This is a genomic window from Rossellomorea sp. SC111 (assembly GCF_024733565.1).
Lineage (GTDB): Bacteria > Bacillota > Bacilli > Bacillales > Bacillaceae_B > Rossellomorea.
In genome coordinates, this window is sequence record NZ_JANIOC010000014.1 from 57,672 (window position 1) to 108,758 (window position 51,087).

Here is a 51,087-nt window from a genome sequence, read left to right on the forward strand (position 1 = left end):
CTGTATCCAATTTTCGGAAATCACTACGGGTCTTTTGTTCCGGGTTGTTTTGATCGGAGCGTGTACTCAATGTAATTTACCTCCCACTACATCCGGATCATGATCTAACAAAATCATCTCATTTTGCAAAGCTTGAAGTTGTAGTCTCATGCGATGCAGTTGTTCTCGCTGTTGGGAGTTTGCACTGTTCGCCATGTGAGCCACGTTGTTGACCGCTTCTTCAAGCTGCTGCATGGCCTGCGTGTATTCCATATCATGATAATGCTCCTGCTGTGACCCTGCTTTATATTGTTGTTGAGCGTAACGAATGGCATCTTCGCATTTCTGAATGCATTCATCCATCGAATTCCTTGTTGCCATTTCGACTACCTCCTTGGTGGTTGGAATCAAGAAGAGGAAGGTCCTATCCTTACTCTCCTCCATCTTAGTTTGAACTTGTTCGCCCGTTTCAGAAGTGGTAATCTTCGCCTATTTCTATGTGCAGGATACATTTGTCCACGTGTTCATGATAAAATCTCTTTAGCGTCATACATACCGCTATATCACTTGAAATTTAGGAGGTGTTTGTCATCGGGACAAACCCATTTCCATATGCCACAGATTCAAAACGATATCACACATGGAATTATCACCTCCGAAACCATTTCGGACATAAGGTGTTTAAAGTTGCCCTCGACGGCGGGTTTGATTGCCCGAACAGGGATGGCACGGTTGCCCACGGCGGCTGTACCTTTTGCAGTGCAGCAGGATCCGGGGACTTTGCAGGAAGCAGGGTGGACCCCTTGGAGAAACAATTCAATGACATCAAAGGAAGAATGCATAAAAAGTGGAAAGACGGAAAGTACATGGCGTATTTCCAGGCGTTCACGAATACCCATGCACCCGTAGATGTCCTGAGGGAAAAATATGAATCCGTTCTGAAGCAGGATGGAGTCGTAGGGATTTCCATCGCCACGCGGCCAGATTGCCTTCCTGACGACGTCGTCGAATACTTGGCTGAATTGAATAAGAGAACGTATTTATGGGTTGAACTCGGGCTTCAAACCGTCCATGAAAAAACGGCGGGCTTGATCAACCGGGCTCATGATTATCAGTGTTATGTCGATGGTGTCCATAAATTGCGCAAGCACGGGATTCGTGTATGTTCTCATATTATTAACGGACTTCCCCAGGAAAATGAGGAAATGATGATGGAAACGGCACGTGAAGTGGCAAAGCTTGATGTCCAGGGAATCAAGATCCATCTTCTGCACTTACTGAAGGGAACCCCCATGGTCAAGCAATATGAAAAAGGTCTTGTCGAGTTCATGGATTTTGACCACTACGTTAAACTCGTTTGTGATCAATTAGAAGTCATCCCTCCTGAGATGATCGTTCATCGAATCACCGGGGACGGACCTATCGAGCTGATGATCGGACCGATGTGGAGCGTGAATAAATGGAGCGTACTGAACGCCATCGATGACGAATTGAAACGCCGGGACAGCTGGCAGGGAAAATTTCATAAAATGGATGTGAAAGCATGAAATTAGATCGAATACTACCTTACGCGAGGCAGCTTCTGGAACGGGCGGTCAAACCGGGAGATGTCACAATAGATGCAACACTCGGGAATGGACATGACACTCTGTTCCTCGCTCGACTGGTTGGGGAAACTGGCCGGGTATACGGTTTTGATATTCAGGAAGAAGCCATCCATAACACGAGGGAACAACTTATCACCCACGAACTTGCGGACCGGGTGACCCTGTTCCACCAGGGGCATGAAACGGTCATGAACGTCATCCCCCCATTGCATCACGGGAAGGTGACAGGGGCCGTCTTCAATCTTGGGTATTTGCCTGGCGGTGATAAGGACATCGTCACTCGTCCGAAAACGACGATACTCGCATTGAATCAAATCCTTGAGATGATGGCCCCTGAAGGTATCCTTGTTCTTGTCATTTATCACGGACATCCTGAAGGTGCAGTCGAGAGGGACTATATCCTTCGCTACGTAGAGCGATTGGATCAAAACTACGTGCATGTCCTGAGATACCAGTTCATGAACCAACTGAATAACCCGCCGTTTATTGTGGCGTTGGAGAAAAGATAATAAATAGGGACGGACCTCCTCGGAGGTCCGTCCCTATCTTTTTATAATAATTCGTTTGCGATCAGTTGGAATGATTTGAGTTTATCCTTAAAGTCGTATGTGATGCTTACGAGCATGATTTCATCAGTCTGGTAGTCCTTGCTGAGTGCAAGGAGCTTTTCTTTCACTTTTTTCGGATTCCCGACCACCATTCGCTTGCGGTTTTCCCGCACTCTCATTGCTTCGAATGGGGTGTACTGATACGCTGCAGCTTTCTCAGGGCTCGGTGTTCCGTTCGAGCGCATGCCCTGCTCGATCATCAGGATCGATAGGTCGATGCTTGATGCAACTCTTTCCGCTTCTTCATCCGTTTCCGCACAGATGGCAAAAACGGCTACGATGTTCTTCGGTTCCTTCAGATACTCTGATGGAATAAAATTATTCCGATAGGCTTGCGTATATTGCGGGCCACCTTCGCCATTGATGAACTGGGCGAAAGTATACGGCAGGCCTTTTTGAGCTGCAAGCATGGCACTGGATGGACTGGAGCCGAGCATCCATACTTCCGGCATCGTCTTGATCATGGGTGCCGCCGTCAATCCCTGATATGGATGGGAATCCGGCAGGGAGTCGGTCAGATAGCCGAGAAGATCATCGATTTGTTCCGGATACCGGTTCACATCCCGCGGTTTTCCGTCATGTAGGGCCATCGTGGCCATGGGCATTCCACCGGGAGCCCTTCCCAAGCCTAAATCGATCCGACTTGGATTCAAGCCTTCGAGCAAACGGAAATTTTCAGCCACTTTATAAGATGAGTAATGGGGAAGCATGACACCCCCTGAGCCGACACGGATCCGCGACGTATTTTGAGCAAGATGGGCAATCAGCACTTCCGGTGATGACCCGGCAAGGCTCGTGGAATCATGATGCTCTGAAACCCAGAACCGTTCAAATCCTAATTTCTCTGTATGTTTGGCTAACTCTACTGTATTATTTAAAGCCTCCTGCGGGCTCATTCCTTCTGCAATCGGTGACTGATCTAGTACACTTAGCTTCAAAGTGGACATCTCCTTTAATTCATGTGTGTATTATTATCAATTCTGATGAAAAAAATGTCCACTAACATGCTTAAAGGGTGACGGCCGGAATGGCTGTCACCCTTTAAACGATTATTTCTTGCTGATTTCAATTCTTCCTACTGACTTGTCTTTACTTTGACCCGTTACCTTGATTTTCAAGCCATATTCAGGTACGTTTCTCCCTGCATCAGGCATTTTTTCATTTAGATAGCTGCGCTTATCGTTGAATTCCGGGTTTTTATGAGTGTCCCGGTCAACAAGCGTCAGGCCTAATAAATCGCGATAGTCGATGAACATCTTTTTCGCATTATCCATGCTGAAAGCTGCATCGTGGATTTGGTAGCGTGTGGAGGCAATTGTATTGTCGCTCCATTTCAATTCATGCTGATCTGCGTCCACGACTCCGAGGAATCCTTCACCCGGGTGAACGCCTGTCCAGTTGTCTCCGTACTTTTCATCAGCGTACCAGATGACAAGGCCAGGATCATACGTCATCAAGCTGTCCCCACGTCGGATGTGAGCCAATCCTTCATCTACGCCCTGGTGGTTTCTCCATTCCAATAGGTAGTAATGCTCTGATGTTTTGACACCATTATCTTTTGTGAAACCATCAAGGGTAATAGTTGATTCACCCTCTGCATCGTCAGCGAATACTTCATTTCCATCTGCCACAACTTTAATTTCGTCTACATAAAGGCCAGGATTAACCGCAGCACCGTCTGTCCAATAGTTTAATTTCACTTGAACATCTTTCCCTGCATATTGACTTAAATCAAACGATGCATCAACCCATCCGTCTGATTTTCCTGTGATTCCGTAACCAGGATTCTGTTCATTAGGATCTGTAACTGTTGTCAGGTTACCAGGAATGCTAGTCCAAGTCTCACCATCTTCACTAACTTGAACGGAAGCATAGTCCCAATCCTGCTCAATGTCGTACCAAGCTTTGAACGTCAGCTCTGCATTGGAAGCCTGTGATAGATCTACATTCATGACGGCAGAATTGTCGAGGTCATTGTCACTTCCACTGAAGTACTCATATTCTCCGCTAAATGGCTCATTCACCTTTGTTTCTTTATCTGGAAGATTAATTCTAAGAGCATCCAGGTTTGTTCCTTTTGTATTAGCTTGATCAAGCAATACATCTGTACCTTTTTTATCGATGTCTTCTAAATCGATTTCATCATATTTCAGCCAATTCCCATTATGTGCCGCTTGTAAGTATTCTTTAGACCATGCACTGAATCCTGTCGGCTCTGTACCTGGAATTTCACCTGCCCAGCTTCCACTTGCCATGATGGACCAATAAGCGACTGCTTCACCCTCACCTGTATATTGAGTGTCATATTCATCTGGTAGTCCTAAATCGTGTCCATATTCATGTGAGAATACCCCAGCTGCACCATCAGCCGGTTGGACTGTGTAGTCGTATGCAGCCATTTGTCCACCCCAATATGGTACGTCCGTCTCAGTTCCTTCGACAGGGAAAATATCTCCCAGGTTCCAACGATGAGACCAGATCGCATCTTCACCAAGGCTTCCTCCGCCCGCTTCTTCACCTACTGCTGAATGAACAACCATTAAGTGGTCGACAAGCCCGTCCGCTTCACGTGTATTCCCATCTCCATCGAGGTCATATCGATCTTCCTGATCGTAATCAGACAGATCAACATTCGGGTCAGCGGCCGCTGCCTGTAAAGCTTCTTTAACTAGTCCTCTCGCGTCAGTATCACTGTCACCTCTTGCAGGATCATTTCCACCATACGCCGCTGCTGGCTTAGAAGCCTGATACCATCCAGCGACTTCCCCTTCAACAGAGTAAGCACCGTTTGTTTGCTGCTCATAGAATTGCTTCATAGAGATTAGGTTTTCACCATTCGGACCTGTGTAACCATTCTCTCCGAATACCATATCCTGATAGTGCTCTTTTACATAGTCTTCATAATACATATCCGATTCATCGGGCTCTATCGAATTATGAGGAAAGTCAGGGAATTCCATAAGTAGTACAAGAACTTTATCCGTTCTCGTATCTCCGTTATAATCCTCTTCCACTACAGGGTCCAGGTTTCTCTTTTTACCTTTATGTTTATCGCCCTTTTTATGCTTTTTAATTTCTTTTTCAAGCTTTTGTTTTTCCTCTTTCAATTCTCCATCATCTTCCAGTTCCTTGATACCTTCTGACTTTTCTTTCAGAAAATTTTGAACGGCTTTTTCAGCTTGTCCTGCTGTTGCGTTCTTAGATAATTTACCGCTCTTTTGAAGCATTTCAATCAATTTCTCTTCATTGGCAATGGCTAAGTCGAATGGACCTTCCCCATGTGAATGAGATTTTTTCACCGTCGGTTTCGCTAACACATTCTCAGGCCCCACGGTCGCAGCTGATGCTGGTACAGCAAATGCCCCTACACTCAGCGCGGCCACCATAGCCATCGATAATACTTTACGAGATTTCAAGTAGTCTTCCCCCTTAAAATATGTACTAAATTTTTACACTAATTACAATATACTCTACTATTCTGAAAAGTAAATATTTTCAGAATACATTTGGTTATTTAGTATTACGAAATAAATCGAATATGGTTATAAAGGCCCATATATAATCGACAGAAAACAAGGACTTTCGTCACCAAACCAAGAAAACCAACAAAAATATTATGTATAAATATGGTATATTTGGTCGTATGTTGGAAAACTCTGTCCGACTTTGGTTTGGGAAAATAGACAGAAAAAGGGACGGACCTCCGATGTATTTCGGAGGTCCGTCCCTCGATCGTCTATTAAGATGTTTTTTTGCGGTTTCTCCATTTGCGGTAGATTTTCCCGTTCAGGTAGAAAAATCTGGTGATCCAGCCGGCTTCTCCGATGAATTGTTTGGAGAAGGATTGCACGCTTGCCTGTTTACTTGCTTTGTCGTCAGACAAATAGACCCCGATGAGTCCTTTATTGATCAAACGGTGAAAGTGGGCATGAGGAAGCTCATGGGTATGTTCATCGGCCTTCTGGAGAAAATGGATGAGTCGTTCTTTTAAATGCTCATAACTTTCATAATAGAAACAAAAGTTCAAATCTCCCCCTTCCCGGTCTTCATCCTGATCGATGAAGTAATCGAGAAGGATATGCAATCCTTGAATGTACGGGAAATACCCCCGCTTTATTTTTTCTGTATACGAAGGCTTAAAGTCACTTCGATTGGCATAAGAGACTAAGCAGAAAATTCCAAGAGTCGATCCCGAACATGCGGAAAACTCATACCAGTCCATTTCAGGCAGGTTCGGACGATGGGTTTCAAACCAATCCTGCAGCCTACCCTCTCTCTCTTCTTTCTTCACGTGTTTATGTATTTGCAGATCACAATAGTACTCACACAGTTCAAGGAGGTCACTCTTGATACTGTCGTAGTGACTTAATCGACTCAGGACCGATTGACAGGTCAGGACCAAATCTCTGAGATATCCCCCATCATCCTGGTCTCGTCTTAATGCATAATAATTGACTGGTTCAGCCCCCACTGTCAGGGAATCCTTCATGGACTGATGAAGGAGGGCAAAGTCATCGGGATCGAGGGACACACTGCGATCGCACAGATTATCCAGATAATCGCTGATCGTCTGATACGCGACGATGAACCGGATCGTATCTGCTTTATGATCCAATGCCAGAAGGGAAAGGATCGATCCCCCCTCGCAATGGAACGTTTTATGCTCGATGCTCGCAAGTGCCTGGTTTCTCAATTCCTGATTGGGTATCTTTTCCGCCCGCGCTTTCCATCCGTCCAATTCTTCATGCACGATGGGAAAAACAGTTCGGTACACTCTTGTCATTAATGAAAAGGGATCGCTTGGTATCGACATTTTATCACCTCTTTACAAAATGTATCCCAGCGCTTTCAAGCGACTTTCAATGAAGTTCTTTGAATACTCATAAATTTCTTCTCTTTCAGGTTCATTATAAATTTCATGATAGCACTTTGGCCATTCTTTGTAATGCATTTCAGATAATGACAGCTCATTGAACCATTTTTTCACGGTTTTTTTTTCGACGATTTTATCATCCCCCGCCTGCATTACAAGCAATGGGACATCAGGCATTTTCTCCAGGTTGGTGAATGCGGACTTCATCGCCTGAACGAGTTCCCTGTACCAGCGGACAGACACTTTCGTTATATAGAGCGTATCATTGCTGTCGATTTCCCGGACATCTGCGTTCCGGGTCGCCATATCGATGGTCAAACCTGACGGGAACTTCACCATCGGAGCGATTTTATTTAAACCGAGGGATAATAGCTCGACCGGTTTAGGCGGTGTCGTCACCAATCCCAAACACGGCGAGGATAAAATGACACCCGCTACGTTCACATGGGATTCCTGCAGGAGTCGTATGGCGATTAGCCCGCCCATACTATGGCCAATCACAAAGACGGGCAGTTCAAATTGATAGGCTGCCTGGACCCAGTCCTTCACTTCCACAATGTATTCATCAAAGGAATCGATATGTCCCCTTTGGCTTCTTGACGTCATTCCCTGACCGGGTAAGTCACCCATGACGACGTGAAAGCCTGATGCGCGCCACATTTCAATGAGCCAACCATATCTTCCGTGATGTTCCATCGCTCCATGAATGATGACGATGACTGCCTTTGCCTCTTGATCTGATTCCCATTTCCACATGGCAAATCCTCCTTTGTAGTTCTCTCCATGAATGAATTCTGTTACCATTATTATAATAAATATTATTGAAAGGGGTAGTAAAAAATGCTCTATCCATATTACGATAAAAAACCTGTCATCGCACAGTCGGCTTTCATTGCCGATTATGTAACCATCTCCGGGGACGTTGAGATTGGTGAAGAATCAAGTATCTGGTTCAATACCGTCATCAGGGGGGATGTTGCGCCCACTAAAATCGGTGATAAAGTAAATATACAGGATAACTCCATTCTCCATCAGAGTCCAAATAACCCTCTTATCCTTGAAGATGAAGTGACCGTAGGCCATGGGGTGATCCTACATAGCTGCAAAATCAGGAAAAAGGCATTGATCGGTATGGGATCCATCATCCTCGATAATGCTGAAATCGGCGAAGGAGCGTTCATCGGAGCAGGAAGCCTTGTACCACAGGGGAAGGTCATACCTCCTAATACCCTTGCATTCGGACGGCCGGCAAAAGTCGTGAGGGAGCTTAACGAGCACGATATCAGCGAAATGAAGCGCATATCCCGGGAATACGCAGAAAAAGGACAATATTATAAGGGCATCAAACCGTTTTAGCTTCCTATACTTGGGATACCCCATCCTCCTTAAGAATACTCATGGAAGATTTTCTTGTGATTATCACCAAAAAAGACCAACACCCTAAAAAGTGTTGGTCTCTTCTATCTTCCTTTATTCGCCCAGTGCTTCTGCTTTTAATGCTTCCGCTTTGTTCGTGCGTTCCCAAGGAAGATCGATGTCGTTACGGCCGAAGTGTCCGTAAGCAGCCGTCTGCTTGTAGATCGGACGACGAAGGTCAAGCATTTTGATGATTCCTGCAGGACGCAGGTCAAAGTTATTGCTGACAACGTCAATTAAAACATCTTCTGAAACTTTCCCTGTTCCAAATGTATCAACGGAGATGGATACGGGCTTCGCAACCCCGATCGCGTACGCTAATTGAACTTCACATTTTTCAGCAAGTCCTGCTGCCACGATATTTTTCGCTACATAACGTGCTGCATAAGCTGCTGAACGGTCCACTTTCGTTGCATCCTTACCAGAGAATGCACCGCCACCGTGACGAGCGTATCCGCCGTATGTGTCAACGATGATCTTACGTCCAGTGAGTCCCGCATCACCTTGTGGCCCACCGATCACGAAGCGGCCAGTCGGGTTGATGAAGTATTTTGTCTCTTCATCGATCAGTTCTTTCGGTACGACCGGATCGATGACATATTCTTTCAAGTTACGTTGGATTTGCTCAAGCGTCACTTCAGGATGATGCTGAGTCGAGATAACGATCGTGTCGATGCGGACCGGCTTATCGTTTTCATCGTATTCAACGGTTACTTGCGTTTTTCCGTCCGGACGAAGGTAAGGAAGGATCTCTTCTTTACGTACTTCCGTTAATCGGCGGGAGATTTTATGTGCAAGGGAAATCGGAAGAGGCATAAGCTCTTTCGTTTCATTACAAGCGAATCCAAACATCAGCCCTTGGTCACCTGCACCGATGGCATCGATTTCTTCATCCGTCATTTGACCTTCACGTGCTTCAAGGGCCTGATCGACACCTTGGGCGATATCAGCCGACTGCTCATCAATGGATGTAAGAACGGCACATGTCTCAGCATCAAAGCCGTATTTCGCACGGGTGTAGCCAATTTCACGGATCGTTTCGCGAACGATTTTTGGAATATCGACATACGTATTCGTAGTGATTTCACCGGCAACCAGAACAAGACCCGTTGTGACAGACGTTTCGCACGCTACACGGGCATTCGGATCATTGGTAAGAATTGCATCAAGAATTGAATCAGAGATTTGGTCACAAATTTTATCTGGATGTCCTTCGGTTACGGACTCAGATGTAAACAGACGACGTTTAGTTGACATCAAGGTTCCTCCTTAAGCATATTTGCCAGAAATCTTTTTCTGACAAAACAGTAAACAGATACGGTACTCATTTCCCTAAGTAGTATGAAGTAAACATGATTCTTTTATAAAAAAATCATGATTTATGTGCATGTGGTCCACTATAAACAGAAAAAACCCTTCCTCAGGAAAAAAGCTTCAGAGGAAAGGTTTCAGATCATAGCCGCGCCTTTTCTCTCTTATCGTTCAAGGTTTTAGAGACCTTGCCTCAGTTTAGCACCTTCGCTTAATCGGATCATTTTAAGATATGGAGATCCATTCACTATTTAGCAGGTTGCTGGGTTTCATAGGGTCTGCTCCCTCCACCAGCTCAGGATAAGAGTATCCGTTCAAGGAACAATGATAACGGTTAGGACAAGTGGTGTCAACATTTTTTGAATGACAGGTTTAACCATTGATTTCATGATTTCAGCCTGTTTTTCTTCATTAAAATAACCTAATGGGGTAATGAGGCTGAACATTGCACTGTGTGTTTCATATAGATAAGAAGAAACAAGCATTATTCGGTCAAGAAATGTGACAAAATGAAGACACATTATAAAATTAAATAAATAGTATAGACTAATAGCTTGATTGTGTTATACTATTTTTGTGAAGAAAACGATACCATTAAATAAATTTATATAAAGGAAGGGTTCTAATGAATTCAGTGAGCATGTCTAATGAATTAACAGAATTACTTAACGGTCAAAACATTCAGGAACAATTATCTGTTTCGCAACTAGTCGAAAAGGTCCTTCAACGAAATGAAGGCGTTTTAACATCATCAGGTGCAGTCAGAGCAGAAACTGGTAAATACACAGGACGCTCTCCTAAAGATAAATTTATTGTGGAAGAACCAACTACGAAGGATAAAATCGAGTGGGGTTCTGTCAATCAACCGATATCTATGGAATCATTCGATAAATTATATACAAAAGTCATCGCATACTTAAAAGAAAAAGAAGAAGTTTTCTCCTTTAAAGGGTTCGCAGGCGCCGACCCTAAACATAGACTACCGATTCAAGTGATCAATGAGTTCGCCTGGCATAATCTGTTTGCCCACCAATTATTCATCCGCCCTCAAACAGAAGAGTTGAAAGATCATCAATCCGAATTCACTGTGATTTCAGCACCGAACTTCAAGGCAGATCCTGAAGTTGACGGCACTCACTCTGAAACGTTCATCATCGTCTCATTTGAAAAAAGGATCGTATTGATCGGAGGTACGGAATATGCCGGTGAAATGAAGAAATCAATCTTCTCGGTCATGAACTATGTACTTCCTGAATCCGATATCCTTTCCATGCACTGCTCTTCGAACGTCGGTCGTGAAGGCGATGTAGCGTTGTTCTTCGGATTGTCCGGTACAGGGAAAACGACTTTATCCGCAGATCCCAACCGCCGCTTGATCGGGGATGATGAGCACGGCTGGTCACCGAACGGTGTATTCAATATCGAAGGCGGCTGCTACGCTAAGTGCATCGGGCTGACACGTGAAAAAGAACCTCAGATCTTTGATGCGATCCGTTTCGGTTCGGTCCTTGAAAATGTCGTTCTTGATGATATGTCCCGCATCGCGGATTATGATGATAACACTTTAACAGAAAACACGCGTGCTGCCTACCCCCTTCAGGCGATGGAAAACATCGTGGAGCCAAGTATCGCAGGACATCCCAATACGATTGTATTCCTGACGGCAGACGCATTCGGGGTACTGCCTCCGATCAGCAAGCTGACAAAAGAACAGGCAATGTATCATTTCTTAAGCGGATATACGTCAAAGCTTGCAGGTACAGAACGTGGAATCACGTCACCACAGGCAACATTCTCGACATGCTTCGGTTCACCGTTCCTTCCGCTTCCTGCTACTCGCTATGCAGAGATGCTTGGTAAGAAGATCGACGAACACAATGCACAGGTATTCCTCGTGAATACTGGTTGGACCGGCGGAGAGTACGGAGTCGGGAACCGCATGAAGCTTTCCTACACCCGCGCCATGATCCAGGCAGCCCTTGAGGGTGAGCTTACGAATGTCGAAACGGCAACAGACGAGATTTTCGGTCTGAACATCCCGGTTCATGTTCCTGGTGTCCCTGACGAAGTGCTTCAACCTAAGAAGACATGGTCAAATGAAGCGGCCTATGAAGTAAAGGCAAAAGAACTTGCTCACAAATTCAACGAGAACTTCAAGAAATTCTCGAACGTCCCTTCTGACATCGAACAAAAAGGCGGTCCGACCGTTAAATAGATCAACTCACATACAAAGGTCCGTCCCTCACTTAGGAGGGACGGACCTTTGTTTATCGTTATAGCCCTTTTTTACGGCCGGTGATTCTGTTAAATAAGAATACGACAACGGCGATGATCAGTAGAACATGGATGACGGCTCCACCGATTTTAAAGATCAATCCAAGTAACCAAAGAACTAATAAGATTCCGATGATGGTCCAAAGCATGTGTGCTCCTCCTTAAAACTGTTATTGCTCATAAGTTTCCCTAAAAGATGAATTTTAAAACCATTACCATTTCCCTATTCTTTTCATATGAATCCATTGAAAAATAATACTTTACTAAATATTACTAATTTTGGTATGATTATGATTAAATTTCACAGGGGGAATAGAAATGATCAGACAGCTTACAGAGAAAGATCATGCTATATGTCAGCAACTCATTCAGCAGCAGCCTGCTGAGAATTTATTCATCATCGGGGATATAGAAGCATTCGGCTATGAGCAGGATTTTCAGAAGATCTGGGGCGATTTTGATGAGGAAGGGAACTTAAGGGGGATCCTCCTTAAATACCGGGAAAACTTCATTCCGTATTCCATGGGGAAATTTGATGCAAAAGGATTTGCAGCTATCATCAACGGGACGGATGACTACAGCATCGTTTCAGGTTTGAAACGGATTGTCACTGAAGTTGAACCCTACTTATCAAGGAAGATCGCTTCGAAGAGACATATGTATTATGCCAAATGCGACAATACCTCTTCCATGGATGACCACGACCTGCCCCATGTAAAAGAGGCCACGATCACTGATTTACCACAACTGGTAGAGCTTTTAAACGCCATCCCTGAATTCAGCGGAGGAAGTTTTACAGTGGAGAAACGAAAGCACGGGATGGAAAAAGGGGTTGCCCGCAGCTACTTCGTCGAACAAGATGGAAAATTTTTTTCTTCCGCGTCCACTACGGCTGAAAATAGCATGTCCGCCATGATCGTCGCTGTATGTACCCACCCTGAGTATAAGAAAAAGGGATATGCCACAGAGTGCATGACGAAGCTTTGCCGAGACGTATTAAACGAAGGGAAAGAGCTTTGCCTTTTCTATGATAATCCTGAAGCAGGAAAGATTTATAAACGTATCGGATTTAAAGATATCGGTTACTGGTCAATGTATAAATTCTAAATAAAAAAAGTGGAGTCCTACTAAAAATAGGAGTCCACTTTTCTATTATGCTGCCACTTTCCGGTTCTGGATCAATTTCGCCTGTACCAACCGTTTTCTTACGGTAATGCCGATCCAGCTCGCCAGGAATGCTTTAATAAGTCCAACGACGATAAACGGATAAACCCCCGCTGCCATCGCCTGACTCCAGCCAAGATCCGCCACATATTTCAATTGGATGGTCCCCAGGATCAAGGTGATGATCATGCCGACCGTGTTGGCGATCATCGCCATAGGGATGGTGAACTTTGTCTTTTCAAGAATGTAACCTGTAAAGAAAGCTGCTACGATAAATCCGAAGATATATCCCCCAGTCGGACCAACAAGCACTTGTGCACCCCCGCTAAACCCTGCGAAAACGGGTACCCCGACAGCACCTAGTGCCGCATAACAAATCAACGACAGTGCTCCATACCTGCTTCCAAGGATCGTAGCCGTGATTCCGACAGCCAGTGTCTGCCCGCTGATGGGAACGAGTGGCAGTGGTATTTCAATCTGTGCGAAAATCCCTGTCATCGCGGCAAAGATGGCACAGTGGATGATCATCCGTAATTTTTCTCCATTCATGTTCTAATCCCCCTCTGTATGTAAACTCTATATATAAATAAGTTAACACATATCACAGGTATTGGGGAAGATATTTTCACTGTCTTTTTTGATTACATACACTATCCTCAATTATTGGGGGGCATATATATTACATATCTTTTCACTTGTCATTAGCCCCAGAGCAGATTTTAATGATATTCTCCCTTTCTCTAACTCATCTTCCTCTTTGTCACTGATCATATAGAGGAATGTATAATGGGGATATTGCTCGTTGTACACCTGTATGATTCTTCCAATAGCTATGCAGGACATTTTCCGCTCCTTCCATGAAGTTCATTCTATGACACAGTTTATCTTTCATTCTTTACCAGAAGTTCTGTCCGAACATGTTCTGCTGCTTCCACCATCACTTTAAGCGATGAAATCGTCTCCGTTATCCCCCTTGTTTTCAAGCCGCAGTCAGGATTGATCCAAAATTGTTTTGGGTTCAATACCTTTAAAGAACGCTTAATATGCGTGATGATTTCCTCACGCTCTGGTATATGGGGACTATGAATGTCATACACACCCAAGCCTATCCCTTTGTCGTATATGCTTTCCTCAAATATGTGGATCAGTTGACCATGGCTCCGCGACGTCTCGATTGAGATGATATCGGCATCAAGATCACTGATGGCTTCCATGATTTCCTCAAAATCGGAGTAGCACATATGGGTGTGGATTTGCGTTTCATCCTGAACTGACGAAGTGGCTAACTTAAATGAATGAACTGCTGCCTGTAAATATTCATCCCACCGTTCCTTCTTCAATGGTAATCCCTCTCTGAGAGCAGGTTCATCAACCTGAATCATCCGTATCCCCTCTGCTTCCAGGGCTTCAATCTCTTTCCGGAGAGAGAGGGCAATCTGGTTAGCCACTGTGTAACGTGATAGATCCTCCCTAACGAATGACCAGTTTAGAATGGTGATCGGCCCTGTTAACATCCCTTTGACCGGCTTAGCAGTTAACGACTGGGCATAGACCGTTTCATCCACCGTCATCGCTTCTATAAAGTTCACATCTTTGAATATGATGGGAGGTTTCACACATCGTGAGCCATAGGACTGTACCCAGCCAAATGTGGTGAACTGAAAGCCCTCCAATTTCCCTCCGAAAAATTCGACCATATCCGTCCGCTCAAATTCTCCGTGGACCAACACATCCAATCCGACTTCTTCCTGGATAGTGATCCACCGTTTTATTTCTCCGCGAATGAACTGCTGATATGCGTCGTCACCAATCTCACCCTTTCGCCACTTCATTCTCTGCCTTCTTACCTCACTTGTCTGAGGAAAGCTCCCGATTGTAGTCGTAGGGAGAAGGGGGAGATGAGGTTGTACCTTCCGGCGGATGGAGTAAGGGGACCCCCTCCTGACATTCAATGGGCTTTCTTCACCTACATCACTTTTATTTCCTGATGATTCATGAAGGGCAGCGATGGATTTCACACTTTCATCCAACTCCTTCTGGACGCCCCATGCTCCTTCCCCGAGCGCTTTCGTAAGGATGACCACTTCCTTCAATTTCTCGTCAGCAAATGATATACCTTTTTTAAGGGCTTGATCCAACGCGTCTTCCTTCCTCACGGTCACCGGTACGTGTAGCAAGCTGGAGGACGGCTGAATGATTAATCGGTCCTTTGCTACATGGTCAGTCAATAACGTCACAAATGAATGGGCATCAACAAGATTCCTTCTCCAAATATTCCGGCCGTCCACCACCCCGGCAGCAAGGAACTTATCTTCAGGAAACCCGTTCCTCCTCAGGGCATCCCAATTTTCACCCCGATCATGTATAAAGTCCATTCCAATCCCGTCCACAGGTATAGCCATCACCTCTTTATAATGCTCCAATCGATCGAAATACGTTTGAAGGATAACCTTCACTTCAGGCGCAGATTGCTTTAAAACCTTGTAGACCTCTTTAAAATGTTCTACCTCTTGTTTTGAGATGGAGGTACATAAGATCGGCTCGTCCATTTGCACCCAATCTACGCCCTCCTCCTGCAATTCCTTTAAGACCTGGGCATATAGAGGGACCATTTTTTCTATAATTGCGTATTCATCCGCTTCATCATACCCTTTAGACAATCTTACGAAGGTGAATGGTCCTATGATCACAGGCTTCCCCTTGATACCAAGCTTTTCTTTCGCTTCACGGTACAAGGCCAACGGACGATTTTCCACCAGCTCAGGTTCCGATCCGGAAAATTCAGGGACGATATAATGATAGTTGGTATTAAACCATTTCGTCATTTCCGATGCTGAGGCATCCTTCATCCCCCTTGCTATACCAAAATACGTATCAAGAGGCACTTTCCCTCCGTGATAGTGAAACCTGCAGGGAACGACTCCGAACATCACCGCAGTATCGAGTACATGATCATAAAGCGAGAAATCTCCAAGGGGAATCAAATCCACTCCCAGATCCCCCTGTTTCTTCACATGATTGAGACGAATGTCCTCCATTTGTTTCTCGAACGACTCTACGTCTACTTTTTTGGACCAATATTGTTCCAATAATTTTTTCCACTCACGATTTTCCCCTATTCTCGGATACCCTAAATTTGAACTCATGACCTTACTCAATTAACACACTCCCCGTCTTTTCAAAATGGTTATCGTAGTCCCAACAAAAAAATCTCTCTTTCAAAAAGAAAGAGAGATTCATACGCATACTTAACTAGAGTCGAGACCGACCGGTTTTCTCAACACGCATTCCTCACCCCTCTCTATATCCACGTAGAGCATAAGTGCATACAACAGGCAGGTCTCCTGACTTAGGATCGTCGCTTCTTATCCCTTCCCATTTCAGATGAAATAGTGGTTATGTGATAAGTTGCTCCCCTTTACAGTGGCGGGACCGCGCCGGATTTTCACCGGTCTTCCCTCTTAGCTGAGTAAGACTCAGCACCTATTGCATTTGTCTATTTAATTGTCCTAATACTAGAAAAGCCCTCTCATTCAAAGAAAGAGAGGGCTTCATATTTAGTGGAATCCCCTCTTATTTTCCAAAGCAAAGGCTTTGCAGGAATTAGCACCTTTTCAACAAAGTTGAACGGTTGCCGGGTTTCACAGGGCCAGTCCCTCCACCTCTCTACATAAGAGTTAAACGCTTATATTTTCACTATTCGGAAATTAGTACTTATCGTAGCACGGGAAAGACTGGCTGTCAAAAGAAAATATCACCTTTTGTTCATTCTCCTTAATAGTAGGTACTTTCTGCATAATGACATTTAATGCATGTCCGCGACGCTGCCTTTTCATAAAAGACATGTTTGCACCGGCCCTGAATGCCCTTCACTTCTTTCTCAAGATCCATGATCCTTTCGTGCAGAATCAACATTTCTTTCTTCAACATACGTATATGCGAACCTTGATTACCGGTAGAGGTTTGATCCATTTTCAAGGAACTCCTTCGCCTTTTCTTTCAATCCTTTTTCCCTCTCAAACTGTGAGTCTACAGTTCTGTCCTTCATCCCCCTTATATCATGGGAGATTTTCATAGAACAAAATTTCGGCCCGCACATAGAACAGAAATGGGCTGTCTTTGCCCCTTCTGCAGGGAGGGTTTCATCATGATACTCCCTTGCCCGTTCAGGGTCCAGGGAGAGATTGAATTGATCATTCCATCTAAACTCGAATCGTGCTTTGGAAAGGGCGTTGTCTCTTATGCGTGCACCTGGATGCCCCTTCGCTAAATCAGCTGCATGAGCGGCAATCTTGTATGCAATGACGCCTTCTTGTACATCGTCTTTATTCGGAAGCCCGAGATGTTCCTTTGGGGTTACATAACAGAGCATCGCCGTCCCGAACCAGCCGATCATCGCAGCCCCTATGGCAGAAGTAATATGATCGTATCCCGGCGCAATATCTGTCGTTAATGGTCCCAACGTATAGAAAGGGGCTTCATGACAGATTTCCATCTGCTTATCTACGTTTTCTTTAATCATATGCATCGGTACATGCCCAGGACCTTCGATCATCACCTGGACATCATGATCCCATGCCATTTTCGTCAACTCACCCAATGTCTCAAGCTCAGCAAATTGTGCTTCATCATTGGCATCCGCGATTGATCCCGGCCTCAATCCATCCCCCAATGAAATGGAAATATCATAGATCTTTGCGATTTCACATATGTCTTCGAAATGTGTATAGAGGAAATTTTCCTTATGATGAGCCAGACACCACTGGGCCATGATCGAACCTCCCCGTGACACAATCCCGGTAGTTCGATCAGCAGTTAAGTGAATATATCTCAATCGCAGTCCCGCATGGATGGTAAAATAATCAACACCCTGCTCCGCCTGTTCAATCAGCGTATCCCGGTACACTTCCCAAGAGAGATCTTCAGCTACCCCTTTTACCTTTTCCAGAGCTTGATAGATCGGCACCGTACCTACAGGGACAGGGGAATTCCGAATCACCCACTCACGTGTAGTATGAATGTCTTTCCCAGTCGATAAGTCCATGATGGTATCTGCCCCCCACCTAGTCGCCCATGTCATCTTCTCCACTTCTTCTTCAATCGAGGAAGATACGGCGGAATTGCCGATATTCCCATTGATCTTCACATGGAAGTGACGGCCGATGATCATCGGCTCAACTTCAGGATGATTGATATTAGCAGGTATGATGGCCCTTCCCCTTGCCACCTCATCACGGACAAATCCAGGATCCACATTTTCCCGGATCGAAATGAACTCCATTTCCGGTGTAATTATTCCTTTTTTTGCGTAGTGCATTTGAGTGACGATACTGCCCTTTTTTGCCTGTAAAGGATGTCGGTTTGAATGAGAGAACCATTTCAGCTCGGCACCGGGGTCTTTACTTCTATACCCGTTATCTTCCGGAACGACTTCACGTCCTTTGTAGACGTCCACATCTCCTCGTTCCATAATCCAATTCTTTCGCACGGAAGGCAATCCTTTATTGATATCCACATGATATTGTGGGTCTGTATACGGTCCACTCGTATCGTATATACGAACAGGGTCATTCTCTTCTTCTCCAAAGGCTGCCTTCGTCTTACTTAATTCAATTTCTCTCATCGGAACATTTATGTCCTGCCGTGATCCTCTGACGTACACTTTTTTACTGTTTGAAAATTGAGATTTTAACTCGATTGCCATCTACCTTCTCCTCCTTGTGATTGGATCCGGAAGGGTACCTCGTCAGGCAGTTCACTTATCCTTCAGTGAAAATGAAGACACAAAAAAGGGTCCTGAATGATCAGAACCCGACATGTCAAAAAGTAGTAAGCGCCTCAAATAAAAACATTTAGCGCTTCTTCACTACTTCCCTCCGCTGGTATCATCCAGATCAGGTTCAAAGGGTCAAAGAACTCCTGCGTTCTTCTCTCAGTCCAAGCCTGTATCGGACTCCCCCAGTAGAAATAAGAATATTCAGTTGTTACATACTATTTTTACCATACTGACATTTCGTTTCATATAGGTTGAAAGAATCAATTTAGGACGTGATCACTTTTTTGAATGCTGCTACTTTTTCCGGGTCTATTGCCATATCGTATCTTCCCTGGTGACGTACACCGGCCCCTACATGGTATTCCCCTGCATGTAGCTCACTGTGTATTTCATTGATGTTATCAACCGTTAAACCAGAACCGGGCATGATAATGGGACCGCCTGCCTTCTCTACTTCCATCATTCTTTTTATAGTTTCAATTCCTTCACTCACCACCGACCTTCCTCCTGATGTAAGAATCCTCTCTACTGCCAGCTCCGATTGATGTATTTCTTTACAAAGGACTGCCGGGTCCAAAGCTTCGTCGATAGCCCTGTGAAATGTGATCGATTGCCCGTCTGCTGTTTGAACGATTTCCTTTAACGCATTCATATCCAGTTTCCCCTCATGTGTTAAAGCACCAAAAACGATTCCTCTACCACCTATTTCCTCAATCGTCCGAACCTGTTCTGCCATGGCTTTTACTTCATCCATGGAATAACGGAAGGAGGAAGAATGCAGGCGGATCATGATCTGAACAGGAATCGATACAGCCTTCAATATCTTTTCTATGACCTGGTACTCTGGTGTCAATCCTCCCGTATGTATGGCGGATACTAATTCAAGTCGATCCGCTCCAGACGCTTCTGCTAACCTGGCATCCTCTTCATTTAAGACAATGACTTCCAGTTTACTCATGTTGACCACTCCTATCATTGGTTGTTGATGCCTATACTTTATCACAAAGGAAAAACAGAGCCGACTAAAAAAACAAACATGTTCGTGTACAAGCTTGAATATCTTTTGAATATGTGCAAAAAGGAAAAGGGGGAAGAAAATGAAACGTCTGATTGTATTGCTATTATGCGTATTTGTATTGAGTGCGTGTGGGGAAAAAAAGCCTGCATCCTATGAGTTATGCGGATATGGGGATATGATGGTGGTGAACGACAAAGAGTATGTGAAAGTTGCCGTAGAGAAAAAGTTAACCCTCGATGAAAAGATCGGATCCATCAAAGAAAAGATCGAAACCAAGTATCATCCGGTGAATGACTTTACGGCAAATACATTGGCAGAAGGGACACCCCTTTATAGTGTGAAAGATCATAAGAACTATCTTATTGCTCAAACGAAGGATAACCGTTATCTATTGTATGAGGAAATTAAATAAAACGAGGGGCTGCCTGCAGCCCCTCGTTTTATTTAATTCGTCCTGTTCAGGGAGATCAATCGGTAGAAGATTGTCGTGACCCCATCCTTCCACTCGAGCTTCTCAATCTTTCCAAAACCAATCGGATCACTATGCTTACTCTTTCGCACATCAATGGGGATATGCATCGGATATAGACGATATCCAGATTTTTGAAGATGAAAGAGATTCCCTTCTTTTCTTAGTTCTTTCCCTTTTGTCACGATCATCGTGTTAAGCTCTAAACCCATGCCCATTTTGTATGACCTCAATCCTTTTTAATCTCATCATACACCACTGACTATTGGTCCTTCATCCAGGAGCAGAGCAGGGAAACGATTTGCTGGTTCTTTCTCTGCGGAAAGTAGTGCGTAAACTCTTTGAAGTAATGGGACGAGACCTGCTTCCCGAGCTCTTTCAATCTTTTTTCTAATCTATATGCATGCTCGACGGAAACGTTCTGATCTTTTTCCCCATGAATGATCAAGACCGGTGCCTCAAGATTTTCAAGTGAATATAAGGGGGTCCTCCATTCGTATCTTTCGGGAACTTTATTAGGACTCCCACCGATCACTCTTTTCATCATTCTGCGCATGTCCTTTCGTTCATCATACGTCAAAAACATGTCAGACACGCCTCCCCATGTGACGATGGACGTCACATCACTCGACTCGATCCCTGCCATCAGGGCCATGACTCCGCCTCTTGAAAAGCCGAATACATGGATGCGATTCTTTTCCAACCGGGGGTGATCTTTCAATAGCTCCACGCCGGAAACAGCATCCTCCCGGTCATTCCCCGCAAAATCCTCATTCCCTTCTCCTCCCAGGTTCCCCCTGTAATATGGCGCAAACACGATGAATCCGTGAGAAGCGAATTGAGCGATCCTGGCTGGCCTTACCATCCCCACACCTTTGATCCCCCCTCTTAAATAGAGGAAACCGTCGTACGTCCCCCTTGCAGCAGGCTCGGCCAGTAAGCCCTTCACCCTCAGTCCCGAGGATATATAGGTGACTTCATATAATTCAACATGTGGATTCGGAGATGGAAACAGGGTTTTCTTCACAATCGTTCCGTTCTTCATATTCTCTTCCTTTCAACTCGTGCAATGGGTATTCACACATTTTTTATACTGTACATAGAATATTTTAGCAAATCTAAATAAGGCGATGCGAAAGAGCTTTATGACCATCCTACCCTTCCGCCGGATAGATAAACAAAGCGAAGAGAGCTGCACTCATCCCTATATTGATTACCCGCAAGGATTAAAGGAGGAAGATTGACTTGAAAAAATGGCTTAAAAATGGTCTAGGTGTAGTCCTCATTCTCATGTTGACCATCGGATTGACTGCATGTGGAGAAAAAGAGGAGGCTGTCCAAAAAGTGCGCGTAGCGGAAGTGACCCGCTCGATTTTTTACGCACCTGAATACGTAGCTATCGAAAAAGGATTCTTTAAAGAAGAAGGGCTCAACATTGAACTGACCACCACATGGGGTGGGGATAAGACGATGACGACTCTCTTATCAAACGGTGCGGATGTCGCATTGGTCGGCTCCGAAACATCCATCTATGTCCATGCGCAAGGGTCGGATGATCCTGTCATCAACTTTGCTCAATTGACTCAAACCGACGGTACGTTCCTCGTCTCCAGGGAAAGGGTGGAGAACTTCGAATGGGATCAACTGAAGGGTTCAACCTTCCTTGGCCAGCGTAAAGGCGGCATGCCGCAAATGGTCGGGGAATTCGTATTGAAGAACCACGATATTGATCCGCAGAACGATTTAAACCTGATCCAAAACATTGATTTCGCCAATGTTGCCAATGCCTTCGCATCCGGTACCGGCGACTACGTCCAATTGTTCGAACCGACTGCCTCGATCTTTGAACAAGAAGGAAAAGGCCATATTGTCGCTTCCTTTGGCACGGAATCAGGGCATGTGCCGTACACGACCTTCATGGCGAAAGACAGTTACATGAAAGAAAACAAAGAAACGGTGGAGAAATTCACGAAAGCCCTTTACAAAGCTCAGCAATGGGTGGAAGAACATTCAGCGGCCGACATCGCCAAAGTAATTGAGCCTTACTTCGAAGATACGGAAGTGGATTTAATCGAAACGGTTGTCGACCGGTATAAATCACAAGGCTCCTTCGCAACTGACCCGATCCTGGATGAAGAAGAGTGGAACAATCTTCAAGCCATCATGGATGAAGCAGGAGAACTCCCTCAGGCCATCGATCACAAAACGCTTGTAAACACTTCCATTGCTGAAAAAGCATCAAAGTAGCTATTCCCGGGGGCTGACACACGTCAGCCCTTCCGTTGTAAAAAATTTGAATATGGAGGCTTAAAACAGTGAACTTTCTATCGATCGATTCCGTCCACCACACCTACTTCTCACCGAAAACGGCCACCCATGCCCTCACAGATATTTCATTGCAGGTGGAAGAAGGCGAATTCGTCTCGTTCATCGGACCATCGGGATGCGGCAAGACGACGCTGCTTTCCATTGTCGCCGGGCTCATTCAGCCGACAGAAGGAGCTGTAACATTAAATGATAAGCCCATCAGGAATATGAAGAAGAAATTGGGATATATGCTTCAACAGGACTATCTCTTTCCATGGAAGACAATTGAAGAGAATATTTTTCTCGGCTTGGCCATTATGGGGAACCTGACAGAGGATAAAAGAAAAGAAGCATATGCTTTATTGAGGGAAATGGGCCTTGAGGGTGTAGAGACCTCTTACCCCCGGGAATTATCAGGGGGGATGCGTCAACGGGTCGCACTGATCCGGACCCTCGTCACCGAGCCTCAATTGCTTCTCCTGGATGAACCTTTCTCTGCACTTGATTATCAAACGAAATTGAAGTTAGAGGATCTGGTGTTTTCCACTTTAAAGTCCTTCGGAAAAACGGCCATCCTCGTCACTCATGATATCGGGGAAGCGATCTCCATGAGCGACCGCATCATTCTATTTGGTTCGAAACCGGGGCGTGTCCATGTCATATTCGACGTACCCCAACCGTTAAAAGGATTGATGCCCTTCGAAGTCAGGAATCACGAAGCATATCCGGAATTTTTCCAGACCATTTGGAAGGAGCTTGAGAAACTTGAATCACGAATCGATTAAACAAAAACACCAGGAATACATTCACTCATTGAAAAGAGAGCAGCGATGGGTTTGGTTTTATCAAGCCCTTATTTTCACCGTCTTCTTCTCACTGTGGGAGATTGCCAGTCGAAACAGCTGGGTGGACCCCCTCATCTTCAGCTCACCTTCGAAAATATGGAAACTTTTCCTCGTGAAGTTGGGGGACGGGAGCCTCTTAGCCAATCTGTCCGTGACCCTTGGTGAAACCGTCATCGGATTCATCCTCGGCACCCTGCTCGGCACCCTGCTTGCCGCTTTACTTTGGTGGTCACCATTTCTCTCGAAAGTATTGGACCCCTACCTTGTCATCCTGAACGCCATGCCAAAGGTCGCCCTCGGGCCGATCTTGATTGTAGGACTTGGACCGGGCTTCACGTCTATCATCGCTATGGGAACCGTCATCTCTGTAATCATCACCACCATCGTAGTCTATACATCCTTTCGGGAAGTCGACCCGAATTACTTAAAGGTGATGCAGACATTCGGGGCAAAACGGGGACAGATGTTTAAAGAAGTCGTCCTTCCCGCCTCCTTCCCTACCATCATTTCGACCTTAAAGGTCAATGTAGGGCTATCGTGGGTCGGCGTCATCGTAGGGGAATTCCTTGTCTCCGCCAAGGGTCTCGGCTACATGATCATCTACGGATTCCAGGTGTTTAACTTTACCCTGGTCCTTCTCTCTCTTCTCGTTATTGCCGTATTCGCAACCATTATGTATAAACTCGTGGAGCAGCTTGAGAAAAAATGGATCAAGTCATAAGATCGAGATCTCTTACTCTTTTCAGTGCCGATTCCACCACCCGATCCTTCATAATGAAGCTAAAGGAAGGGTCTTCGTGAATCTGTGAGAAATCACCGTTCCATAGCACGGCTCCTTCTGTTTCCAAGTAATCATCTTTGCGGATAAGCTCCACTGCTTCCGCAAAGAAAATCGTTTTAACAAACGGAGTGCGGTCAAACACCTTATATTCCCCAATGAATACAGGCTCTTTGATCACTCCCCCCGTCTCTTCAAACGTTTCACGGGTCGCTGCTTCCTCGAGGGTCTCACCCTGTTCCCTCTTCCCCCCTGGAAACTCAAGGCCCCTTTTTTTATGACGGGTCAATAACCATTTGCCTTTATAGCGGCAGATCACGAGGACATGATAGGATTCCTGTTGAAACTTCGCCTTATGAAAAGATAATTCTACTTTTAAGCCATTTTCATCTGTAAACTGTACCATTTACGTCACCTCATCCGTACACGCTTTCTTTCATCTAACCACAAATAAAAAGCATTGGTCCACAGATATCACTTCTGAACCAACACTTTTATCATTACTCGTGGTTTTCATGAGGCTTAGAATCGAGGATGCCTATGCTTTCGATGAATGTCTTTACGTCTTCATCTCCCAGCCGGTGGAGCATCTCATACACCTGATGCAGGTTTTCATCATAGGCATCATTTTCCCGGTCAAAGTGATATTGAACATAGGGAACGTGAGACCGGTAGAAACCTTGCCAGTCGACCGAGTGATTGGAATCGAATACTTCCCGTAGCTGGGTGATTTCTTCATCCGTCGCAGATATTTTAAAGTTCCATTCGGAATCCGTCGAGCTTCTTGAAATTTCACCGGTGGCCACTTCAATATAATAATCATGTCTTTCTTCGCTCATCTTCCCACTCCTTCACTGTACTTATCCTTCATTTTCCTCAATTGACGAAATTCTATTCACTTCGATTTCTTCTTCAACACTTCAACCGCTTTTCGTAAAAATTCGGGTACGGGCACTCCTGCTCTCCCGACATTCTCAATGATCGAAATCATCTCATTACATAAATAAAAAATAATCGTCGCATTACGAATAAAGTGTTGATTTGTTAGTATAGTATCAATAAGGTGAGCAACAGTGACAAGCGAGAAGATCAGCACTTTCCGGCCGATCCTTTTCGCCCCGAATTTGCTTGACAGCTTACCTTCGAGCCCGCTTGCAATCATCCCCGTGAAGTAATCAAGGGTCACGGCGATCAACAGAAACGTAATCAACATGTCCCACTCTCCGAATAAGTTAAGAATAATGGCACTAAGACCCGACCCAACAAACAGCATACTTTTCTCCAAATAAAGCATCTCCTTTTCATAGTGGCTGGTTTATCGCAGACAACCACCACTGGAGCGACGCCGCATCGGCTGAGGCAGAACGCCTCTCCGTGGTTAAAAAGTCCGATAAAAGGGTAAAGACAAATAAGAGTTGTCCTAGCATAATATGTAGAGTAATTCATAAACGTTCATGTTAAAATGAAACTAAAGGGAGGTGAAGTGCATGAAGTTGATCGAAGAGATCTATGAAATGTACCGTGGAAGAATCAAAGGTACCGACGAAGACTTAGACCTCATTGCCCTTACAATCTTAGAAGATACATCCAGGAATGAACTATTGGAAATGATCCAGGAAATGGAAACAGAAGAATTGCAATACTTCTTCCGCTTATACATATTCGAAACATTGAAAGAAAAATGGTCCAACAGTGAAGAACGGGTCAGGCTTGAGAAGAAAAGTCTGCATTAAGCCGAGTTCTTTTCGCAAAAAAAAGCGTTGCTCCGACTATCCGGAGCAACGCTTTTTTCATCCTTTTATATCCACTGCATGTCCTTTACTTGGATGAGGAGCAGGTTGACTTGCCTGCATATCCCTCATCATCACCGTGACTTGTGCCGTTTGAGTCGCCATCTGGCTCTTAAGCAGATTCATGCTGAGCGTCCTCTGAAGTTCCGCCACCTGTTTCCCCATAATAGAAGACATTTCCATGGCATATTCCCCCTCGCTTCGTTTGTCAAGAATAGTGCATACTATACTCAGAATAACAAACATCCGATGGAAAACATAGGAAACGTCATAAAAATGTTGTTTTTACTCCCATATGGCCGATCCTTCTATGGTAAAATAGTGAAAAAAGGGGGGTTCCATGATGTCAATGACTCTTGTCCTGATTATTGCGGTTGTCATATGTATCCTGGTGATTTTCGTCAGTGCCCTTACAACGTCCAAAGCCTATACAACCGTTAAACATACAGTTGATCCACTCGAAAACAATCCTCACCTCGAACAGATGAAACAGGATGAGGAAAAGGAACATAAGGAGTAAACAGAAAAACCACCGTTCAAATATATGAACGGTGGTTTTTTTTTATGCGAATACTTGCTTCAAATCTTCGTTGCTTTGATTCAACCAGAAACGCATCAGTTTCTTGGCCCCTTCTAAATCATGAAGCTTCGCCTGCCCGCATTGTTTTTCGTTGGCTGCAGGGATTTCCTCGATTTCTACCGCTTCTTTCATCGTAGCGTTCAACAGGTCGATGATTTCTTCCACTTTCGGCTCCCCGCTGACGACTAAATAATAACCCGTTTGGCAACCCATCGGGGAAATATCAATGATATCAAAATGAGCATAAGGCTCTGCATATTTACGGATCGTGAAGGCTAATAAATGCTCAAGAGTATGAATGGAATCAGGCTTCATCGCTTGCTTGTTCGGCTGACAGAAACGGATATCAAACTTATTCACAAGTCCGTCGCTTCCTACTTTATGCACACCACAATGTCTGACAAATGGTGCTTTCACTGCATTATGATCTAATTCAAAGCTTTCTACTGAAGGCATTAAAATCACTCCCATTTAGTTTCTACTTCATAGTATAACGTAAATTCATAGTTATTTCATCAACTTAATCTGAATTAGGCAAAAAACCTATTTCCGCACCCGGGATGACAGGCCAAAACCTTTCAATCCACCTCGAGATTCTGATATAGTAAAAGAAAATTCAACGGGGAGACGGATCATGAAACGAGTATTGTTAGTATTGTTCAAGCTTTACCAGCGCGTCATTTCCCCTCTTAAACCCCCTACTTGCCGCTTTTATCCTACCTGCTCCCATTACGGTGTCGAGGCCGTGAGCCGGTTTGGCGCACTCAGGGGCGGCTGGCTGACGATCAAGCGGATTGTGAAATGCCATCCATTTCATCCTGGAGGCATCGACCACGTGCCGGAAGAATGGCCGCGGCAAAAAGATAAATGATTGGGACTGGCTCCAAATTTAGGAGGCAGTCTTTTTTTATAAAAATCATCCATTTGTCTTGCTTATTCCCCATATCGGTAGTAAAATAACCTTTGTGCTAAATCGTAATCATTACAGTTAAGGGAAGAACATGACTTAAAAAGGAGGATTCCTCTTGAACTATATTCGCATGAGTTTGCTATTATTATTGATTTTCGTATTGTCTGCCTGCGGAGCCGACTCCGGTCAGGACGGCAAAAAGAAAGATGAATTAGAGGTTTACACGACCGTCTATCCACTGGAGGATTTCACGGAAAAAATCGGCGGGGACTATGTGGACGTCGAAAGCATCTACCCTCCAGGTGCTGATGAACACACTTTCGAACCATCTCAGAAAGATATGATGAAGATGGCCGATGGGGATGTTTTCTTCTACGTCGGGATGGGCCTAGAGGGTTTCGTTGAAAAATCTAAATCTTTATTAGAAAATGAAGACGTTACTGTGGTACCGACAAGTACAGGAATCGAAGTGCCTCATGAAGAGGGTGCTGATGAACACGACCATGAAGATGGCCATCATCACGATGTGAATCCACATATTTGGCTGGATCCCGTGTATTCGAAGCAAATGGCCAAGAATATCGCCGACACCCTCTCAAAGGAAATGCCCGAGCATAAGGATGAGTTCCAGGCGAATCTTGAAGAATTGTCGAGTGACCTGGACGAGTTAGACTCTGAGTTCAAAAAGATGGCTGACAACGCACCAAAGAAAACCTTTTACGTGTCCCACGCAGCCTACAGTTATTGGGAAGAACGCTACGGACTTCACCAGGAAGCCATCGCCGGCTTAAACACTGCCAATGAACCGTCGCAGCAGGAGCTGAAAGAAATCATTGAAAAAGGAAAAAAAGACAACGTTCAATACATTCTCTTTGAACAGAACGTCTCTTCACGCCTGACAGAAGTCGTTCAAAATGAATTGGGTGCGAAATCACTGACACTTCATAATTTATCCGTCCTTACAGCAGATGATCGAAAAAAGGATGAGGATTACTTTTCATTGATGAAAAGAAACATTGAAACGTTGAAAAAAGCATTGCAATAAGAGCAGCCTCCGTGGCTGCTCTTTTTTCATGTGGAATACAAAACCCTTCCTCCTAAAAAACATGAATATTATTTTCCATTAAGTGGACAATAAGGAAATGTTAAAGACTAGTAAGGGAGATTTAAAAATGGATGAATTAGTAATCGCTCGTTCCATGTTTGGGATCACAATGGGGTTTCATATCATTTTTGCCACACTTGGAGTGGGTATTCCGTTAATGATCCTCGTTGCCGAAATTATGTTTCAACGGACCAATGACCTTGATTATTCCGTGATGGCGAAGCGCTGGACCAAGGCGTTTGCCGTTCTGTTAGGGGTGGGTATCCCAACAGGGACGATTGCCGGCGTTCAATTGTCACTCCTTTGGCCGGGATTTATGGAGGTCATCGGGCGCGTCATGGCCCTGCCGTTTCAAATTGAAATCTATGCTTTCTTTGTTGAAGCATTGTTTATGTCCATTTATGTGTATGCAGCCAGCCGCATTGCGCCATGGATGAGGATTGTGAGCCTGGTCCTTGTCGCCATCGGCGGTCTTGCTTCAGCTGTACTCATCACCAATGTGCATGCGTTTGAAGGAACGCCTGCCGGATTTGAAATCATAAACGGGCAAATTACCAACGTAGATCCGTGGAAAGCATTCTTTAATCCGAGTTTCTTCGTAACAGCCGGACACGTGGCATTATCGGCCTATGTTGTGGGGTCGTTTACGATTGCAACCGTATCCGCTTTTAAAATGCTCCGATCTTCTTTCGGATCGAGGATTTATGCCTTTCACCGAAAGTCGCTCATGATTTGTTTATTAGTCGGGGGTGTATTTGCATTTCTTACTGCAATCAATGGACATGAATCGGCCCAAAAGCTCCATGAGTATCAGCCTGAGAAATTGGCAGCCGCCGAAGGACTGTTTGAAACCCAGACTCATGCTCCACTTTCCGTTGGAGGATTCACCGACCCTGTCACTCAAGAAGTAAAGTGGGGGATTGAAATTCCGTGGGCACTCAGTTTCCTTGCCGGTAACAGTTTCGATACGGAAGTGATCGGATTGAACGACTTCCCTGAAGAATATTGGCCGCCTCTTTTCGTCCATACACTTTTCAACGCGATGGTTGGGATCGGCTCACTGCTTATTTTACTGTCACTGGTCGCCTATGTATGGAACAAGTTACTGAAGAAAGAGCGATTCCCGAAATGGCTGATGTGGGCATTCGTCGCTGGTGGGCCGCTGTCGATCATGGCCATCGAATTCGGTTGGATCTTTGCCTGTACAGGCCGACAGCCTTGGACGATCTACCGTATTCTCAGTACGGAAGACTCGGTGACCACTTCAGGGAACTTAGGAACTCTTTTCATTCTATTCGTTTCCGTTTATGCGATTTTGGCCGTGTCCGTCGTTCTGGTCCTTCTCTATTATTTCAAACGGAATCCACCTGAAAAGGATATTAACAAGGCGGAAGCGAGTCATAAGGATATTCCTTTAACAACCTAAACAGCAGGAGGTGAAGATATGACACAATCATTGATTGCCATCACGATCCTATGGGGATTCGTCTTTATCTATGCCGTCATGGCGACAATGGATTTCGGCGCAGGTTTCTGGTCGATGATCTATATCAATCATGACAAAACGAAAGCGACGAACATTGCCAATCGCTATCTGTCCCCTACCTGGGAGGTCACCAATACATTCATCGTCGCCTTAGTCGTCGCCGTGTACAGTATGTTCCCTGGAGCCGCGTATTCATTAGGAACCGTTCTGCTCGTTCCCGGAAGCTTGATTCTTTTGCTTCTGGCCCTGCGGAGTGCTTTCCTTGTATTCTCTCACGTAGCAGATGACTACAGGAAGCCGTTGACCTACGTAACGGGGATCACCGGCTTATTGATTCCTGGCCTGCTCATCAGTGTGCTGCCCATTTCCCATGGACCTTATATTGACTTCAGCGACGGACAGACCCTTCATCTGGGAAAATTGTTCAGTAGTCCACATGAATATGCTTTCTTCGGATTCGCCGTCGCAAGTACGTTATTTCTGTCATCTCTGCTTCTTGCTGACTATTCCAAGGCTTCAAAGGAATTCGAAGCCTTTAAAGTCTATCGCAGGGACGCTCTGATCATCGGTCCCATATCGGTTGTCATGGCCTTTCTCATCATGTTCACCATGAAAAATGAGGCAAGATGGATTTACGATCGTATGATGGACGACCTGCCGATTCTACTCGTCTCCCTTCTCGGGTTCCTCGTCGCGGGGGGGGCCTTGTTCCTGCCGACGAACAAGGAAGGGATGAAAGGGATGCCCCGGGTGGCCGTCATTGCTGTTACCTTTCAATATGTACTGGCGAGTTATGTATACGGTAAGGCACATTTACCTTATATCATCTACCCTGAGGTTACGATCCAATCGGGATTTACCGATCCCAACTCCTTTAAGGCTGTATTCCTCACCTATATCGTCGGGTTCATCATCCTGTTCCCCGGCTTTGTCTACTTCTGGAGTTTATTCATGAATGATAAACGGTACTTACGTCAAAAAGGTGAATGAATTCGCTCCGGGACTCCCGGGGCTTTTTTCTTTCCTATCCGTCAGGTAGATTAGTTGCCTATCCGCATTCCTACACTTTACACTTACGATAGAACCTAATTGAAAGGATGATGGAAGATGGCACAATCGATTAAAGGCAAAACCGCTTATATTACGGGTGCTGCCCGCGGAATCGGGAAGGCGACCGCATTAGAGCTTGCCCGTGAAGGCGTTCATGTCGGGTTGATTGCACGCACAGAAAGCACCCTGGCAAAAGTGGCAGAGGTAGCACGATCCCTTGGAGTGAAAGCCAGTGTGGCTGTAGCTGATATTTCCCATATGGAACAGGTGGATAGGGCCGTTTCAAAACTTGAACATGAACTCGGACCGGCTGACATCTTAATCAATAATGCCGGTATCGGAACGTACGGTTCGTTCCTTGAGATCGATCCGGAAGAATGGAAACGGACCTTTGAAGTCAATGTATTCGGAACCTACTATGTAACCCGTGCCGTCCTGCCCCAGCTCATCGAGAAGAACAGGGGGGACATCATCAATATCTCATCCAGCAGCGGCTTGAAAGGGACTGAAGGAAGCACGGCATACAGTGGATCAAAGTTTGCCGTCCAAGGGATGACAGAGGCACTGATGCAGGAAGTCCGAAAACATAACATCCGTGTCATGACCCTGAATCCCAGCCTGGTGGCAACAGACCTTACTTTTGGAGATAAGCTTGAAGAAGCTGACAAAGAAAAGTATATGCAGCCCGAGGATTTGGCAGAGCATATGGTTTCCCAGCTGAAATTACACCAGAGGATCTTCATCAAACAATCCCTTCAGTGGGCGACGAATCCGTTTTAAATGAAAGAAAGCCAGGGAGCATGTGCTCTCTGGCTTATTATCTGTGTTGATTGACTAGGAAATTAAAGATGCGTTTCATCAAATGGAAAGGATTCCTTAAACTGTGTCACGGCACTCAAACGCTTTCTATTGAGTTCCACGCCTATCCCGCTTCCCTCCAATCGTTCCACCACTCCATTCTTCACCACTATCGGTACTGTGATGATGTCCTCCTCCCAGTACTTTGAGGATGATGAAATGTCACCTGGAATGGAGAATCCTTCAAGGGTAGAAAGCGCCAGATTATGAGCCCTGGATACCCCGAATTCAATCATTCCCCCGCACCATACCTTGATCTCGTTTTCCCGGCACAAATGGTAGATTTCCAACGCACTCGAATATCCACCTACTCTGCCAAGCTTGATGTTGACCACTCCACAGCTATTCAAATGAATGGCACTCCTCATGTCATGAGGCGTGACGATGCTTTCATCAAGACAGATGGGAGTCGATATCTCCTTCTGTAATAGAGAATGTTCTACTAAATCATCGACGCCAAGGGGCTGCTCGATCATCTCTAAATCGAACTCATCCAATGCTTGAAGCCGCGAAATATCTCCAAGACTATACACTGAATTCGCATCAGCCAACAGGGAAAGGTTTGGAAAATGGGATCTCAATTCCTTTACGACTTCCACATCGGCACCTGGGGATATCTTCAGCTTTATCCGTTGATATCCTTCTTTCACAAGCTCTTCAGCCTGGGCGACCATCCCTGGAATCGAGCCTGCTCCGACCACGGCCCCGGCAAGAACTTCTTTACGAGTCCCGCCGATCAAATTCCATAATGGCATATCTTGCTGCCTTGCATAAAGATCCCATAAGGCCATTTCAAGGGCAGCCTTCGCCATTGCATTTCCACGAACGTCTTCAAACCGCTTCCCGATTTCCTCAGGATGGTGAAATGGTTTACTGTTCAAAAGGGGGATCAAGACGTCCTTCAGCATATGATAGGATGTTTTGACCGTCTCTTCTGTATACCATGGTGTGGAAAAGGCGACTCCTTCTCCCAGTCCACACAATCCCTCTCTGTCCTTGACCTCGACGATGATGCCTTCGCGGTCTTTAACTGTTTGAAGATGGGTCACAAAGGGACTTTTTAAAGGCATGGAAATAACGTGAAGGGTGATGGATTTAATCTTCATCAGCAACCATTCCTTTTTCCCACTGCTCTCTTAAAACTCTCCTCAGCAGTTTGTTTGACGCATTTCGTGGAAGTTCATCCACAAACACGATTTTTTTCGGACGTTTATAAGACGCCAGGTTCTTTTTGCAGTGTGCGATGATCTCCTCTTTTGTCAGATGATCTTTCTTTACAATGAAGGCACACGGAATCTGCCCCCATTCGTCACTTGTGATGCCTGTCACTCCTGCATCCTCCACCCCGTCACAGCTGAGGAGGACACTCTCGAGTTCAGCCGGATACACATTTTCTCCCCCGGAGATGATCAGGTCCGAGCGCCGGTCCAGTACAAATAAGAACCCGTCTTCATCCACATATCCGATGTCTCCTGTATGAAACCAGCCGGATTCAAAGCTTCTGGCGTTTGCTTCCTCTCTCCGGTAATATCCATTGGTCACATTTGGACCTTTCACAAGGATTTCCCCTTCCTGGTTCGCACCTTCTTCACGCTTGATCATTAATTCAGAAGGAAAGAGTGGCTTTCCGGCCGAGCCTAACTTCGACATACTGTATTCAGGTGACAACGTCACAATCTGTGAGGCCGTTTCTGTCATACCATAGGTTTGGAAGACCGGTACTCCTTTTTCTTTACACTTCTGCAGTAATGGAAGTGGGGCAGGACCGCCGCCCAACAGCATGCAGCGGAAACTTGGATGATAGGTTTCATCCCCCAATCCTTTCATCAAACGGGAGAGCATATTGCTGACAACCGACATGATGGTGACCTTCCCTGACGTCAATTCACAGTTGATCCCTTCCACGTCGAAAGTTTCAAACAGACGCACGTTCATTCCGTAAATAACACTTCTCATCAGGATTGAGTAACCACTGATATGAAAAAGGGGAACGGAACAAAGCCATGTATCATTTTCATTTATACCAAGATTCAGGGCAGACCCAATGGCGCTCCACCAATGGTTTCCGTAGGATTGAAGGACTCCCTTTGGCGCTCCCGTCGTACCGGAAGTGTACATGACCGAGCATGCTTGATCTAACTGAAAATGATCCTTCCCATCAAATATTGTCGGGGCAGTGTCGAATAATTGTGAGAAAGAGACTCCAACCACGTCATCCCCTAAAAAATCAAGCTTCCCTGCAAATTCATCATCATATATGACCGTCGACAATCCCATATCTTGAATCTGGAAAGTAAGTTCATTTTCACTTAACTTATTGTTTAACAGTACAGTCGTGAAACCTAGCTGTTGAATGGCATGAACAAGAAAGACAGACTCCACTTTGTTTTTAATCATGATTCCCAAAAAAGGATGAGACGAATGTTTTACAATGGTATGTAGTTGTTCCCCGATAGAAATGACTTTTTCCCAAAGCTCACCAAATGTAAACTCTACATCACCATTGCTTAAAGCCATTCGGTCAGGGGTTAAAAATGCTCGTTGTTTCAGCCAGTTAGGCAATTCCTGTGTTGTCATCCTGTCATTCTCCATTCCTTTCGTATTGGTTAGATTATTTTAAAAAAGCCCGATGAATCCATATCAGATTCATCAGGCTGCCCTCAAATCAAGGGAAACGAGGGAATTGTCCGAAGTCCGGCTTACGCTTTTCTTTGAATGCGTCGCGTCCTTCTTTCGCTTCTTCCGTTGTGTAGTAGAGAAGGGTTGCGTCACCTGCAAGCTGTTGCAGACCTGCCAGCCCATCTGTATCTGCGTTGAATGAAGCTTTCAGGAAACGAAGGGCAGTCGGACTTTTCTCAAGCATCTCTGAAGCCCATTGAACCGTTTCCGCTTCCAGCTGCTCATATGGCACCACTGTATTCACAAGACCCATTTCAAGCGCTTCCTGGGCATTGTACTGACGGCATAGGTACCAGATTTCTTTCGCTTTCTTGTGACCGATGATGCGTGCAAGATATCCTGCACCGTATCCAGCATCAAAGCTCCCCACTTTAGGACCTGTTTGTCCGAAGATTGCATTGTCTGCTGCAATCGTAATATCACATACGACATGAAGGACGTGTCCGCCACCAATTGCATAACCGGCTACCATTGCAATGACCGGCTTAGGAATCACGCGGATCAGACGTTGTAAGTCCAATACGTTCAAGCGAGGAATTTCATCTTCCCCTACATATCCGCCATGACCGCGTACACGTTGGTCTCCGCCTGAACAGAATGCTTTCTCACCTGCGCCTGTTAAAACGATGACACCAACCTTGGAATCGTCGCGTGCATAAGCAAATGCGTCGATTAGTTCCATGACGGTTTTAGGACGGAATGCGTTACGAACTTCTGGTCGATTGATCGTAATCTTAGCGATTCCATTATATGTTTCGTATAAAATATCTTCGTAATTTCTTTCTGAAACCCATTCAAAAGCCATTGGTTTGTTCCTCCTTTATGTAATTAACAGTAGTTCCTCTATTATTGTACCAAACTTTCGCGATTCTTCCACATGAATTGCATGACCGGTGTTGGAAAATGTCAAGATTTGAAAGTCCGGGTTGAGCTTTTTCATCTCTTCTGCAATATGAACGAACTTATGATCCAGCTCTCCCACGAGTAACCGGACTGGGAATGTTAGTTCATCAAGCCTGTCCCATAAAGAATTCTGTGCCCCGGTCCCCATCCCTTTCAAGCTGTTGGATAGGCCTGTGGCCGATTGGCTCATGCGCTGTTGCCTGATTTCGGAACGCACTTTATCCGGGAGCCTTTTCTGAGACGCGAACAAGGGAATCTCCTGCCAGAAGTCGACAAATTCTTCGATGCCTTCCCTCTCTATTCTGTCCGCCAGTGCATGATCGTTCTTCCGTCGCTCTTTTCTTTCTTCACTCGTCCTCAATCCGGGAGAGGCGCTTTCCAATATCAATGCCTTCACTTTTTCAGGATACGTCAAGCTGAAGTGAAGGGCCATACGTCCACCCATTGAATACCCGACCAACACTGTGTTGTCGATGTCGAGTTCATCCAGGAGGCTGGATATATCTGCTGCAACCCGGTCCATGGTGTATCTTGTGACGTCTTTCGGGGATTCCGTACGGCCATGACCAATCAAATCAATGCTGACACATCGATTTGTAGCAGACAACTGATCGGTGACCCCGGACCACGTTGTGGTGTCGCCTGTGAAGCCGTGAAGGAAAACCAAAGGCTCTCCCTCCCCTTTCACTTCTACAAAATAACGGATATCATCTACTTGAAGAATCACGATCTTCACCCTTTAGGTTCTGCGTCATTTCCCGGGAAACAAAATTCCACAATTTACGATGATTTGCTACATTTTCTTCCCGATTGGTCACTATCTCAATGATCTTTATTCCTTTGCTTTGCTCTGCTTCCTGGAGAGCCGGAATGAATTCTTCCTGGGTTCCAACATGGAAATAATGAGCACCGTATAGTTTGGCTGCATGAGCAAATTCCAAGTCCATCGGGGTTCCGAACAGGTCTTCGAAATGGGTCTGGTCACCTGCTTGGGGCAGATAGGAAAAGATCCCGCCCCCATTATTGTTCATCACCACAATCGTCATATCCAATTGATATTTCCTCGCTGTCAATAACCCATTGAGATCATGGAAAAAGGCGAGATCCCCGATCAGGAGATACATTGGATGGGATACCGTACTCATCCCGAGAGCCGTGGATACAACTCCGTCAATCCCGTTAGCTCCGCGGTTGGCAAAAATCCGCTGGGACCGGTCATTGGTGAAAAAGTATGTATCCAAATCACGGATCGGCATGCTGTTACTGGAAAACAGGGTGGCTCCTTCCGGCAAATGCTGTATCAACTGATGGACCGCCATTCCCTCATCCCAGGATTGGTGACCCTTGACGAGTAAATCCTTCGTTTCCTTATTGACCCGCTTCCACTCAATCAGCCAGTCCATATTTCTTTGCCCACTTTGCTCCATAAAGCTTTGACAGAACAGGTTTTCCCCGCAGTGAATAAAGTCAGTACCGCGTGCCGTCGGGTCCTGCCACTCTTCCCCTTTACTCACAACCCACGCCGGAATATCCGGGAGGCCTTTCAGAAACAGCATAAGTGCTTTTGATACCGGCATGGCACCGAAACGGATAATGAGATCTGGTTGAAGTGATTCTTTGAGTTCATCAATTCTTAAGAACGTGTCGTAGCAGTCAATGATAGTATCTTTTGAATGTTTCCCACTCCGGACGAAGGACAGTGGATCTGCAACGATCGGCAGCGCATATTCTTCGGCAAATCGTACGATGGACGGAACAGCCTCTTCACTTAGGCCGGGGCCGCATACGATGAGGGCGCGCTCTGATTTTAGTAATGTTTCCTGAAGTTCATACTTGATGTCGGGAGATAACTGCCTATCTCCTTGAAGGACTCTTTTTCCCGTTTTCCCGATTGTAAATTCAACCTTTTGCAAATCCGGGATCAACGGTTCCCTAAATGGAAAGTTATAATGAACCGGCCCTTCCGGATTTCCTGTTGAAAGAGCTACGCCCCTGACAGCAGATGAACGAGCATATTGCAGCATGGACGGGATGCTTTCAGGCAAGGCCATGTCGATGGACCATTTCACGTGTTTTCCGTAAAGATCGATTTGATCAATGGCTTGAGGTGCCCCCACTTCCCTCAGTTCATGTGGTCGATCAGCAGTCAGCACAATGAGGGGCACCCTTGCATAGCGGGCTTCAATGACAGAAGGATAGTAATTGGCTCCAGCCGTTCCGGAACTGCAAAGGATGGCGACGGGCTTTTTCTTTGCCTTGGCGATACCCAATGCAAAAAAGGCCGCAGAGCGTTCATCCACATTGATATACGTCTTCACTCCGGGATGGTGGGCGAATAGCAACGCTAAAGGAGTAGAACGAGAGCCGGGACTGATGACGACTTCGTCTACTCCATTTCCTACCAATTCTTCAATGAAGGCAGCTAAATAATCTGTAAGTTTCTTCTGATGTTCATCATTCATGTACGCTTCCCCCTAATGCCCGGAGCATCGGCCGAAATTTCATCTGTGTTTCCTTAAACTCACTTTCAGGTTCTGAATCTGCTACGATTCCGCAACCTGCATACAAGTAGGCCTTGTCTCCCTGGAGGAGGCCCGAGCGAAGGGCGACGGCATATTCACCATTTCCATAGGCATCGATCCAACCGATAGGAGCGGCATAAAGTCCACGGTCCATGTCTTCCTCCTGCCTGATCACGTGCATCGCTTTGTCCCTAGGGACGCCACCCAGTGCAGGAGTGGGATGCAATTTTCCAACAAGGTTCAAAAGCGAAGTATGCTCAGATGCCTGTCCGATGACCGGTGTATAGAGATGCTGGATATCCTTGAGCTTCATAAGCTGTGGTGTAGAAGGGATCGAAAGTGTGTCACAAAATGGGTTGAGGGCATGTTGGATGCTGTCCACAACAAGATGATGTTCATACCGGTTCTTTTCATCCTCGAGCAGTTCTTCCCCAAGTTTCTCATCGCTTTCCAAGGTATCCCCCCTGGCAATCGAACCCGCAAGGCAGGTGGAAAGGATTTCTTCCCCTGTTTTCTTTACGAGTCGTTCCGGAGTTGCGCCGATGAAACAGCTTCCTTCCCATTCAAAGCTGAAGACGAAGCTGTCAGGCTGCTGTTTCCACAGATTGTCCAATACGAAATCAGAGGACACCTGTTGATCGAATGACACTTCACATTTTCTCGCAAGGACTACTTTATCCATCTCACCCTTTTGCAGGCGATTCACCACACTCTGGACGGATTCCTTCCATTCATCAGGTTTTACATCACGGTTCCCGATCCATTCAGGGCGTTCAGGTATGATGGTCTTTCTGGCGTTTGCAAGAAGCTCTTCTTTCAAACCGATACGTTCATGGAATAAGCTGTCATCCTCATCCGGATGACAGATGACATTCATCGTCAAATAATTCGTTTTTTCAGGCTTTGTTAACATGAACATCGGGAGTTGGAATGTACCTGCAGAGAATTCACTCCACTCTTCACTGTTATCGTTCATCGGGTCGAAACGAAACCCACCATATAATAGTGGACCGGTTCCTGCCCATTTTTCCCCTGTCACAATAACAGCTTCTTCAATAAAGCGCTTCCACTCGTTCTCAACCGTAAAAAAGCGCTCTGCTTTTTCATCTGTAGACAGAATATGAGCCGCTCCGATCCCTACCAGCGTGATGGTATGATCACGGTCCTTCCATAGAAAGCGCTCTCCATGAAAAGAGTTTCCTCCATAATAAAAAGAAAGAGGATCCACTGCATCCACTTCCTCCACTATGCTGAGAAGGACGGGGCGATGTATTTGTTTAGCCTTCATTCTGGCTGTATCATATGCTTTTTCAATATTGGTCTTATGGATGGTAACCAATTGAATTCCCCCAAACAAAATCACGTACAATAGTCAAACTTACTATAAGATACACCTGTACTTATGGTGTGTCAACGGAGTTCAAGACATGTTTACACTATTTATTCTTATTATATATATAATAAACCCTTTTTCTTCTTTTGAGAAACCAAAAGCTTTGTAAAAGTCCTCAATTACTGGAAAATAGAACCTTCACGAATTTGTAGAAAATGATTGACAGTCCCCTTCCCTTTACCTACACTTTAATCTGTAAAGGAATTGTAATGTTTTCTGAAAATTCCTTATTGCGTAAGGGAGAGAGAATGATGGAACAAGAAGCATCCAACGTGTTGGAATCAGATAAAGGGTGGAAGATTTGGTGGCAATTGACTCGCCCCCACACTCTTACAGCGGCATTTGTACCTGTACTATTAGGGACGGTACTAGCGCTGCAATTTACGAAAGTGGACTTTTGGCTGTTTGCAGCCATGCTGGTTGCCTGCCTGTTGATCCAGGCGGCTACAAATATGTTCAACGAATATTATGATTATAAAAGGGGCCTTGATACAGAACACTCGGTCGGGATCGGCGGAGCGATCGTCCGTAATGGTGTCAAACCATCAACGGTCATCAACCTTGCCTTTTCACTATACGGAATGGCCCTTCTGTTAGGGATTTATATCTGTCTTAACAGTACTTGGTGGCTGGCTCTCATAGGAATAGTGTGCATGGCAGCGGGGTACTTTTATACTGGGGGACCAATGCCAATTGCTTACACACCATTCGGCGAAATCGTAGCCGGATTTTTCATGGGATTTGTGATCATCCTCATCTCATTTTATATCCAGACAGACTACATCAATGGGGACTGCGTCCTCATCTCGATTCCGGTTTCCATATTGGTAGGTTCCATATTATTGGCCAACAATATCCGTGACCTCGATGGAGACAAAGAAAACGGCCGCAAGACCATCGCGATCCTGTTAGGAAAAAAAGGGGCCATCATCCTCTTAGGCAGTATGTTTGTCGTTTCCTACGCCTGGATCATCGGATTGGTCGTAACGGGGATCTCATCACCATGGCTGTTCGTAGCCTTTTTAAGCATCCCTAAAGCAATCAAAGCAACAACCGGATTCATCGGCAAAACACAACCCATCGAAATGATGCCCGCGATGAAAGCAACAGCTCAAACTAACACCATCTTTGGTTTCCTGTTAACCATTGGATTATTACTTGCTTATATATTGTAAAAAGATCTAGGTTCCCTTGTTAAACCGCTGTTGATTTCCGTGCAAGACTTCGCTTTCCTCGGGCGTTCGGCTAGCCTCCTCGTCGCGGTCGCTCCTGCTGGGTCTCACCTACTCCGCTTTTCCCGTAGGAGTCTTCGTCTTGCACTCCAATCAACAGCTAGAACCGTTTAAATACCTTTTATATGCTTTTACAAAAACAATAAATCCGAACGATCATTCGATTTTCAAATTAAGAATATCGAATGATCGTTCGGATTTTGTTTTGACTAAACCAGCTCCTTTTGGCACTCATCCATTATAATTGTTAAGAATCTTTTTCTGATGCTTATCCTTTTAAAAATTATAAAACCAATGTTGATTGAAGCGGAAGGTGCTCGACTCCTGCGGGAAACAACGAAAAGCGGAGGCGGCTTGTTCAGCCCCGACAAGCATAAGATGAATGGGCCTAATAAGGCGTTTTTTGCCTTCTTGGACCATTTAGCTTATGACCTCGAGGGGCTAGCCGCCGGAGCTGGACAAGGGTAGGACACCACATGCAGCCGAGGAGGCTCAACTCACGCCCCGCGGAAAGCGAGCACCTGCAGCGGAAATCAACCACCACTCGCTAATGGAATTATTGTTCACGAAAAAACCTTTTATGTTTTAACCATCCCACTTTCGGATAAAGTATGGTTAGGACAAGATTTAAGCGAACATTATGAAGGATGTGAAGAAATTGCTAACAGACAGCCAAAAACAGACATTAAAACAAGAATTGGTTCAACAGGAAAAGCAGTTAAAAGAACATTTACATCAGGATTTAGATAATCTTCACCATACAAACGAACGAGATAATTCAGGAGAACTTTCCCTTTATGATAACCATCCGGCCGATATGGGTACAGAGTTATATGAACGGGAAAAGGATTTCGCCATCGACGATCATGCGAAGCTTGAACTGGATAAAATCCAACAAGCCCTGCATGCGATCGAAGCCGGTACTTACGGTCAATGTAAAGAATGCGGACAGGATATCCCTTACGAGCGTCTCGAAGTCATTCCGACGACCCTTTATTGTAAGGACCATACACCGGAGAAGTCGACACCCCAGGATCGACCAGTGGAAGAAGATGTGCTGCAGCCGCCCGTCGATAATGAATTCAGACATGAAACAGATGGAAATGTGCGTGACGACCAGGACAGCTTCCAGGAGGTCGGCCGTTTCGGGACTTCTGAAACCCCATCCGACTTTGAAGGAGATCATGAGGATTACTCAGATCTGTATCAGGATGAGGACACATCGGAAGGGTTCACCGAGGATTATGAATCATTCGTCGGGACCGACATGGAAGGATCAAACCGTAAAGCCTATCCGTCGAAGACACATGAAGAGTATGAGGACATGCTCGATGAGAACGATATGGAATCTCCACTGGGGGACATCCCCTATAAAGATGGAGATAGCTACGTTTCAGACAAGAAGAAAAAATAGAAAAAACGCTTGGGATTCGATTCCCAAGCGTTTTTTCTATTTCATTAAACTCCCCTGTGCAATGCCCCATATGTCTTTCGCATATTGCTCGATTGTCCGGTCGCTGGAGAAATAGCCGGAATTGGCAATGTTCTGCAGGCACATCCGTGACCAGTGCTCTTTGTTTTCATACGCCTTTCCTGCCTGTTCATGAACCCTTACGTAGGAATCGAAATCCCTTAGGACAAAGAATTGATCATTCTCAGTCAGTAACGAGTCATAAATGGTCTCGAAATGATCACCTGCATCCGGCAGGGTATCATCTATTAGTTGGTTCAACACCTTTTTGATCCTTGTATCGTAATGGAAGTACTCCATGGCGTAATAGCCTCCATGGTGCTGATATTTCATCACTTCCTCAGCCGTTAATCCGAATATGAAGATATTGTCTCTTCCGACCTGTTCCAGGATCTCAATATTGGCACCGTCAAGTGTCCCAAGGGTCAAAGCACCGTTCATCATGAACTTCATATTCCCCGTACCAGACGCTTCCTTACTGGCCGTTGAGATCTGCTCGGACAAGTCGGCTGCCGGGATGATCTCTTCTGCAAGGGACACCCGGTAATTTTCAAGGAACACGACTTTAATGCGCCCCTTCACAAGCGGATGATCATTAACAAGATCTGCTACAGAGTGGATCAATTTAATGATTTTTTTGGCATAGTAGTAACCCGGGGACGCCTTTGCCCCAAAAATGAATGTACGTGGATGAAAATCGAATCCCGGATCTTCCACACAGCGATTATACAGGTGGAGGATATGCAACACATTCATTAACTGACGTTTATACGCATGAAGCCGCTTCACCTGGATATCAAATATCGAAGACGGATCGACAATGATTCCATTGCTTTCATATATCAGACCGGCAAGCTTTTGCTTATTTCCCTGCTTCACATCATACAGGTCTTTCAGGAATGCCGTATCATGGTGATACTCCTTCAGCTTCACCAGTTTGGAAGGGTCTTTGATCCACTCATCACCGATCGAAGAGGTAATCAGATTCGAAAGGGATGGATTGCTGTTAAGGAGCCACCTTCTATGGGTGATTCCATTTGTCTTGCTATTAAATTTACCAGGATAATATTGATAAAATAAGTTCATTTCCCGTTGCTTCAAAATTTCCGTGTGGATCTTTGCCACACCGTTCACACTGAAGCTTCCTACAATGGCAAGATGGGCCATTTTGACTTCATCATGTGAGATGATCGCCATGTCTTCTATCCTCTTCCACTCACCGGGATACTCTTTCCATAATTCCCTGCAGAACCGTTCATTGATTTCATTCACAATCATGTGGATGCGGGGCAGGAGGGGCTGGAATATACGGATCGGCCATCTCTCCAGTGCTTCTGACAGAGTCGTATGGTTTGTATAGGCGAATGTATTCGTCGTGATTTCCCATGCTTCTTCCCATTCAAAGGAGTATTCATCCAGAAGGACCCTCATCAGTTCCGGGATGGCAAGAACCGGATGGGTATCATTGATATGGATTGAAATATTCTCATGCAGTTCCTTCAGATTCCCATTTCGGTAAAGGTACGAATCCAGAATCGAGCGGATGCTTGCTGACACAAGGAAGTATTGCTGCTTCAGGCGCAGGATCTTCCCTTCTTCATGAGTATCGTCAGGATATAGAAATTCTGTGATGGCTTCCGTATCACGTTTGTACTTCATCATATCTTTACCCGCTTTATAGGCGGCAGGTTCGGCACTCCATAAACGAAGAGTATTGACCGTCGACGTCTCGAATCCCACTACAGGCATATCATAAGGAACCGCCGCGACGACTTCTGCATCTACATGTCGAAACCTTAAGACATCCTTTTCCCTATATGATTCCACCTTCCCCCAGAATGGAACTTCGACGGTCAGGTCTGATTTACGGACCTCCCACACATGACCATGACGCAGCCACTGTTCCGGAAGCTCCATCTGAAATCCGTTCACGATCTTTTGTTCAAACAATCCATGCTTATAACGGATTCCATATCCATGGCCAGGTAAATTAAGGGAAGCCAGGGAATCCAGAAAACAGGCAGCTAAACGGCCAAGGCCTCCATTTCCAAGTCCTGCATCGTGCTCAACCTCTTCCATTTCCGCAAGGTCGATTCCAAGATCCTGGAGTCCTTTATCCACGATATCGTAAATTCCCAGATTCGTAAGATTTTGCCTGAGCAGACGCCCCAGTAGAAATTCGATGGATAAATAGTACACTTGCTTTTGTTTATTGAACCGGTATTGCTCATTCGTATGGATCCAGTTCATCGAAATATATTCACGTATCAAGTGGCCCAATGTGAAAAACTGATCCTGGCTTGTGGACTCAGGGAACGTCTTTCCATACATCATTTCTAGCTTCTTCAGAAACAATTCTTTGAATTCAATCGGATCAGAAAACATGGCTTTCACTCCTTGATACCAGGTCAGCGTATAGTTGATTATACTTAAAGGCCGATTGGGCCCAACTATAATCTTTATTCATTGCATTACGTACAATATGGTTCCATGTTTCCGGATCTTCGTGGAAATATGATAGGGCTCTCCGGTAGGTGTAAAGCATATCGTGAGCATTAAAGTTTTTGAATGAGAAGCCGTTTCCGCTCTTCGTCTCCTCATTGTAAGATTCAACGGTATCGTTCAGTCCGCCTGTCTCCCTAACAAGTGGCAGTGCTCCGTATCTCATGGCAATTAACTGTCCCAGCCCGCAAGGCTCGAACTTGGAAGGCATCAGGAACAAATCACTGGCGGAATAAATCTGTTTTGCCAATTCTTCATTGAAGCCGATCTGTACTCTGACCTTATCTGGATACGTCCACTCCATTTCCCTGAAGAATTGTTCAAACTCCCAATCCCCTGTCCCCAACAGGACAAACTGGACATTTTCCTGGATCATCTCATGAAAGACGCCCCTGATGAGTTCAAGACCCTTTTGGTTCGTCAGTCTCGAAATGATGGACACCAGTGGGATTCCTTCATTCTCCTCGAGGCCCAGACTTCTTTGCAGGTGCTGCTTCGACTGCTTCTTTCCTTGAAGATTCCCGCTGAAGAAAGGAAACTCCCCGTCATCAGGATTATACACTTCATCATCTATCCCATTGAGGATCCCCAATAATTGGTTGTACCGCTGGCCAAGTATATTATGAAGCTTTTCCCCGTAGTAAGGCGTGAGGATTTCTTCTTTATACGTAGGACTCACCGTTGTGACGAAGTCCGAAGAGATGAGCGCGCCTTTCATGAAATTGATATTCCCATAAAACTCGAGGTATTCATGATGAAAATACTTCTCAGGGATAGCTAATAAGTCCGTCATCACCTCTTTAGGGTAGATGCCTTGAAATTGCAGATTATGAATCGTGAATACGCTGCGGATAAATGAATAACCGGGTCTTTCCTGATACTCGCTTCGGAGTAAGAAAGGAACCATGCCCGTATGCCAATCGTGACAGTGAATCACATCGGGATAGAAATCGAGAACAGCAATACTTTCCAAAACAGCCCTTGTAAAGTAGGAGAACCTCTCTCCATCGTCAAAGTATCCGTATAATCGCTCCCGGTTAAAATAATATTCATTGTCCACAAAATAATATGTCACACCATTTTCACTGTACTCTTCAATTCCACAATACTGATCTCTCCAGCCTACTGACACGAAAAACTCTTTCTTCCGTTTCATTTTTGAACGGAATTCTTGAGGGATCCCGCCGTATTTAGGCAGAATCACCCTGACATCCGTGCCTAAACTTCTTAACTCCTTGGGCAGTGCGCCTGCAACGTCCGCCAAGCCCCCGGATTTAATAAATGGGACACACTCAGATACTACAAATAACACTTTCACGAATTCATCAGCGCTCCTTGAATCATCCCTTTGCGAATGACAATTGGATTGTTTGCTTCTCCGATAAGCTTGACGCCATCTTCAATTCTCACATCTTTATCCAGAATCACATTCTCTAGTACACAGTTATCTCCAATTTGACTCTTCTGCATAATGATGCTGTTAGAAATAGCAGTATTCTTGCCGACCTTCACCGCTCTGAACATTGTAGAATTTTTCACTTTGCCCTCAATGAAGCATCCATTGGCGATGATGCTGTTCTTCACACTTGCCGCTGATGTGTAGCGTGTCGGCGGCTCATCCTTCACTTTCGTATAAATGGGCATATCTTTTTTGAACAGCTCTTTCCAATAGGATAAGTTCATAAGCTTCATGCTGGCCTCATAGTATTCTTCAATGGAATCAATTGTTTGAACAAATCCTTCATGCTCATATCCGCACACCTTGAATCCGCTATCCATGTCATCCACCACATCCTGCATACATGTATAGCCCGTTTCACGCCTGTGCCCGATCAAATCAATCAGTGTAGATGTTTTTACTAGGTACATGTCTAAGGAGCTGCCATTGTGACGCATTTCCGTGATATCACAACCGATACGGATATGACGTTCCAGTACGGGCTGATAATCGATGTTACATAACGTAAAGCAATTGCTGATCAGGGCGTATTCCTGTGTACTGCGTCTGAAATAATCCATATGATGGGCAAAGTGATTGAAGGACCCGACACCCTCTTCATTCGCTTCCAATCCAGGAGCGGGAAAGAAAAACAAGCCATCCCGCTTCCGGTTCAGGTCCCAGTTCTTCCCTGATCCGAGGTGATCCATCAGAGATCTGTATTGAAACTTTGGAAAGATTGCTACACTGCCGATATCGGAATTCACCATATTGGAAAGGACAAAGTCAATCAATCGGTATCTGCCGGCTATGGGAAGGGCCGCCAATGAGCGATGCAGCAATAAATCCTCCAAGGAATCGTAGTAACTCGTAGCATCAATAACACCAAGCATTGTATTTTTCAAAACACTTCTCCTCCTCTAATGTTGTTAAGATGGTCTTGAATCTTACACTCTTTCCTGTTCCAACAGTGCTTCAATGAATGATTCCGTCACCAGGATGATTTCATCGGATCCCTCTTCCGGCATGATGCACAAGCCCTTTGGAACCTTTACATCCGGCGGCACGATTGCCTGCTCGATATAAGCATTTTCTTCAATGACGGCGTCCGGCATGATGACAGAACGACTGACATGCGCTCCCTTTTTCACCGTTGTTCCCTGGAAGAGTACGGACTTTTGAATCGTTCCTTCAATCGTACATCCTTCATTTACAAGAGAACCCTCCACAATGGCTTCTTCTGAAATATATTGTGGCGGCTCATTCGGATTAACCGAATACACTCTCCAATCATGATCGAACAGGTTCAGTTCATTCTGCTCATCTATCAGATCCATATTTGCTTCCCAAAGGCTCTTGACCGTACCGACATCCTTCCAATAACCTTCAAATGGATAAGCCATCAGTTTCTTCTTTTCATCAAGGAGGAGAGGAATGACATCCTTACCGAAGTCATGGCTTGAATCAGGATTCCGTTCATCCATCTCGAGATAATCCTTCAGTACGGAAAAATTAAAGATGTAAATGCCCATCGAAGCAAGATTGCTTTTCGGGAAAGGCGGTTTTTCTTCAAACTCTGTGACACGCATATCCTCATTCGTGTTCATCAGTCCGAAACGGCTTGCTTCATCCCATCCCACTTCAATGACAGAAATCGAGACATCTGCTTTTTTCTCGATATGATAATCAAGCATTTTACTATAATCCATTTTGTAAATGTGATCCCCCGATAGAATCAATACGTACTCGGGATCATATTGCTCAAGGTAATTCATATTTTGATAAATGGCGCTTGCCGTCCCCGTATACCAGCGCATTTCGGATGATTCAGCATATGGGGGCAGCACCGTTACACCACCGTTCTTGCGGTCAAGATCCCACGCGCTCCCGATCCCGATATAGGAATTCAATACGAGGGGCTGGTACTGGGTAAGAACACCGACAGTGTCGATGCCTGAGTTCGTACAATTGCTCAGGGTAAAATCAATGATACGGTACTTTCCTCCAAATGGTACGGCGGGCTTAGCCAGACTTTTCGTCAATGAACTTAACCTGCTCCCTTTTCCACCTGCTAATAACATGGCCACACATCTACCTTTTGCCATTACTCTTCTCCCCTTTCACTCGATTGGTCTTAAATAAACGGCTGCGTATGGTGGAATCGTCATTTCCACATAACCATTTCTTCCATGATACGGTTCATTGTGCACGGTAAGCGGGTTGGGATTCACCTGATGGGAACCTCCAAACCTTTCATCATCACTATTCCAAATCTCTTCATAAGAAGAAGCCTTATCTACCCCCACCTTATACTGGTGATACACATGGGGACTGAAATTGCAGATCACCACAAGATGATCTCCCTTTTCTATCCCATAACGGATAAAAGAGAAAATCTGCTGCGCAGCATTATTTACATCAACCCACTGGAATCCGTCTGAACGATGATCCATTTGAAATAATGGTTCAGCACCTTTATATAAATGCATTAGCTCTTTAAAATATGAATTGAATTTGTGATGAAAGTCGTAATCCAGTAGATGCCAATCTAACTCCTCAAGATCCTTCCATTCTGAAAACGGGGCCAGTTCACTTCCCATGAACAGAAGTTTTTTACCTGGATGAGCCATCATGAAGCCGAGGAGCAACCGGTATTGAGCGAATTTCTGCCAGTAATCCCCCGGCATTTTGTTTAATAGCGACTTCTTCCCATGCACCACTTCATCATGGGAGAAAGGAAGCACATAATTCTCTGAAAAGGCATATAACAACGAAAACGTAATGAGAGAATGCACATGTTTTCGTTCAGATGGATCGGTTTCCATATATTTAAGGACGTCATTCATCCATCCCATATTCCACTTATAATTAAATCCAAGTCCTCCATAATGAACAGGAGACGTCACCTGTGGCCAGTCCGTAGAATCCTCTGCAATCATCAGAATCGAAGAATCAAACTCAAAAACGGCCTTGTTCAAGTTTTTCAAAAACTGTATGGCCCCTTCATTCGGCGAAAGCTCACCTTGATTCGCCCAATAGATGATGTTCGCCACTGCATCGATCCTGAAGCCATCGATATGATACTGATCCATCCAGAAACGGGCATTGGAAATCAGGAAGCTTCTCACTTCCCCCTTGCCCAAATCAAAATTCGCCGTACCCCACGTATAGTTCTCACGGTCTCTTTCCTCACTGTACTCATAAGCAAACGAACCATCAAACTCATATAACCCATGCGCATCCTTACAAAAATGACCTGGGACCCAATCCAGGATCACGCCAATATTATGTAAATGACATTCATTCACAAATGTCATCAAATCATGTGGTGAGCCGTAGCGACTGGTAGGGGAGTAATACCCCGTACCTTGATAACCCCAGGAACGGTCAAATGGATGCTCCGTGACAGGCAGCAGCTCGATATGGGTGAATCCATGCTCTTTCACATAGGGAATCAATTGCTGTGCTAATTCCTTATATGGAAGAAACTTTCCAGCTTTCTTCTTCCACGTGCCTAAATGTACTTCATAAATCGCCATAGGTTGGTCGTAGATCGTAGTGGATGAACGTTCCTCGATCCACTTCTCATCTTCCCATCGAAAGCCCTCCAGCTCATACACGACGCTTGCCGTATGAGGGCGCCTTTCAGAGGCAAACCCGTACGGATCCGCCTTCAGCTTCTTTGCCCCCAGGGGAGTCGTAATTTCATACTTATACGTTTCTCCCTTTAGATCCTTATCGACTCGAATTGTCCACAGGCCTTCACTGTTCCGTTTTTTTAAATCATATCCATTCCCATTCCATTGATTAAAGGAACCCACCAATGAAACCTGCCTTGCTTTCGGTGCCCAAACGCAAAATTCTGTATAGGTCCCAGTGGAATCCCTTCTCACATGTGCACCCATAAACTGATAGGCCTGCTGCAAATTCCCCTCATGAAACAAAAACACATCGTAATCTGTTATGGTCATTGCGTTCATCATCTCACCTACATTTTTTCAATCTACTTAACTACTTTCTAACAACATCACCAAAATCCTTTATATTATCGTCGTTCAATTCCGACAATTTACTACATACTTATATATAAAAACTGCCTATTTGGTAACTTATTCTAAATGGTAAGGTTTACATTGTAAAAACATAGGGGAAATACGATGAATTCGTAGCGGAATTTGTCGAAAGTTTTTATATAAAAAAATCTAAAATTAGTGGGAAATATAAAGGGATTCCGGTATTTTGTATAGATTTTTGGTTGGTTGGAAGATGAAACAGTGGTGTCGAATGAAGGAAGGAGAATGGCTTTGTCTTATGGTCACTGACCTTATCTGCTTAATTGGAAAATATGATTTGAATGGAATAATGAAGAAGTTGATAGAAGTCGATAATACACCCCTCTCCTCAGTAACCAGGGATATAGTTTTGCATATGGAGCATGCATATCCAAGCTTCGCACAACAAAAAAAGACTATCAACAATGATAGTCTCTACAGAATGACCCATACGGGATTCGAACCCGTGTTACCGCCGTGAAAGGGCGGTGTCTTAACCGCTTGACCAATGGGCCTTAATGGCGGAGAAGGAGGGATTTGAACCCTCGCGCCAGTTGCCCGACCTACACCCTTAGCAGGGGCGCCTCTTCAGCCACTTGAGTACTTCTCCAAATATGGCTCCGCAGGCAAGATTCGAACTTGCGACCGATCGGTTAACAGCCGATAGCTCTACCACTGAGCTACTGCGGAA

The 51,087-nt window shown here is 45.1% G+C and carries 48 protein-coding genes, 3 tRNA genes, 1 pseudogene and 4 riboswitches (1 of these 56 cut by a window edge); of the genes and pseudogenes, 19 read left to right on the plus strand and 33 right to left on the minus strand.

The genetic code is table 11. The annotated features are described in order from the left end of the window. Both NQ095_RS17620 and NQ095_RS17625 read right to left on the minus strand, forming a co-directional pair. Positions 1 to 70, minus strand: partial view of a hypothetical protein gene (locus tag NQ095_RS17620; RefSeq protein WP_060672924.1) — the 5' end (the start) only. 95 nt of this gene lie to the left of the window's left edge; only the first 70 of its 165 coding nucleotides appear in the window; its start codon is at positions 68 to 70; its stop codon lies beyond the left edge, outside the window. After that, positions 67 to 360: a YtzC family protein gene (locus NQ095_RS17625; RefSeq protein WP_258264745.1), complete on the minus strand. Its 294-nt coding sequence runs from the start codon at positions 358 to 360 to the stop codon at positions 67 to 69. The genes NQ095_RS17620 and NQ095_RS17625 overlap by 4 nt, the downstream gene beginning before the upstream one ends. A 200-nt stretch (positions 361 to 560) precedes the next feature. Between NQ095_RS17625 and mnmL the strand changes: the two genes are divergently transcribed. Next, entirely contained in the window at positions 561 to 1,526 is a 966-nt protein-coding gene (mnmL, locus tag NQ095_RS17630) for a tRNA modification radical SAM protein MnmL/YtqA (RefSeq protein ID WP_258264746.1), read from the plus strand. Then, positions 1,523 to 2,095, plus strand: a complete 573-nt coding sequence (mnmM, locus tag NQ095_RS17635) for a tRNA 5-(aminomethyl)-2-thiouridylate-methyltransferase MnmM (RefSeq protein WP_258264747.1) — start codon at positions 1,523 to 1,525, stop codon at positions 2,093 to 2,095. The genes mnmL and mnmM overlap by 4 nt, the downstream gene beginning before the upstream one ends. 41 nt (positions 2,096 to 2,136) lie before the next feature. On the opposite strand, the gene NQ095_RS17640 is transcribed toward mnmM, so the two are convergent. The 4 genes from NQ095_RS17640 to NQ095_RS17655 form a co-directional block, all read right to left on the minus strand. After that, positions 2,137 to 3,141: an LLM class flavin-dependent oxidoreductase gene (locus tag NQ095_RS17640; protein WP_258264748.1), complete on the minus strand. Its 1,005-nt coding sequence runs from the start codon at positions 3,139 to 3,141 to the stop codon at positions 2,137 to 2,139. A 102-nt stretch (positions 3,142 to 3,243) separates the two neighbouring features. After that, a complete protein-coding gene (locus tag NQ095_RS17645; RefSeq protein WP_375162856.1) occupies positions 3,244 to 5,610 on the minus strand; it encodes an immune inhibitor A domain-containing protein in 2,367 nt (788 codons plus the stop codon). Between the two features lie 323 nt (positions 5,611 to 5,933). Beyond that, positions 5,934 to 7,007, minus strand: coding sequence for a tetraprenyl-beta-curcumene synthase family protein (locus NQ095_RS17650; RefSeq protein WP_258264749.1), 1,074 nt, complete (start codon positions 7,005 to 7,007; stop codon positions 5,934 to 5,936). Positions 7,008 to 7,019: 12 nt separating this feature from the next. Continuing rightward, on the minus strand, positions 7,020 to 7,823 hold the full coding sequence (locus NQ095_RS17655; RefSeq protein ID WP_258264789.1) for an alpha/beta hydrolase: 804 nt from the start codon (positions 7,821 to 7,823) through the stop codon (positions 7,020 to 7,022). Positions 7,824 to 7,907: 84 nt separating this feature from the next. Here NQ095_RS17655 and NQ095_RS17660 point away from each other — a divergent pair, with 84 nt between their 5' ends. Then, complete coding sequence (locus NQ095_RS17660; RefSeq protein WP_258264750.1) at positions 7,908 to 8,423, plus strand: gamma carbonic anhydrase; 516 nt, start codon at positions 7,908 to 7,910, stop codon at positions 8,421 to 8,423. 114 nt (positions 8,424 to 8,537) lie between these two features. On the opposite strand, the gene metK is transcribed toward NQ095_RS17660, so the two are convergent. Then, complete coding sequence (metK, locus tag NQ095_RS17665; RefSeq protein ID WP_258264751.1) at positions 8,538 to 9,740, minus strand: methionine adenosyltransferase; 1,203 nt, start codon at positions 9,738 to 9,740, stop codon at positions 8,538 to 8,540. Between the two features lie 215 nt (positions 9,741 to 9,955). Further along, positions 9,956 to 10,101, minus strand: a riboswitch (SAM riboswitch). 318 nt (positions 10,102 to 10,419) lie between these two features. On the opposite strand from metK, the gene pckA reads away from it, so the two are divergent. After that, on the plus strand, positions 10,420 to 12,009 hold the full coding sequence (pckA, locus tag NQ095_RS17670; protein WP_258264752.1) for a phosphoenolpyruvate carboxykinase (ATP): 1,590 nt from the start codon (positions 10,420 to 10,422) through the stop codon (positions 12,007 to 12,009). Between the two features lie 58 nt (positions 12,010 to 12,067). Here pckA and NQ095_RS17675 read toward each other — a convergent pair whose 3' ends face one another. Beyond that, the gene (locus NQ095_RS17675; protein ID WP_106298475.1) at positions 12,068 to 12,217 is read right to left on the minus strand and encodes a lmo0937 family membrane protein; all 150 of its coding nucleotides are present in this window, start codon (positions 12,215 to 12,217) and stop codon (positions 12,068 to 12,070) included. Positions 12,218 to 12,386: 169 nt separating this feature from the next. On the opposite strand from NQ095_RS17675, the gene NQ095_RS17680 reads away from it, so the two are divergent. Continuing rightward, positions 12,387 to 13,175, plus strand: a complete 789-nt coding sequence (locus NQ095_RS17680) for a GNAT family N-acetyltransferase (RefSeq protein WP_258264753.1) — start codon at positions 12,387 to 12,389, stop codon at positions 13,173 to 13,175. A gap of 45 nt (positions 13,176 to 13,220) precedes the next feature. Here the strand turns inward: NQ095_RS17680 and NQ095_RS17685 are convergent, their stop codons facing one another. The 4 genes from NQ095_RS17685 to NQ095_RS17700 form a co-directional block, all read right to left on the minus strand. Further along, positions 13,221 to 13,781 (minus strand): biotin transporter BioY, encoded by a 561-nt coding sequence (locus tag NQ095_RS17685; protein ID WP_258264754.1) that lies wholly within the window; start codon positions 13,779 to 13,781, stop codon positions 13,221 to 13,223. A 332-nt stretch (positions 13,782 to 14,113) separates the two neighbouring features. Beyond that, positions 14,114 to 16,390 (minus strand): 5-methyltetrahydropteroyltriglutamate--homocysteine S-methyltransferase, encoded by a 2,277-nt coding sequence (metE, locus tag NQ095_RS17690; protein ID WP_309137662.1) that lies wholly within the window; start codon positions 16,388 to 16,390, stop codon positions 14,114 to 14,116. A gap of 159 nt (positions 16,391 to 16,549) precedes the next feature. Further along, a riboswitch (cobalamin riboswitch) is annotated at positions 16,550 to 16,734 on the minus strand. A 68-nt stretch (positions 16,735 to 16,802) separates the two neighbouring features. Then, positions 16,803 to 16,909: riboswitch (SAM riboswitch) on the minus strand. 272 nt (positions 16,910 to 17,181) lie between these two features. After that, positions 17,182 to 18,936 carry a phosphomethylpyrimidine synthase ThiC gene (gene thiC / locus NQ095_RS17695; protein ID WP_258264755.1) on the minus strand — a complete coding sequence of 585 codons (1,755 nt, stop codon included), beginning with the start codon at positions 18,934 to 18,936 and terminating at the stop codon, positions 17,182 to 17,184. Between the two features lie 150 nt (positions 18,937 to 19,086). Next, positions 19,087 to 19,202: riboswitch (TPP riboswitch) on the minus strand. A gap of 71 nt (positions 19,203 to 19,273) precedes the next feature. Then, entirely contained in the window at positions 19,274 to 19,966 is a 693-nt protein-coding gene (locus NQ095_RS17700) for a copper homeostasis protein CutC (protein ID WP_258264756.1), read from the minus strand. A 139-nt stretch (positions 19,967 to 20,105) separates the two neighbouring features. Here NQ095_RS17700 and NQ095_RS17705 point away from each other — a divergent pair, with 139 nt between their 5' ends. Next, positions 20,106 to 20,438: a putative periplasmic lipoprotein gene (locus tag NQ095_RS17705; protein ID WP_258264757.1), complete on the plus strand. Its 333-nt coding sequence runs from the start codon at positions 20,106 to 20,108 to the stop codon at positions 20,436 to 20,438. 32 nt (positions 20,439 to 20,470) lie between these two features. On the opposite strand, the gene NQ095_RS17710 is transcribed toward NQ095_RS17705, so the two are convergent. Beyond that, positions 20,471 to 20,713 (minus strand): DUF2584 domain-containing protein, encoded by a 243-nt coding sequence (locus NQ095_RS17710; protein WP_258264758.1) that lies wholly within the window; start codon positions 20,711 to 20,713, stop codon positions 20,471 to 20,473. A 44-nt stretch (positions 20,714 to 20,757) separates the two neighbouring features. Beyond that, positions 20,758 to 21,540: an alpha/beta hydrolase family protein gene (locus NQ095_RS17715; RefSeq protein WP_258264759.1), complete on the minus strand. Its 783-nt coding sequence runs from the start codon at positions 21,538 to 21,540 to the stop codon at positions 20,758 to 20,760. Positions 21,541 to 21,785: 245 nt separating this feature from the next. Here NQ095_RS17715 and NQ095_RS17720 point away from each other — a divergent pair, with 245 nt between their 5' ends. The 3 genes from NQ095_RS17720 to NQ095_RS17730 all read left to right on the plus strand — a co-directional run bounded on the left by NQ095_RS17720 (position 21,786) and on the right by NQ095_RS17730 (position 24,368). Beyond that, positions 21,786 to 22,742 carry an ABC transporter substrate-binding protein gene (locus NQ095_RS17720; RefSeq protein WP_258264791.1) on the plus strand — a complete coding sequence of 319 codons (957 nt, stop codon included), beginning with the start codon at positions 21,786 to 21,788 and terminating at the stop codon, positions 22,740 to 22,742. Positions 22,743 to 22,810: 68 nt separating this feature from the next. Then, positions 22,811 to 23,587 carry an ABC transporter ATP-binding protein gene (locus tag NQ095_RS17725; protein WP_258264760.1) on the plus strand — a complete coding sequence of 259 codons (777 nt, stop codon included), beginning with the start codon at positions 22,811 to 22,813 and terminating at the stop codon, positions 23,585 to 23,587. Beyond that, on the plus strand, positions 23,568 to 24,368 hold the full coding sequence (locus tag NQ095_RS17730) for an ABC transporter permease (protein ID WP_258264761.1): 801 nt from the start codon (positions 23,568 to 23,570) through the stop codon (positions 24,366 to 24,368). Before NQ095_RS17725 ends, NQ095_RS17730 begins: the two co-directional genes overlap by 20 nt. Here the strand turns inward: NQ095_RS17730 and ytkD are convergent. The 3 genes from ytkD to NQ095_RS17745 form a co-directional block, all read right to left on the minus strand. Beyond that, positions 24,358 to 24,831: an RNA deprotection pyrophosphohydrolase gene (ytkD, locus tag NQ095_RS17735; protein WP_258264762.1), complete on the minus strand. Its 474-nt coding sequence runs from the start codon at positions 24,829 to 24,831 to the stop codon at positions 24,358 to 24,360. The genes NQ095_RS17730 and ytkD overlap by 11 nt on opposite strands. A gap of 94 nt (positions 24,832 to 24,925) precedes the next feature. Further along, positions 24,926 to 25,264 (minus strand): hydrolase, encoded by a 339-nt coding sequence (locus NQ095_RS17740; protein WP_258264763.1) that lies wholly within the window; start codon positions 25,262 to 25,264, stop codon positions 24,926 to 24,928. A 56-nt stretch (positions 25,265 to 25,320) separates the two neighbouring features. Beyond that, complete coding sequence (locus NQ095_RS17745; RefSeq protein ID WP_258264764.1) at positions 25,321 to 25,710, minus strand: phage holin family protein; 390 nt, start codon at positions 25,708 to 25,710, stop codon at positions 25,321 to 25,323. Between the two features lie 202 nt (positions 25,711 to 25,912). Between NQ095_RS17745 and NQ095_RS17750 the strand changes: the two genes are divergently transcribed. Then, positions 25,913 to 26,158, plus strand: a complete 246-nt coding sequence (locus NQ095_RS17750; protein WP_060672906.1) for a DUF6154 family protein — start codon at positions 25,913 to 25,915, stop codon at positions 26,156 to 26,158. A 57-nt stretch (positions 26,159 to 26,215) separates the two neighbouring features. On the opposite strand, the gene NQ095_RS17755 is transcribed toward NQ095_RS17750, so the two are convergent. Continuing rightward, positions 26,216 to 26,398 carry a hypothetical protein gene (locus tag NQ095_RS17755; protein ID WP_061810774.1) on the minus strand — a complete coding sequence of 61 codons (183 nt, stop codon included), beginning with the start codon at positions 26,396 to 26,398 and terminating at the stop codon, positions 26,216 to 26,218. A 157-nt stretch (positions 26,399 to 26,555) separates the two neighbouring features. Between NQ095_RS17755 and ytzI the strand changes: the two genes are divergently transcribed. Then, the gene (ytzI, locus tag NQ095_RS17760; protein WP_258264765.1) at positions 26,556 to 26,735 is read left to right on the plus strand and encodes a YtzI protein; all 180 of its coding nucleotides are present in this window, start codon (positions 26,556 to 26,558) and stop codon (positions 26,733 to 26,735) included. 42 nt (positions 26,736 to 26,777) lie between these two features. Here ytzI and NQ095_RS17765 read toward each other — a convergent pair whose 3' ends face one another. Further along, entirely contained in the window at positions 26,778 to 27,251 is a 474-nt protein-coding gene (locus tag NQ095_RS17765; RefSeq protein ID WP_258264766.1) for an S-ribosylhomocysteine lyase, read from the minus strand. Positions 27,252 to 27,429: 178 nt separating this feature from the next. Between NQ095_RS17765 and yidD the strand changes: the two genes are divergently transcribed. From yidD to NQ095_RS17790, 5 genes are all read left to right on the plus strand, one after another. After that, positions 27,430 to 27,666, plus strand: a complete 237-nt coding sequence (gene yidD, locus NQ095_RS17770) for a membrane protein insertion efficiency factor YidD (protein ID WP_258264767.1) — start codon at positions 27,430 to 27,432, stop codon at positions 27,664 to 27,666. Between the two features lie 154 nt (positions 27,667 to 27,820). Then, the gene (locus NQ095_RS17775; protein WP_309137663.1) at positions 27,821 to 28,750 is read left to right on the plus strand and encodes a metal ABC transporter substrate-binding protein; all 930 of its coding nucleotides are present in this window, start codon (positions 27,821 to 27,823) and stop codon (positions 28,748 to 28,750) included. Between the two features lie 127 nt (positions 28,751 to 28,877). Beyond that, a complete protein-coding gene (locus NQ095_RS17780) occupies positions 28,878 to 30,236 on the plus strand; it encodes a cytochrome ubiquinol oxidase subunit I (protein WP_258264768.1) in 1,359 nt (452 codons plus the stop codon). Positions 30,237 to 30,254: 18 nt separating this feature from the next. Then, entirely contained in the window at positions 30,255 to 31,286 is a 1,032-nt protein-coding gene (locus NQ095_RS17785) for a cytochrome d ubiquinol oxidase subunit II (protein ID WP_258264769.1), read from the plus strand. A gap of 117 nt (positions 31,287 to 31,403) precedes the next feature. Next, on the plus strand, positions 31,404 to 32,126 hold the full coding sequence (locus tag NQ095_RS17790; RefSeq protein WP_258264770.1) for a 3-ketoacyl-ACP reductase: 723 nt from the start codon (positions 31,404 to 31,406) through the stop codon (positions 32,124 to 32,126). A gap of 62 nt (positions 32,127 to 32,188) precedes the next feature. Here NQ095_RS17790 and menC read toward each other — a convergent pair whose 3' ends face one another. The 6 genes from menC to NQ095_RS17820 form a co-directional block, all read right to left on the minus strand. Next, positions 32,189 to 33,310, minus strand: coding sequence for an o-succinylbenzoate synthase (menC, locus tag NQ095_RS17795; RefSeq protein ID WP_258264771.1), 1,122 nt, complete (start codon positions 33,308 to 33,310; stop codon positions 32,189 to 32,191). Then, entirely contained in the window at positions 33,300 to 34,781 is a 1,482-nt protein-coding gene (locus NQ095_RS17800) for an o-succinylbenzoate--CoA ligase (protein WP_258264772.1), read from the minus strand. The genes menC and NQ095_RS17800 overlap by 11 nt, the downstream gene beginning before the upstream one ends. A gap of 88 nt (positions 34,782 to 34,869) precedes the next feature. Then, positions 34,870 to 35,688, minus strand: coding sequence for a 1,4-dihydroxy-2-naphthoyl-CoA synthase (gene menB / locus NQ095_RS17805; protein WP_034765489.1), 819 nt, complete (start codon positions 35,686 to 35,688; stop codon positions 34,870 to 34,872). 15 nt (positions 35,689 to 35,703) lie between these two features. Then, on the minus strand, positions 35,704 to 36,513 hold the full coding sequence (gene menH, locus NQ095_RS17810; protein ID WP_258264773.1) for a 2-succinyl-6-hydroxy-2,4-cyclohexadiene-1-carboxylate synthase: 810 nt from the start codon (positions 36,511 to 36,513) through the stop codon (positions 35,704 to 35,706). Then, the gene (gene menD, locus NQ095_RS17815; protein WP_258264774.1) at positions 36,494 to 38,248 is read right to left on the minus strand and encodes a 2-succinyl-5-enolpyruvyl-6-hydroxy-3-cyclohexene-1-carboxylic-acid synthase; all 1,755 of its coding nucleotides are present in this window, start codon (positions 38,246 to 38,248) and stop codon (positions 36,494 to 36,496) included. The genes menH and menD overlap by 20 nt, the downstream gene beginning before the upstream one ends. Then, positions 38,241 to 39,647: an isochorismate synthase gene (locus NQ095_RS17820; RefSeq protein ID WP_258264775.1), complete on the minus strand. Its 1,407-nt coding sequence runs from the start codon at positions 39,645 to 39,647 to the stop codon at positions 38,241 to 38,243. Before NQ095_RS17820 ends, menD begins: the two co-directional genes overlap by 8 nt. A gap of 305 nt (positions 39,648 to 39,952) precedes the next feature. Between NQ095_RS17820 and NQ095_RS17825 the strand changes: the two genes are divergently transcribed. From NQ095_RS17825 to NQ095_RS17835, 3 genes are all read left to right on the plus strand, one after another. Next, positions 39,953 to 40,876 carry a 1,4-dihydroxy-2-naphthoate polyprenyltransferase gene (locus NQ095_RS17825; RefSeq protein ID WP_258264793.1) on the plus strand — a complete coding sequence of 308 codons (924 nt, stop codon included), beginning with the start codon at positions 39,953 to 39,955 and terminating at the stop codon, positions 40,874 to 40,876. A 351-nt stretch (positions 40,877 to 41,227) separates the two neighbouring features. Further along, on the plus strand, positions 41,228 to 41,401 hold the full coding sequence (locus NQ095_RS17830; protein ID WP_258264776.1) for a hypothetical protein: 174 nt from the start codon (positions 41,228 to 41,230) through the stop codon (positions 41,399 to 41,401). A gap of 181 nt (positions 41,402 to 41,582) precedes the next feature. Further along, the gene (locus tag NQ095_RS17835; RefSeq protein ID WP_258264777.1) at positions 41,583 to 42,347 is read left to right on the plus strand and encodes a TraR/DksA C4-type zinc finger protein; all 765 of its coding nucleotides are present in this window, start codon (positions 41,583 to 41,585) and stop codon (positions 42,345 to 42,347) included. A gap of 36 nt (positions 42,348 to 42,383) precedes the next feature. On the opposite strand, the gene NQ095_RS17840 is transcribed toward NQ095_RS17835, so the two are convergent. From NQ095_RS17840 to NQ095_RS17875, 8 genes and pseudogenes are all read right to left on the minus strand, one after another. Then, positions 42,384 to 44,789 carry a glycogen/starch/alpha-glucan phosphorylase gene (locus NQ095_RS17840; protein ID WP_258264778.1) on the minus strand — a complete coding sequence of 802 codons (2,406 nt, stop codon included), beginning with the start codon at positions 44,787 to 44,789 and terminating at the stop codon, positions 42,384 to 42,386. Beyond that, the gene (gene glgA, locus NQ095_RS17845) at positions 44,779 to 46,224 is read right to left on the minus strand and encodes a glycogen synthase GlgA (RefSeq protein ID WP_258264779.1); all 1,446 of its coding nucleotides are present in this window, start codon (positions 46,222 to 46,224) and stop codon (positions 44,779 to 44,781) included. The genes NQ095_RS17840 and glgA overlap by 11 nt, the downstream gene beginning before the upstream one ends. Further along, positions 46,221 to 47,249 (minus strand): GlgC family sugar phosphate nucleotidyltransferase, encoded by a 1,029-nt coding sequence (locus tag NQ095_RS17850; RefSeq protein WP_258264780.1) that lies wholly within the window; start codon positions 47,247 to 47,249, stop codon positions 46,221 to 46,223. Before NQ095_RS17850 ends, glgA begins: the two co-directional genes overlap by 4 nt. Positions 47,250 to 47,291: 42 nt before the next feature. Next, entirely contained in the window at positions 47,292 to 48,425 is a 1,134-nt protein-coding gene (locus NQ095_RS17855) for a glucose-1-phosphate adenylyltransferase (RefSeq protein WP_375162857.1), read from the minus strand. Continuing rightward, positions 48,367 to 50,324, minus strand: a pseudogene (gene glgB, locus NQ095_RS17860) (1,4-alpha-glucan branching enzyme). Before glgB ends, NQ095_RS17855 begins: the two are co-directional and overlap by 59 nt. Positions 50,325 to 50,839: 515 nt before the next feature. Continuing rightward, positions 50,840 to 50,911 (minus strand) — tRNA-Glu (locus NQ095_RS17865). A 4-nt stretch (positions 50,912 to 50,915) separates the two neighbouring features. Continuing rightward, positions 50,916 to 51,006 (minus strand) — tRNA-Ser (locus tag NQ095_RS17870). 5 nt (positions 51,007 to 51,011) lie between these two features. Beyond that, positions 51,012 to 51,086: transfer RNA gene (locus tag NQ095_RS17875), tRNA-Asn, on the minus strand. Between the last annotated feature and the right edge of the window lies 1 nt (position 51,087).

What these genes read in the sequence shown, in the direction of transcription:
- NQ095_RS17625 (WP_258264745.1), bottom strand. Translation starts at nt 360, where the DNA reads ATGGCAACAAGGAATTCGATGGATGAATGCATTCAGAAATGCGAAGAT.
- mnmM (WP_258264747.1), top strand. Translation starts at nt 1,523, where the DNA reads ATGAAATTAGATCGAATACTACCTTACGCGAGGCAGCTTCTGGAACGG.
- NQ095_RS17640 (WP_258264748.1), bottom strand. Translation starts at nt 3,141, where the DNA reads ATGTCCACTTTGAAGCTAAGTGTACTAGATCAGTCACCGATTGCAGAA.
- NQ095_RS17650 (WP_258264749.1), bottom strand. Translation starts at nt 7,007, where the DNA reads ATGTCGATACCAAGCGATCCCTTTTCATTAATGACAAGAGTGTACCGA.
- NQ095_RS17655 (WP_258264789.1), bottom strand. Translation starts at nt 7,823, where the DNA reads ATGTGGAAATGGGAATCAGATCAAGAGGCAAAGGCAGTCATCGTCATC.
- NQ095_RS17660 (WP_258264750.1), top strand. Translation starts at nt 7,908, where the DNA reads ATGCTCTATCCATATTACGATAAAAAACCTGTCATCGCACAGTCGGCT.
- metK (WP_258264751.1), bottom strand. Translation starts at nt 9,740, where the DNA reads ATGTCAACTAAACGTCGTCTGTTTACATCTGAGTCCGTAACCGAAGGA.
- pckA (WP_258264752.1), top strand. Translation starts at nt 10,420, where the DNA reads ATGAATTCAGTGAGCATGTCTAATGAATTAACAGAATTACTTAACGGT.
- NQ095_RS17675 (WP_106298475.1), bottom strand. Translation starts at nt 12,217, where the DNA reads ATGCTTTGGACCATCATCGGAATCTTATTAGTTCTTTGGTTACTTGGA.
- NQ095_RS17680 (WP_258264753.1), top strand. Translation starts at nt 12,387, where the DNA reads ATGATCAGACAGCTTACAGAGAAAGATCATGCTATATGTCAGCAACTC.
- NQ095_RS17685 (WP_258264754.1), bottom strand. Translation starts at nt 13,781, where the DNA reads ATGAATGGAGAAAAATTACGGATGATCATCCACTGTGCCATCTTTGCC.
- thiC (WP_258264755.1), bottom strand. Translation starts at nt 18,936, where the DNA reads ATGGCAATCGAGTTAAAATCTCAATTTTCAAACAGTAAAAAAGTGTAC.
- NQ095_RS17700 (WP_258264756.1), bottom strand. Translation starts at nt 19,966, where the DNA reads ATGAGTAAACTGGAAGTCATTGTCTTAAATGAAGAGGATGCCAGGTTA.
- NQ095_RS17705 (WP_258264757.1), top strand. Translation starts at nt 20,106, where the DNA reads ATGAAACGTCTGATTGTATTGCTATTATGCGTATTTGTATTGAGTGCG.
- NQ095_RS17710 (WP_258264758.1), bottom strand. Translation starts at nt 20,713, where the DNA reads ATGGGCATGGGTTTAGAGCTTAACACGATGATCGTGACAAAAGGGAAA.
- NQ095_RS17715 (WP_258264759.1), bottom strand. Translation starts at nt 21,540, where the DNA reads ATGAAGAACGGAACGATTGTGAAGAAAACCCTGTTTCCATCTCCGAAT.
- NQ095_RS17720 (WP_258264791.1), top strand. Translation starts at nt 21,786, where the DNA reads ATGTTGACCATCGGATTGACTGCATGTGGAGAAAAAGAGGAGGCTGTC.
- ytkD (WP_258264762.1), bottom strand. Translation starts at nt 24,831, where the DNA reads ATGGTACAGTTTACAGATGAAAATGGCTTAAAAGTAGAATTATCTTTT.
- NQ095_RS17740 (WP_258264763.1), bottom strand. Translation starts at nt 25,264, where the DNA reads ATGAGCGAAGAAAGACATGATTATTATATTGAAGTGGCCACCGGTGAA.
- NQ095_RS17750 (WP_060672906.1), top strand. Translation starts at nt 25,913, where the DNA reads ATGAAGTTGATCGAAGAGATCTATGAAATGTACCGTGGAAGAATCAAA.
- NQ095_RS17755 (WP_061810774.1), bottom strand. Translation starts at nt 26,398, where the DNA reads ATGGAAATGTCTTCTATTATGGGGAAACAGGTGGCGGAACTTCAGAGG.
- ytzI (WP_258264765.1), top strand. Translation starts at nt 26,556, where the DNA reads ATGATGTCAATGACTCTTGTCCTGATTATTGCGGTTGTCATATGTATC.
- NQ095_RS17765 (WP_258264766.1), bottom strand. Translation starts at nt 27,251, where the DNA reads ATGCCTTCAGTAGAAAGCTTTGAATTAGATCATAATGCAGTGAAAGCA.
- yidD (WP_258264767.1), top strand. Translation starts at nt 27,430, where the DNA reads ATGAAACGAGTATTGTTAGTATTGTTCAAGCTTTACCAGCGCGTCATT.
- NQ095_RS17780 (WP_258264768.1), top strand. Translation starts at nt 28,878, where the DNA reads ATGGATGAATTAGTAATCGCTCGTTCCATGTTTGGGATCACAATGGGG.
- NQ095_RS17785 (WP_258264769.1), top strand. Translation starts at nt 30,255, where the DNA reads ATGACACAATCATTGATTGCCATCACGATCCTATGGGGATTCGTCTTT.
- NQ095_RS17790 (WP_258264770.1), top strand. Translation starts at nt 31,404, where the DNA reads ATGGCACAATCGATTAAAGGCAAAACCGCTTATATTACGGGTGCTGCC.
- menC (WP_258264771.1), bottom strand. Translation starts at nt 33,310, where the DNA reads ATGAAGATTAAATCCATCACCCTTCACGTTATTTCCATGCCTTTAAAA.
- NQ095_RS17800 (WP_258264772.1), bottom strand. Translation starts at nt 34,781, where the DNA reads ATGACAACACAGGAATTGCCTAACTGGCTGAAACAACGAGCATTTTTA.
- menB (WP_034765489.1), bottom strand. Translation starts at nt 35,688, where the DNA reads ATGGCTTTTGAATGGGTTTCAGAAAGAAATTACGAAGATATTTTATAC.
- menD (WP_258264774.1), bottom strand. Translation starts at nt 38,248, where the DNA reads ATGAATGATGAACATCAGAAGAAACTTACAGATTATTTAGCTGCCTTC.
- NQ095_RS17825 (WP_258264793.1), top strand. Translation starts at nt 39,953, where the DNA reads ATGGAACAAGAAGCATCCAACGTGTTGGAATCAGATAAAGGGTGGAAG.
- NQ095_RS17830 (WP_258264776.1), top strand. Translation starts at nt 41,228, where the DNA reads ATGTTGATTGAAGCGGAAGGTGCTCGACTCCTGCGGGAAACAACGAAA.
- NQ095_RS17840 (WP_258264778.1), bottom strand. Translation starts at nt 44,789, where the DNA reads ATGTTTTCTGATCCGATTGAATTCAAAGAATTGTTTCTGAAGAAGCTA.
- NQ095_RS17855 (WP_375162857.1), bottom strand. Translation starts at nt 48,425, where the DNA reads ATGTTATTAGCAGGTGGAAAAGGGAGCAGGTTAAGTTCATTGACGAAA.